Here is a 57,117-nt window from a genome sequence, read left to right as displayed (position 1 = left end):
TCAACCGACATCTTCACTGCGCGACACGCTAGGCCCCAAGCTTAGGTCCTTGTCGCGCGACCGTATAAACCGAGCCTTGGAGACCCAAAGTGACCGGCTGGCAAAACACACCCGCGACCGCAGTTCTAATTCTGGCTGATGGCACGCGACTTGAAGGCCAGGGCATCGGCGCCGTCGGTCATTCGGCAGGCGAAGTTTGCTTCAACACCGCCATGACCGGCTATCAGGAAGTCCTCACCGACCCGTCCTACGCTGGCCAGATCATCACCTTCACCTTCCCGCACATCGGCAATGTCGGCACCAACGACGAAGACATTGAAACCGTTAACATGGCTGCCCTCTCCGGCATCCGTGGTGTCGTGCTCAAGGCTGACATCACCAATCCTTCGAACTATCGCGCCGCTGAAAAGCTCGACGCATGGCTCAAGAAGCGTAACATCGTCGGCATCACCGGCATCGACACCCGCGCCCTCACTGCGTTGATCCGTGAAAACGGCATGCCGAACGGCGTGATCGCGCACGAACCATCGGGCATTTTCGACGAAGCCTCGATCAAGGCTGAACTCAACGCCTTCCCGGGTCTTGAAGGTCTCGACCTTGCCAAGGAAGTCACCACGGCTCAGACCTATCATTGGGACGAAGCCAGCTGGGAATGGAATAAGGGCTACAGCGCCCTCGAAAACCCAGACTTCCACGTCGTCGCCATCGACTTCGGCGCCAAGCGCAATATCCTGCGCTGCCTCGTTGATCAGGGGGCCAAGGTCACTGTTGTTCCGGCCACTGCAACCGCAGCGGACGTGCTCGCGCACAATCCAGACGCAGTGTTCCTGTCCAACGGCCCCGGCGATCCGGCAGCGACTGGCGTTTACGCTGTTCCAACCATTCAGAAGCTGATGGAATCCGGCAAGCCAATGTTCGGCATCTGCCTAGGTCACCAGCTGCTCGGTCTGGCTCTTGGCGGCACCACATCCAAGATGCATCAGGGCCACCACGGCGCGAACCATCCTGTGAAGGATCTCACCACTGGTAAGGTCGAAATCACCTCTATGAACCACGGCTTTGCTGTGGACGCCGAAAGCCTGCCTGCTGGCGTCACCCAGACCCACATCTCGCTGTTCGACAACACCAATGCTGGCCTTGCGGTTGATGGTAAGCCGATCTTCTCGGTTCAGTACCACCCAGAAGCCTCCCCAGGCCCACAGGACAGCCATTACCTCTTCACGCGCTTCCTCAACCATGTCCGCAAGCAAAAGGGCATGGCCGAGCTCCCAGAGCACCAAGCTCCCGGCGCAGCAGCGTAAGACACGGAAAAAGAAAAACCCGGCTCCGGCCGGGTTTTTTGTATCAAGCGTCAGGTGCCGCCAAGTTCTCGAACCAGTCCCTCCCCTACCAGGGGGAGGTTAGGTGGGGGTATTCTCGCAAGCGCTTTTACCGCCCCGTCACCGCGGTAACATTGGGCAGCGCCGCAACATCAAAGCCCGCATCACGCGCCGCAATCGCCAGCCCTGCCGCATCGCGGTGGAACTTCATCGGCTCCACCGCAAACAGAACCCCCGCCGCAATCACATCGGCGCGCACAAACATCACGTCAGTGCCAACAATCGTCACCGGCGCGATCTGGAGGGGACGCAAATCGACCAGCGGCAGACCTGAAGGAGAGGCCACGCGCGAGACGACGCCCCCCAATGCCCCGGCCCGATACAATCCCTTAAAAATCAAATCTGAATACAGCAGCGTATCCTCATTGCGGCTCTCACCCGTCGGCGAAACCACATCGAGCGTCACAACGCCCTTATCCGCGCCCACAAGCGCCTCTACAGCGCCCGCAGCCAATTCCACCAGCCTGCCGTCAAGGATGAGGCAGTGCTTGCTTCCCGCCGCCGCCAACATGCCATTGTGTTGCTGGGCCGCGCCCTCGGTCGCCGGGAACACTTCAAAGCCAAATCCGGCCGCTGCCAGCTTCGCGCTCACCGCGCCGATCACTTCTGGCGTGCCGCCAAACAGCCCAAAGCTCAGCTTTTCCCGATCATAAGTGATCGACGTCAACACCGTGCCAATAGCGTCCCCGCCCTGCCCCAAATCGACCGCCACGAAAACCTCAGGCCAGTCGGTAAACCGAGCAAACTCTTGCTTATGGAAAATCCGACGCGCCGCCGTAAACTTCGTCTGTGCAATCTGCGGATTGGTCTGACGACGCCACCACCATTGGATCTTGTTTGGCACCTTCCAGAATTCTGGCCCCTTATAGAAAAAGGGCATGAACCAGCTGTTGCGCCAGAGGTGCGAGACGAGCGTCGGCTTCCCCCGACCGATCACGGTGAACTCAGCTTCCACAGCGTCCGCATAAGCGTCCGACATTGGCGCGAACGTGCCATGCCCCGATTGGGGGCTCCACCGATCCGGCAGCAGCACATCTGGCCGCTCGTCCTTGGGCGCTCGCAGCGCCACGCCATTGACGAGACGCGGCCCCGTCGCATCCACCACGTCATTGCTGGCCGCACAGCGCGCCATCGCGTCCATGCAGCGTTCCCAGAACTTGTGCCCCGGCACCGAGCCCATGAACGCATTGCACAGCACAAACGGCATGCCGCGATACAGCCCGTCGTTCTCTTCGACATGGCGTTCCGGCTCCGCGCCGACGAAACACTCTGTCTCCTCGATCAGCTCATCAATCCGCGCCTTGGGCAGCACATCGAGATCGGCATAAATCCCGCCCTCATGATGCAGCACGAAAAAACGCCACGCATCGGCGCGGAAAATCCCCGAGCGATAGCCATCATAGGTGGAGAGGTGTTCCGGATAATGCTCGGCAATCAACGCCCGGCAATCCGCATCGTCCCAGAGCTTTAGCTCAAAATCGGGGTGCGTTCGCTGCCATTCATCCCAAGTGCGCTGCGCAAACTTCGTTAGAGTTTTTGTCTTCCACGTAAAGTGTACGACTTTAGGGATGCTCATAAGAAAAAGGCCCGGGCAATAAACTATGCCCGGACCTATAAATCACAAACTTAGACGTTGCCAGTAAACGTATCGCAGGCGCCGGGATCGCCGGTTTCATATCCACGCTGGAACCAGTCTTTACGCTGCGCCGACGTGCCGTGGTTGAACGTCTTAGGCACGGCAAAGCCCTGCATCCTCTTTTGCAGCGTATCGTCGCCAATCTGATTGGCCGCGTTCAGTGCTTCGTCAATGTCCCCGCCTTCGAGCAGGTTTTGCTGCCCAGCGTGGTTCGCCCAAACACCTGCATAGCAGTCTGCCTGCAGCTCAACGCGCACCGAATAGGCATTGGCCTGTTCCTGGCTCATGCTGGCCCGGCGCTGGTTAAACTGAGGCAGAACGCCAGTTAGGTTCTGAACGTGGTGGCCCACTTCATGCGCCAACACATAGGCCTGCGCAAAGTCGCCGGGCGCACCAAACTTGCGGTGCAGCTCGTCGTAAAAGCTCAGGTCAATGTAAACCTTGCTATCCGCCGGGCAATAGAACGGCCCAACCGAGGAGTCCGCTGCGCCACAGCCCGTGCTCACCGCATTGGTGAACAGCACAACATTTGGCTCAGGATAATCCTCGCCGATTTTGGCGAATTCTTCGTTCCAGAGGTCCTCGGTTTCCCGAACCACAACAGCGACGAAATCGGCAAGTTCATCTTCGCCCTCAGCCGGCAATTGGCGAGAACTCGATGATGACGGCGCAAAACTCGAACCAGCCCCGCTGCCGCCTGCGAGCATATCCAGCGGGTTCTGCCCCGTCGCAAACCAGATAATGCCCAGCACGACGACAATGCCGATCAGACCGGAAATCCCGCCTTTGCCACCACCGCCGCCGCCGCCACCCATAGGGATGCGAAAGCCGCCACGCTGGCCTTGTCCAAAGCCACCGCCCAGTCCACCGCCGCCACGTTGACCGCGTAGGTCCTGCACATTGGAGCTGCGCTCCCTCCCACGCCACTTCATGTCGCGCCTCTCAAAAATTCTTTCAACACAGATGAAAAGTAAAAAAGCGCGGGTGAAGTTCCCGCGCCTTTCGCATTCGCTCTGCTTCTGTCGCTATTCCTGCGCCGACAGTTGATAATTGGCAACGGTTTCATGCGCCCCGTCTTGCCAGAAGCTCCATAATTGCTCGAGCACAGCGTTGCGGAATACCTCATTATCGATGAGATCGGTGCCGAAGATCGACTGGATGGACACCAGCCCGTTGAAATAGGCTTCCGGATCCTCGCCTGCGTCTGCCGCTATAGCGAGCAGTTTCAGCGCCAACGGATCCCGCACGTCGATCTCATTGCCCTCTTCGTCGATCGCCATCACATAGCGCATCCACGCCGCGACACCCAAAGCCAGACGATCAATGCTCTGCCCCGCCGCAAGGCGATCCCGGATCGTCCCCAGCAAGCGCTGCGGCAGCTTCTGCGAGCCGTCCATAGCAATCTGCCAAGTGCGATGCTTTAGCGCCGGATTGGCAAAACGCGCGAGCAACTGATCGCGATACGCTTCCAGATCAACACCGGGCATGTCGAGGGTCGGTATGACTTCTTCCGTCATCAACCCATGCACCAGCTCGCGGTAGTCTTCGTCGCCAACCACTTCTGCGATATACTCATAGCCACCGAGATAACCGGCATAGGCCATGGTCGAGTGCGAGCCATTGAGCATGCGCAGTTTCATATGCTCGAACGGCTCAACGTCCTGCACCAGTTGCGCCCCGACCTCTTCAAACGCCGGACGGCCATTTGGGAAATAGTCTTCAATCACCCATTGGGTGAACGGCTCAGTCATGATCGGCCACGCGTCTTCCGCCCCGATCAGGCTCGCAACCTCTTCGCGATCGGCATCGGTGGTGGATGGCACAATGCGATCAACCATGGTCGATGGGAAAGCAACGCCCTTCACCCATTCGCCCAGTTCCGCATCGCGCTTGGCCGCAAATGCTGTGACGATGCGCTTGGCCGTCTGCCCATTGTTCGGCAGATTATCGCAGCTCATCACCGTAAACGGCGCGATCCCTGCCGCCTTACGACGCGCCAGCGCTTCCACCAGCATCCCCGGCGCCGATTTCGGCACGCTCGGGTTGCTCAGATCGTGCTGGATATCGGCGTGGTTCAGGTCCAGATCACCCGTCGAAGGTTCGTAGCAATAGCCCTTTTCTGTCACCGTCAGCGACACAATGCGAACCTCAGGGCTCGCCATTAAGTCGAGCAGCGCGTCGCGCTCAGTATTGGCGTCCATCACCTTAAGAATCGAGCCAATCACGCGCGGATGTGTCCCCGCAGCGTCGCGCACAGCAATCGTATAGAGCCCGTCTTGCGGCTCCAAAGCGTCCTTGGTGTCAGGGCGACGCAAGCTCGCGCCAACAATGCCCCAGCTCGGATCCTTGCTCAGCAGATCGTCGACATAGACCGCCATATGCGCGCGATGGAACGCACCAATGCCCAGATGCACGATCCCTGCCGTCACCGCGCTGCGGTCATAATTCGGAACAGTAATGCCTGCCGCCAAAGTCGACACGGTCTTCTGATTGAGGCGTTGCTTGCTCAAATCGATCTCCTCATATCCACACCATCTTGTATGGAAGTTTGACGCAGGTTAGGAGCCTGTTTAATGATCCCATCTTGCTCGCGCAAGACCGCACCTGCATAAGCGAGCAAAGACATTTGGAGGGAATGGCAGTGTCGCAGCGTATCGTATCCATCGGTGAGTGCATGATCGAGATGAGCGGCGGCGAAGATCGCAGCTATCGCCTTGGCTATGCTGGCGACACACTCAACTCCGCTTGGTACCTGCGCGCCCTCCTCCCCGACGCATGGAAAGTCGATTATGTCACCGCTCTGGGGGCTGACAAATACTCCGGCGACATTCGTAACTTCCTCCAAACCAACAACATCGGCACCGATCATATCCAGACCATCCCGGCCCGCCGCCCCGGTCTCTATATGATCCACCAGGAAGCAGGCGATCGTCACTTCACCTATTGGCGCGACATGTCTGCGGCTAAACTTCTTGCCGACGATAAATCCGCCCTCGCCGCTGCCGTTGAAGGCGCAGACCTCGTCTATTTCTCCGGTATCACCCTCGCCATTCTGGCCCCCAAGGCCCGCGGCCGCCTCCTCGGCGCCATCGTAAAAGCGCGCGACAATGGCGCCAAAATCGCCTTCGACACCAATCTGCGCCCCGCTCTCTGGTCGTCGCCCCGCGTCATGGCCTCTGTGCTCACTGCTGCCGCCAGCCTTTGCGATATTGTCCTGCCCACCCACACCGACGAAGCCCCCCTCTTCGGCGACGCGACAGTGGACGACACCGCCAACCGTTATCTCGAGCTCGGCGTTGAAGAAGTTGTCGTCAAAGACGGCTCCAAAGAAGCCCTCATCGCCACCGCCACCGAGCGCGTCCGCATGGCCCCGCCCCCTGCCGCATCCGTGGTCGACGCCACCGGCGCTGGCGACAGTTTTAACGGCGCCTATCTCGCCGCGCGCCTGCAAGGCAAATCCATCACCGAAGCCGCTCAGGCCGCCCACCGCACCGCAGGCATCGTCATCGGCCACAAAGGCGCACTCGTCGATCCAGCTTTAGTGCGCTGACGAACCCATGTAGTCGCAATATTGCAAAGGTAAGGAATTTCCATTACCTTTTGCATTCCATGAGAGGTTGCGTGATGACATCGGTTCTTAAAGAAGAAAGCACCATCACCGCCAAGGGCCAAACCACCGTACCAAAATCGGTGCGTCAGGCCTTGGGCGTCGATTACGGTGGCCGCATCACCTTCACCGTTGATGCGCAGCGCCGTGTCATTGTCGAAAAAGTTGAGGACGAGGCTACAGACCCGGTCGTCGGCAGCTTCCTCAATTTCCTCGCTCAAGACATGGCGGCCAATCCCCAACGGTCCATCGTCCCACTGACGCCAGAATTGCTCTCTCGGGTTGCCGCGCTGGTAGCAGACCTTGAAAGCGATCCAGGCGAGTCAATCGACGGCGAGACGGTGCTTTAGCATGCTCACCGTCAACGGTTGGACCCTGCTTGCCCATCCGCTGTTTGTTCAACAACTCGAAAAACTCACTGCGGCCGTTCAGGTCCTGAAGGCCAAAAAGCCCGACACCTACGCGCAAAACGCCAATACCAAGCTTCTCGCGGCGCTCTATCGGTTAGCCTTCGAAATCATTCCTTCTGATCCGACCGCCACCGTCTACAGGCAAGGGGCAACACTGGGACCGGACTACAAGCATTGGTTCCGCGCCAAGTTCGGTGGCGGACGGTTCCGACTGTTCTTCCGCTACGATACCGCGTCCAAGATAATCATCTACGCTTGGGTGAATGACGAGAATTCCTTGCGCACATACGGGTCCAAGACCGACGCCTATCACGTCTTTAAATCCATGCTAGACGGTGGCACCCCGCCCGATGATTGGCCCGCGCTTCTTTCTCAAGCGCAGCCAATCGATGTCGAAGAAGCCTAGTCCAACTTTGCATTTCCGCGACAATTTCCGTTAGACTGACCAAGTACTATCCGAGGACCACCATGCTGCGCAGATTGACCACTCTTGCCTTTGCCTTGATCTGCGCTCCAGCCTACGCGGAGGTCCCTCTCTCGGGCACATTCACCGCCGCCGAAGCCTGCCCAGCATTGCAATCAATCAGCCGCGAAACCAATCCCGGCAACATCACCACCAAGGCTGGCACGCAGTACGAGCTGCTCGCGGGCAACCGCACCCCGCCGACCCATGTGCGTGTTCGGGTCCCCGGAGCGCAGCCCGATTTGCGCTGGGTGAGCGTCGCATGCGGGTCCTCTCCTGCCCTCACGGGCGAAGTCCCCAGTCAGCCAACGCGCAATGCCGCATCAGCGCCCAAGCAACACTATATTCTCGCCGCCAACTGGCAGCCGGCCTTCTGCGAAACCGCACCGCGCAAAACCGAGTGCCGCAATCAGCGCCCCAATAGCTTTGAGGCGACAAACTTCACTTTGCATGGCCTCTGGCCACAGCCCAAAGACGCCGAATACTGCGACGTCTCCAATCGCGACCGCTACGCCAGCCAGGACGGTCGTTGGCGCGACCTGCCGCAACTTGACCTCACCATCGCCCAACGTCGGGAACTCGACGTCGTCATGCCCGGCAGTGCCTCAGGGCTTGATCGCCACGAATGGGTCAAACACGGCACCTGCTATGATGGCACCCAGCGCGACTATATCGACGCCTCGCTCTTTCTTATGCAGGCCCTCAACGACTCCGAAGTCGCGCACCTCTTTTCGGAAAGCATTGGCCGCCGCGTCGCCATTGATCAGGTCCGTGCCGCCTTTGATGCCAGCTTTGGCCGTGGTGCGGGCGACCGTGTCGCCATGGATTGCGAGACCGATGGCAACCGCACCATCATCACCGAACTGCGCATCGCGCTTGCGGGCGAAATCACCTCACCAGACGATTTCGCCGATCTCGTGCGCGCAGGCACGCCGCAACGCCACACCTGCCGCTCTGGCCACGTCGACGCGGTCGGACTGCAATAAGCACAGACCCGAGATTTGTTATCGCGCCGCCCCGTGGCGCGATCCGCCCTGCTCGCCCGGCGCATTAACTCCCTGTCAGGCCGTAGTTTTATTCCCTTCACGCGCATTTCGGTGTGTATCAGACACGCCCTAAGGCATTGATTTTCCGCGCCAATTTCATCTCCTCATTTGCTTTGACCAAGCGATCAAAACCGTCCTACGCTCCTCACGTCGTCGTCATTGCCGTGTCACAGCACGCCGCCATGAAGAGACCACGCTAGGAAAACTGGCGCACAATGACCGGTCGAAAAGCCGGGTTCGGGAGCACGCCCCCGCACAAGCATTGGTCAGAGGAGAGGTAAGCATGAATTTCTTCCCGAGCATTTCCCGCCGTGCGTTTCTCGCCGGCTCCGCCAGTGTCGGGGCCGCAGTCGCCCTGCATCCCTTCGCGGTCTTTGCGCAAGCCAATCAGGCCCATCTGCGCATCATCGAAACCACCGATATTCACGTCGCCATCCTGCCCTATGACTATTACGCCGACGGCGCCAATGACACGATGGGCCTCGCCCGCACCGCGACAATCATCGAGAACATCCGCGCCGAAGCGGGCAATGCCGTGCTCTTTGACAATGGCGATCTGATCCAAGGCAATCCGATGGGCGATTACATGGCCTATGAAAAGGGCCTCAATCAGGGTGATATCCATCCCGCCATCAATGCCCTCAACACCTTGGGCTATGACGCTGCCACTCTGGGCAATCACGAATTCAATTACGGCCTCGAATACATGGACCGCGCTCTCGCGGGCGCAAAATTCCCCTATGTTTCGGCCAATGTCGTGCGCGGCGTAGATCTGGGCGAAGACCCAACCGACGACGACACCTATATCGCGCCCTATAAAATCATCGAGAAAACCCTCCTTGATGGCTCGGGCGCTGAACACACGATCAAAATCGGCGTCATCGGCTTCGTCCCCCCGCAAATCCTCACTTGGGATTCAACCCATTTGACCGACAAGGTTGTCGTCCGCGACATGGTCGAAACCGCCCAAGCTTGGGTACCAAAAATCCGCGAAGAAGGCGCTGATATTGTCGTCGCCCTCGCCCACACGGGCATAGAAGCTGGCCCCCATGTCCCCGGCATGGAAAACGCCGCGCTCCAACTGGCCGCTGTTGACGGCATCGACGTTGTCCTCACTGGCCACCACCACCGTGTCTTCCCCGGCAAGGACTATGAAGGCATCGAGGACGTCGACACCGTGGCAGGCACACTCAACGGCAAGCCAGCCGTTATGCCGGGCTTCTGGGGCAGCCACATGGGTCTGGTTGATCTGCTGCTCGAAGTGGATGCGAGTGGCAAATGGACCATCGCCTCGCACACCTCCGAAGCCCGCCCGATTGTCGAACGCATCGACAATAAAAACGTCCCAACCGTCGTGTCTTTCCCGGCCGTTGAAGCTGCCGTCGCAACCGAACATCAGGAAACGCTGGACTATATCCGTCGTCCGGTTGGCGAAACCTCGGCCCCGCTCCATTCCTATTTCGCCCTCGTCGCCGACGACCCATCCATTCAAATCGTCACTCAGGCTCAGTCTTGGTATCTGACGCAAATGATGATTGGCACCGAATGGGAAATGCTGCCCATCCTCTCCGCCGGTGCGCCGTTTAAAGCTGGCGGCCGTGGTGGTCCGGATTACTACACCGACGTGCCCGTCGGCCCGGTGGCGATCAAAAACGTCGCTGACCTTTATCTCTATCCCAACACCATCCAAGCAGTTCTGATCACCGGTGCGGACGTGAAAAACTGGCTTGAACGCTCAGCGGGCATATTCAACCAGATCGAAAAAGGCGCGACCGACGCCCAACTGATCAACCCCGCCTTCCCGTCCTATAATTATGACGTTATCGACGGGGTCACCTATAAGATCGATCTCACCCAGCCGTCGAAATATGCTGCGGATGGCGGTGCGCTCGAAAACCCCGACGCGAACCGTATCGTTGATCTGCAATTTGACGGTCAGCCCATCGATCCGGCGCAGCAGTTCATCGTCGTCACCAATAACTATCGCGCTGGCGGCGGCGGCGGTTTCCCCGGCATTGGCCCGGACAAAATCATCTTCATCGGCCCCGATACCAATCGCGATATCATCGTCCGCTACATCATCGAGCAGGGCACCATCGACCCCAAGGCCGACAGCAATTGGTCCCTCGCCCCAATCGGCGACACCACTGTGCTCTTTGCCACCGGCCCAAAGGCCGCCGACAAAGTGGCCGATGTCACTGCCGTTAAGATCGAAGCGACCGGCGATACCGATGAAGCCGGTTTCGGCATCTATCGCATCGCGCTCTAAACGGTTCAGGGGGAGAGGCTCCGGCCTCTCTCCTACTTTTCTGCCAGCGCCGCATCCAAGCGCTCGCGCAAGGCCAGTAGCTCAGCGCGCATGGCCGAAATATCGTCCATCGCCAATCCTGTGCCCTTGGCCACGGCCAGTGGCACCGCCAAAGCCTTGGCTTTGAGCCCCTGCCCCGCCTCGGTCAGCCCTATCCGCACCTGCCGCTCGTCATCCGCATCGCGCTTTCGCGTCACCAGCCCCCGCGCTTCGAGCCGCTTTAACAAGGGCGTTATTGTGCCACTATCGAGGAACAATCTCTCCCCGAGCGCTTTGACTGTGATGTCATCCCTTTCCCAAAGCACCAGCAAAGCGAGGTACTGCGGATAGGTCAGCTCCAAGGCATCCAGCCTCGGCTTGTAAAACCGCGTAAAGGCATGCCCCGCCGCATAGACGGCGAAACACAGCATATTGTCGATCGTCGGCATGGTCTCGTCAGCCATCGCCCTACCCTCGCTAAGTTGCAAAAACAGCCTACATAAAAAATAAATTGCGCGCAATTTGATTGCGCACTATGAATTATCCATCTTCAAGGAGAACTGTCATGAGCATCAAATCTGCAGTCTACACCGCCCACGCCCACACCACTGGCGGCCGCACTGGCACCAGCAAGACCGACGATGGCCGCCTAGAAGTTACTCTCGATACGCCCAAGGCCATGGGCGGCAATGACGGCCCGGGCACCAATCCCGAACAGCTGTTCGCCGCTGGCTACTCCGCCTGCTTCCTCGGCGCGCTCAAGGCTGTTGCCCGCGCTGAAAAGGTGAAAATCCCAGACGAAACCACCATCGACGCGTCCGTCTCCTTCGGCGAAAACGCCAAGGGCATTGGCTACAATATCGCCGTCGCACTCAAGGTCAGCATTCCAGGCTTTGATCACGCCGAGGCCGAAGCTCTCGTGGAAAAGGCCCACCAGGTCTGCCCCTATTCCAATGCCACCCGTGGCAATGTCGACGTCACCCTGACGGTCGCCTAAAACAAAAAAGGCGGTGTCCACAGACACCGCCTTTTCTTTATGGCGTGAGGCCTACCGGAACCGGTGGCGCTTGGTGCAGAACGGTAATTCTCACCCGTTCATTGGCAGCCATATAAGGGTCATTGGGGAAGAATGGATCGTCCGTCGACCGGCCGATCACCGACTTCACCCGATCATCGCTCAAACCAAACTCGCTCAAGATCGAGCGCGTGACATTGGCGCGATCCGCCGACAATTCCCAAGGTCCATAGCGCGGGTTATCAAAACGACCACCTGCCGCCGTATGGCCTGAAACAGACACCTGCGCATTGAGGCCCTGCAAAATCGGCGCAATCACCGAGATAGCCAGACGTGTTGGCTCCACCGGATACTTCGAGCCTTCCGGGAACATGCGCGCCCCCTGCTGCTCGACGATCTGGATGTCCAAGCCCTCTTCGGTCTCTTCAACCAGCAGATTGTCTGCAAATGGGGTCAGCTCCGGCAGCGACTGCCAGGCCTGCTTAATGCTCGCCGCAGCGCTGTGGAACGAACGATCTTCGGTCGCCCGCATCGATTCCGCGCTTTCAGCAGTTTCGGCGTTTTCTTCGCCCTGGCTCCGATCGGGACCACCAGAATTCACGTCAGCGGTGTTCTGCGCCGAACCCGTTGGGCTCGACAGCGAACTCAGCGACACTTCTTCAACCGAACCCGACATCATATTGCCGTCGCGTGCCATCGCCGTGCCGCCCAGCACACCACCGGCCCCGCTCATGGTTTCGCTGACAGAAGCGGGCGCGAAATAGTTCGCCAGCCCTTCTTTCTGCTCAGGCGTAGTCATGCTGATCAGCCACATCAACAGGAAGAAGGCCATCATCGCCGTCACGAAGTCGGCATAAGCAATTTTCCAAGCGCCACCATGGTGGGCGTGTTTGTGTTTCTTGACCTTCTTAATGATGATCGGTCGTTCTAAGTCCGCCATTCTGGCTTCTCCTTTCCGCCGACCTTAGCTGGTCGCCGGCAGGTTAGCTGTGGACGCTTCAACTTCGTTGAAGGTCGGACGAACTTCACTCATCAGCGCCTTACGGGCAAATTCGATCGCCATCACCGGCGGCTGACCGCCGATATGGGCCAGCATACCAACCTTGAGCGACAGGAAGTACTTGCCTTCCGACTCATAGGTGGAACGCAGGGACTGGGTGAACGGTGCAAAGAAGCCGTAAGCAACGAACACGCCGAAGAAGGTCCCCACCAGCGCGCCGCCGATCAGGTGACCCAAAACTTCTGGCGGCTCGGTAATCGCACCCATGGTCTTGATCACGCCCAAAACGGCCGCAACGATCCCAAGAGCTGGTGTACCATCGGCCAATGCCTGCATCGCGGTCACATTGCGCTCTTGTTCCTGATGGTGGGTTTCCAGTTCCTCATCCATCAACGCTTCAATTTCGTGCACATTGTTTGCGCCCATCGTCACCATGCGCATGTAGTCACACACGAACTGCACGGCGTGGTGGTTCTTGGCAAAAGTTGGGAACGCGTTGAAAAGCGTGGAATTGTGCGGGTCTTCAATATGGGACTCGATACCCAAGATGCCCTTCTGCTGGACGATCTTAAACATGGCATACTGCATGCCGAGCAGTTCCAGATATGCGGTCTTGTCGTATTTTGGGCCCTTAAACAGCGAGCCAAACATGCCCGGCACGGCCTTCAATACAGGCGCGCCGTTAGCAATGATGAAGGCACCAAGCGCAGCACCCAGAATGATCACGAATTCCCAAGGTTGCCACAGAACCTCGACATGTCCACCCATCATATAATAGCTGCCCAAAACGCAGGCAAAAACGACGATGGTTCCCAAGATAAGACGCATGGAGGTGACCGACCTAATACATTACGACACGAGCGACAAAAAACGGCGCAACCGCTTAGCGCGTAAGGATATTGCCTCGTATTGACTTAACGGGGGGTGTACTTCAGCCCCCAACAGGTAGCTAACGCCGTGGCAAACGGCGAAAAAATTGGTGCAAAACTGCAAACTCGGCGTACGGCGTAAACGCTGTGCAAACAAAAACCCCCGCCGAAGCGAGGGTTCGATGACGTTGATATTCCATTAGCGTTAGATTGTGCCGCGCTCCTTGCGGACGGCCAGCACGCGGTCAATGTCCGCTGCAGAGTGGCGCTCCGCCAGCATTTCATCTTCCGGACCCCAAGCGGTGTTGACGCACCGCCCGCGCTTGACCGGCTCACGTGCGTCGATCTCTTTGGCCCAGCGAATAACATTGGTGTAGATGCCCACATCCAAAAACTCGCCCGCATTGTAAGAGCGGTTCAATACCAAGCCGCCATACCAAGGGAAAATGGCGATATCGGCGATCGAATATTCGTCGCCCGCGATGAATTTGTTCTTGGCCAATTGCTTATCGAGCACGTCGAGCTGGCGCTTGGTTTCCATCGCATAGCGATTGATCGGATACTCAAGCTTTACCGGTGCATAGGCATAGAAATGCCCGAACCCGCCACCAACAAAAGGCGCACTGCCCATCTGCCACATCAGCCAGTTCATCACCTGCGCGCGATTGGCTGTGTCCTTGGGGTAAAACGCCCCAAACTTTTCGGCCAGATGCACAAGGATAGACCCGCTCTCAAACAGAGCGATTGGCTCCGCCCCTGAATAGTCCCACATCGCCGGGATCTTGCTGTTGGGATTGATCTCAACAAAGCCCGATCCGAACTGATCACCCTTGCCGATGTTAATCAGCCAGGCGTCATATTCCGCGTCATGTCCCGCCGCCAGCAGCTCTTCGAGCATGATGGAGACCTTCTGGCCATTTGGCGTCGCGAGCGAATGGAGTTGAAACTTATGCTTCCCGCGCGGCAAGACAGCGTCATGGGTCGCGCCCGCCGTTGGGCGATTGGTGCTGGCAAAAGCCCCACCATTGCTTTGATCCCACTTCCAGACTTTTGGCGGCACATATTCTGCATCAGACATGGCGTAACTCGGCTAAAAGAACTGGCACAACTATATCGTCATTTGCCGATGAAGCAATGTCCCATTGCTCTTAGCCGCACTCCCCGGTAATTCACCAGCATGACCACCTCCCTCCTTGAAATCTATCTCGTCGCCACGCCGGGCCTTGAAGCCCCACTTGCTCAAGAAGCCGTGCAAGCGGGCTTTACTGACGCCAAAGTCACTGATGGCGGCGTTACTTTCATGGGGACGTGGGGCGATGTTTGGCGCGCCAATCTCACCCTGCGCGGCGCCACCCGCGTGCTGGTGCGCCTCACCAATTTCCGCGCCATGCACTTGGCGCAGCTCGATAAGCGTTCACGCAAACTCCCTTGGGCCGAATGGCTCCAGCCCAATGTTCCCATCACAGTTGAAGCCAGCTGCAAGCGTTCGCGGATTTATCACGCCGGGGCCGCCGCCCAACGCGTCGCCACCGCGATCACGGAAACCATCGGCACGCCCATCGCCGAAGAGGCAACTCTTCGCATCATGGTCCGCATCGAAGACGATCTTGTCACCATCAGCGTCGACACCACAGGCGAGTCCCTTCACAAGCGCGGCTTCAAGGAAGCGGTCAACAAAGCTCCTATGCGCGAAACCATGGCCGCCATGTTCCTGCGCCAATGTGGCTTCGACGGTTCCGAGCCAATCCTTGATCCTATGTGCGGCTCGGGCACCTTCCCGATTGAAGCCGCTGAAATCGCCGCTGGTCTCCTGCCCGGTCGCGCCCGTTCCTTCGCCTTTGAACAGCTGCCGGGTTTCAAGCCAAAGGCTTGGGCCGAGCTGCGCGCTGCCGTCCCGCCGAGCAAGACGACCGATATCCGTTTCTACGGCTCCGACCGTGATGCGGGCGCCATCCGTATGGCTGGAGAGAATGCCGAACGCTCCAGCGTTTCAGCCCTCACGGTATTCGAGCAAAAGAACATCGAAGACCTCGCCCCACCGTGCGAGCAGCCTGGCATCATCATCGTCAATCCGCCCTATGGCAGCCGCATTGGCCAAAAGGGCCCGCTGATCGCCGTCCACAAAACCCTCGGCACCGTGCTGAAGACCCGCTTCAAGGGCTGGCGCGTTGGCATTATCACCGCCGATAAGCAGCTCGCCCAGGCCACCGGTCTTAAATTTGAACCCCAATTGCCCACCGTGCTGCACGGCGGCATTCGTGTCGCCCTCTATCGTACCGCGCCATTAACCTAAGCCAATCCGTTTCCGATCAAGGGAACGCTCTGCCCCCTCGTCCATTGGGGACCCATCGCAACTCTCTAAGGAGAATGAAGATGGACTGGAACCGTATCGAAGGTGGCTGGAAGCAGTTTGCTGGCAAGGCCAAGGAACAGTGGGGCAAGCTCACTGACGACGACATCGCCCAGATCAATGGCAACCGTGAACAGCTCGAAGGCAAGCTTCAAGAGCGTTACGGGAAAACCAAAGACGAACTCCGCAAGGAAGTCGATGATTGGTCCAGCCGCTTCTAAGCGCTCAAACCCCTCCCACCGGAGGGGTTTTCTTTTTGTGGGCAAGCACAGGGGTCAGCGAGCGACCCGCTCACTCCGTAAAATTTGAACCAAATGCTAACCATAATCTCAAGCTTGCCCGATCTCGGCGCAACCATCGTCCACCCAAGCCCTTGAATGCGCAGCGTCACCCTTCACCACCTAGGTCCTGACCCATGAGCCCACTCAAGCGCCTCCTCGTCGTCGAAGACGATGCCTTACTGCTTCTATTCCTGATCGACGATCTCGCCGAACGCGGCTTGGAAGCCGTTGCCGCCAGCAGCGCCCGCACGGGTGCCCGTCGCATGGCTGAAAACATCGACGCGCTCATCACTGATATCGAACTGGGCGACGGCCCCAATGGCTTGGCCCTGGCCCGCCTCGCGTCCCAATATCGCCCCGGCCTGCCCATCGTAATTGTCTCTGGCGGCGTCACGCCCAAGCCCGAGGACCTCCCCAAGGGCGCGATCTTTATTCCCAAACCCTACAGCATCGACCGGATACTCTCCGCTTTGGAAAAGCAGCGCGTCACCCGCGCCGCCTAAACACAGCAAAGTCAGAGCGCAGCACTATGGCCGCGCTCCGATCTGGCGGGCGTTAGTCGCCCTGGCTAATCCGCACGATTGTCGAGCCACCGCCCTCAGTCACTGCATAGATCGCCCCATCAGGCCCGACCTTCACATCGCGTACGCGCGCGCCGACAGGAATGCGCTCTTCGTGCTTCACCCGTTCGCCATCCATGTGCAGCACCACGACGGCCTTGCCCACAAGCCCACCAACCAGAAATGCGCCGTCCAGCTCAGGGAATTCATTGCCTTCATAATAGGCCATGCCTGAAGGCGCGATCACCGGGTCCCAATAATAGACCGGCTGCTGGGTTTCTGCGTCCGCGGTCACACCCTGCCCAATGGCTTGCCCTGAATACTCGACGCCGTAAGCGACATCTGGCCAGCCGTAGTTAAGGCCAGCTTCGGGCAGGTTTAGCTCATCGCCACCGCGCGCGCCGTGCTCGACGACCCACAGCCGGCCCTCGCCATCAAGGGTTGCCGACTGTGCATTGCGATGCCCAAAGCTCCAGATTTCCGGCAGTGCCCCCTCAACGCCAAGCAGCGGATTATCCGCCGCCGCCTTGCCCTCACCATCGATCTTGAACACCTTGCCCAGACCGCTGGCGAGTTCTTGCGCTTGCGGCCGCATCGGACGATCAGACCGCTCGCCGACCGTCACAAAGAGCGACCCATCAGCGGTTGGCACGATGCGCGAGCCGTAGTGCTTATCCCCGTCATAGCTTGGGGTTTGACGGAAGATAACGTTGACGTCTTCGAGCACTGCGCCGCCCTTGTCACCCGCCACCAAAACCGCCGAGGCGACACTGGTCCCGTTGCCATCGCTCCGCGGCTCGGCAAACGAGAAGAAAATCCGCCCCGAGGTTTCAAAGTCATAAGCCAGCGCCACGTCGAGCAATCCGCCCTGCCCGCGCGCATCAACCGCTGGAACGCCCGCAATCGGCGCGCTCACCGTCCCATCCGGCGCAACAATATGCATCGCGCCTTCTTTGGCCGTCACCAGCATGCGCCCATCGGGCAGAAATTCCATGGCCCAGAGATGCGGCAGCCCCTGCGCAATCACTGTGCTCTTGGTCTTGAGCAAGCTGTCGGGTTGGGTCGAGCGCGTCTGCCCTTCAAACGCTGGCACCTGCCCGCGCCCATTTGCTTCCCCGACCGGAACAGGCTCGCCCTGCGCCACCGCACCAGCAACCATCAAGGCCCAGACGGACGTTATCGCCACGATCTTCTGCACCATCTCGTACTCTCCTTAAGTGTTGTTCGATCAGTATAACTGATCTGTGCCCGCTTCGTTCAACCACGCGTCTGCAACGGGATCGCGACTGACGCGTTGAACCCCCAATCGCATTCGCCGAGAGCACGGGGCGCCCTTCTGCATGTCTGAAAATCGCTATCACGTCATTCTCAATGCCAATTCTGGCACCGCTCATTCCTTGGGTGTCACCAAGGAATCCCTCCAAGCCCTCTTTGAAAGCCACGGCCTCAACGCCGAAATCGACGCCGATTCCGACAAGGATTTCGGCGAGCGCATGAAGGCCGCTGTCGACAGCGACGCCAATATCATCGTCGCCGCCGGTGGCGATGGCACCATAACCGGCCTCGCCGATGTGCTCATCGAAACCGACAAAGCCTTGGCCATTCTCCCCTTGGGCACGGTCAACGCTCTCGCCAAAGACCTCAAAATCCCCCTAGACCTTGAAGAGGCCGTCGCCTCACTCACCACCGGTCAACCCGCTCAAATCGACGTTGGCGAAGTCAACGGCAAAGCCTTCCTCCATAAAGTCGTGGTTGGCGTCATTCCCGGCATGGCCGCCGCCCGCGAGCACATCCGTGGCAGCGAAGACCCCACCGCCAAAGTGGGCCTCGTCCGCTACATGTTCCGCCGCATGCAGCGCGCCAAGCGCATCGCCGTCATCTTCGAGCGCGAAGACGGCACCCGCTCCATCGAGCGCCTGCAATCCCTCGCCGTCTCGTCTAACGCCTATGACCAGGGCCTTGGCCGCTTCTTTTCGCGCTCCAAGCTCGATCAGGGCTTCCTCACCCTCTACACGCTGCGCCACCTCCGAACCTGGGACTTTTTCCGCCTCGTCTTCGGCATGCTGTTTGGCAAATGGCACAGCGACCCCGAACTCAATATCGAGACCATGAAAGCGATCACCGTCAATTTCCGCAAACCTCAGATGCAGGTCATGTTCGACGGCGAAGTCATGCTTCTCGATACCCCCATGGTCTTCACCATCCGCCCCTTGGCCCTAACCGTCATCGTGCCTGAAACTGTATCGACTGAGATCGCCGCGTGAAAATCCTTCATATCTCTGACCTCCACTTCGGCAAGCATGACCCCGTTCTTGCCGAAGGCTTTGCCGACGACATCAACGCGCAAAACCCCGATCTGATTGTCGCCAGCGGTGACTTCACCCAGATCGGCACCAAAGAAGAATTCATTCAGGCGCGGGTCTTTCTCGACAAACTGAACGCGCCGATTTTCGCCGTTCCGGGCAATCATGACGTGCCCGCCGTCAATTTCGTGCGCCGCTTCCTCGATCCCTATGGCCTTTATAAGCGCTATATCTCGCGCCAGCTCGAGCCTTTCCTCGAAATGGATGGCGTCGCCATCCTTGGCATGCGCACCTCGCGCCGCTTCCGCCTCGAATGGAATTGGGGCCACGGCACCATCTCCCGAAACCAACTGGCAGATCTCGAAGCCCGCTTCTCCCGCGCGTCCCCACATGCGGTCCGCGTCATTGTCGCCCATCACCCCCTGCTCTATCCCACCGAGCAAATGGCGCAGAAAGAAGCGCGCACCGTCAAACGCGCCGACGACGCCCTCATGCGCTTTTCTGAGCTTGGGGTCCGCCTCGTCCTCTCCGGCCACTTTCATCTGTCGTATGTGCGCAAGCATGAACCAGCCTCTAAAAGCCGCGAAGGCGAGCCGATCGGCGTCAGTAAATCCACCGCCGCGCCCATCCTTGTCGCGCAAGCGTCCTCGGCCATTTCCACCCGCCTGCGCGGTGAGCCAAACGCCTACAATCTGATCGACATCACACAAGATCAGATCACGGTCACCGTGCGTGAATGGCGCGACGGCTCCTGGATCACACGAGACAAGGCCTCGGAGCCCGTCTAACTTGAACCTGAATTGGTTCAAGTTAGAATTCTGAACTCATTTCAGTTCATTTTTTTATCTTGAACCTTTTTCAGTTCACCGGCATGGTCAGCGGATGGATATTGCACGCGCGCCAACCACCGCCGTTTTGATGGGCGACATCGTCAACAGCCGAGACCGGCACACGCCGGCCCGGCTGCACGCCTTGTTCAATGATGCCGTCACCGCCGCCAATCAAAACAATGGCGCCGACATTCTCTCCCCGCTCACAATCACCTTGGGGGATGAATTTCAGGGCATCACGACCTCCTTGACCACGGCGGCCACCATCGCGCGCCAATTGCGTCTGGACCTGCTCCAATCTGGGATCGATTGCCGCTTCGTCATCGGCCAACTGCGGCTGCAAACCCCCATCAACACGAGCATGGCGTGGAACATGATGGGCGAAGGCTTGGCACGCGCCCGCTCCAAGCTGAACGACAAGCAAACTGGCCTCTTCTACCGCGTCGCCCTGTTTGATGATCCCACCCATGAGATCCTATTCGACGCCCTATGCCTGAGCCTGTCCACTATCGAAGCAGACTGGACCGATATTCAGGCCCAAACCGTCGCGCAAACTCTCGCGGGCAGCAGCGTTGAGGATATCGCCACACGTCGCGCGGTTACGTCACGCAACGTTTACAAGACCCTCAAAAGCGCTAAGCTCGACGTCTACACGACCCTATGGACCGCGCTACTGACCGGGTTCACCAAGATCGAGGAGCCATAATGGACACCACAAGGATTGTCATTTCGCTGGTTTCCCTCGGCACATTCCTTGTCATCCTCACCTTCTTCGGCAATCTCTTCTGCAAATGGGTGCTTGCCGTCACCCAAGTTACGCCCCTCCCGCAGGGCGCTAGCGAAACTGGCGAGACCCAGCACAAGCGCAACACCGCAGGGCGGTGGATCGGCGCGGTTGAACGCCTGATCATCGCTTTTGGCATAGCCCTTTCAAGCACCGAGATCATTGCGGCCGTTGTCGCAATCAAGGCGATCTCGCGCTTTCAGCAAATGGACAATAAGGACTTCGCGGAATACGTCCTCTTGGGCAGCCTCTGCAGCGTTCTCTGGGCCATCGTCTGGACAGCCATCGTTCTGTCCATCGACGCAGCATGGGGCGCAAATCTGGTCGACCTCTGGCTCCACCAGATTACAGCGCCATAACGCCGCCGCATTGCGCCCCCAGCCTACCGCCTATGCGCCTACCGCTTACGCTCCTCGCCACGCTTCTGGTTCTGCCCATGCTCCCCGCATCAGCGCAGAGCCAAACCGAATCCATTGAAGCGCAGCTCTGCCGGAATCAGCTCGACCTCCTCCTCTCGCGTGAAAAGCTGACCCAAGATGAGGAGGCGGTGTTCAATGCCCAGTGCGATTGTCTTGAAGAGCAAGCAAAATCCAGTGATCCAGAACCCCAATCCTGCGCGCAGGCGCATGACTAGCCCTAGTGGCACCATCCTCCTGTCAGTCTTGATCTTTTTGCCCTTTACCCTCGTCCCCGGCGCGACATTTGCGCAGTCCGACTGGGGGAGGCAGAAATGCGAACTATACGAAAACGCTTGGGCCCGCGCCCTCTCCAGCACCCCCAACACCGACATCAATGACAGTTTCCGCGCGGCTAACGAGACCTTCATAGCCTCGGGCTGCACTGAGAAAATTGCCGCCTGCCCCCGCTCAAGCGATGAACGGGAACTGGCCAATATGCTCACCATCGCCATGCTCAATGAAGGCGCCGCCAGCACCTTCCTTCCCTTTGCCTGCGACGATGAATAAGTGCCGCTCCCTCTTCCCTTCTGCGCCCTCTTAAGTTAAACCGCCCACCTAACCACCATGTTCGGCCTTTATGCCCCGTGCCGCAGTGCTCAACTGCTGCGCGGGTTTCGCGCGGACGGGTGTGTCCGGGCGATTCTCCTCGCCCGCGTCCTGATAGAAACGACAGCAGAGCGAGTCCCATGCCGAAGCGTACCGACATTAAATCGATCCTCATCATCGGCGCGGGGCCAATCATCATCGGACAGGCGTGCGAGTTTGATTACTCCGGCACTCAGGCCTGTAAAGCGCTCAAGGAAGAGGGTTACCGGATTATTCTGGTCAACTCGAACCCAGCGACGATCATGACGGACCCAGATCTCGCCGACGCAACCTATGTTGAGCCGATCACCCCAGAAGTGGTCGCCAAAATCATCGAGAAAGAGCGCCCCGACGCGCTCCTGCCCACCATGGGCGGTCAGACAGCTCTGAACTGCGCACTCTCGCTGCGGAAGATGGGCGTTCTCGACAAGTACAATGTCGAAATGATTGGCGCGACTGCTGACGCCATCGACAAGGCAGAAGACCGCGAGCGTTTCCGCGATGCAATGAAGAAGATCGGGCTTGAAACCCCGCGCTCCATGCTCGCGCACAACACCATCGAAGCCCTGCAGGCTCTCGAAGTGATCGGCCTTCCAGCCATCATTCGTCCGTCCTTCACCATGGGCGGCACCGGCGGCGGCATTGCTTACAACCGCGAAGAATACCTTGCGATCTGCGAAAGCGGCATCGACGCTTCGCCGACCAACGAAGTTCTGGTTGAGGAAAGCGTCCTCGGCTGGAAGGAATACGAAATGGAAGTTGTCCGCGATAAGAAGGACAACTGCATCATCGTTTGCTCGATCGAAAACCTCGATCCGATGGGCGTGCACACCGGCGACTCCATCACCGTTGCGCCAGCGCTCACCCTCACCGACAAAGAATACCAGATCATGCGCGACGCCTCGCTGGCGGTCCTGCGCGAGATTGGTGTTGAAACCGGTGGTTCGAACGTACAGTTCGGCGTAAACCCAGCTGATGGCCGCATGGTCGTCATCGAAATGAACCCACGCGTATCGCGTTCGTCTGCTCTGGCATCGAAGGCCACTGGCTTCCCGATTGCCAAGGTCGCAGCGCGCCTCGCCGTTGGCTACAGCCTCGACGAATTGGACAACGACATCACCGGCGGCATGACCCCGGCGTCGTTCGAACCAACCATCGACTACGTCGTCACCAAGATCCCACGCTTTGCCTTTGAAAAGTTCCCGGGTTCCGATCCACGCCTGACCACCGCGATGAAGTCGGTTGGTGAAGCCATGGCTATCGGCCGCACCTTCCAGGAATCCCTGCAAAAGGCTCTCCGTTCGCTCGAAACCGGTCTCACCGGTCTCAACGAAATCGGCATCCCAGGCATGGGCGAAGGCGAAGACAAGAACGCGATTAAGCAGGCGCTTGGCACCCCGACCCCAGATCGTCTCCTGCACGTGGCTGAAGCCATGCGCTTTGGCATGTCCAACGAAGACATCCACGAAGCGTGCAAGATCGATCCTTGGTTCCTCGAACAGATGCGCGGCATCGTCGATATGGAAAACAAGGTCCGTGAACTCGGCCTGCCATCGGACGCTGCAAACCTGCGCACCCTTAAGGGAATGGGCTTCTCGGACGCGCGCCTTGCCGAACTGGCAGGCACCAAGGCTGCCGACGTGCGCAAGCTCCGTCACGACCTTGCTGTTCGCCCGGCCTACAAGCGCATCGACACCTCGGCTGCCGAATTCGCCTCGCCAACCGCTTACATGTACTCGACCTACGAAACCCCGTTCAACGGCAAGGTCGAAGACGAAGCGCGCCCATCGGATCGCAAGAAGGTCGTCATCCTCGGCGGTGGTCCAAACCGTATCGGTCAGGGCATCGAGTTCGACTATTGCTGCTGCCATGCTGCCTTTGCGCTGGCTGACGCTGGCTATGAAACCATCATGGTCAACTGCAACCCAGAAACGGTTTCGACCGACTATGACACTTCGGACCGCCTCTACTTTGAGCCGCTGACCGAAGAAGACATCATCGAAATCCTGCTCACCGAAAAGCAGAACGGTACGCTGCACGGCGTTATCGTTCAGTTCGGTGGCCAGACCCCGCTGAACCTTGCAGAAGCCGTGAAGAAGGCCGGCGTTCCAATCTTGGGCACCCAGCCAGACGCGATCGACCTTGCTGAAGACCGCGATCTCTTCTCCAAGCTCCTCAACAAGCTTGAGCTGACCCAGCCAAAGAACGGCATTGCCTATAGCCTTGAGCAGTCCCGCCTCGTTGCGGAACGCCTTGGCTACCCACTGGTGATCCGCCCGTCCTACGTTCTCGGCGGCCGCGCTATGGCCATCGTCAACTCCTCGGCTGAGTTCGAACGCTACATTCAGGATACGCTCTCGGGCCTCGTCCCGCCTGATATCCTGCGCCGTTACCCGAACGACAAGACCGGCCAGATCAACTCCGTTCTCTCTGACAACCCACTGCTGTTCGACGCATACCTTCAGGGCGCGACCGAAATCGACGTGGATTGCCTCTGCGATGGCGAAGACGTCTTCGTCGCTGGCATCATGGAGCACATCGAGGAAGCCGGCATTCACTCCGGTGACAGTGCTTGCTCGCTGCCATCCCGCACGCTCTCGGAAGAGACCATTGCTGAACTCAAGCGCCAGACCCGCGCGCTCGCTCTTGAGCTCAAGGTCGGCGGCCTGATGAACGTTCAGTACGCCTACAAGGACGGCACGATCTACCTGATCGAAGTGAACCCACGCGCTTCGCGTACTGTTCCTTTCGTGGCCAAGGTCATCGGCGATCCAATCGTCAAGATCGCAGCCCGCATCATGGCTGGCGAAAAGCTTGCGTCCTTCGGCCTGCAAGAAAAGGTCCTCAAGCACGTCGCCGTTAAGGAAGCCGTGTTCCCGTTCAACCGCTTCGCTGGCGTTGACACGGTGCTTGGGCCTGAAATGAAGTCGACCGGTGAAGTCATCGGCCTCGACACCAACTTCGCTATGGCTTTTGCCAAGTCGCAGCTCGGTGCTGGCCAGAAGGTCCCAACCTCGGGCAAGGCGTTCATTTCGGTTCGCGATAGCGACAAGCAGTACATCGTTGATCTGGCCCGCCAGCTCGTCGAAAACGGCTTCGAAATCCTCGCCACCGGCGGCACGCAGTCCTACCTGGCTGACAACAATGTTCCAGCCACCAAGGTCAACAAGGTCTTGGAAGGTCGCCCACACATCGTCGATGCGATGAAGAACGGTTCGGTTCATCTGGTGATCAACACCACCGATGGCGCCAAGGCAATCAGCGACGGCCGCGACATCCGCCGCACCGCGCTTCTGGCCAAGATCCCGTACTACACCACCATCGACGGCGCGATGGCCGCAGTTGAAGGCATCATCGCCTACTCCAAGGGCAACCTCACCGTCCGCCCACTGCAGGACTATTTCACCGCCTAATCCGCGCGAAACCCCAATCCGAAAAGGCCCGCCCCGCGCGGGCCTTTTTTATGCTCGCAAAGACCACCGATACGCTCCACAACACCGAACCAGCCTCCCTCCCCCTTGAGGGGAGGGATTGAGGGTGGGGGGACAGAGCCACCGCCCTTCCCCACGCCCACCACATCCCCGATGCAATCCCTCCCCCTACCAGGGGGAGGCCAGGTGGGGGTCCCCATCCACATCCCCCACAGCAACCCTCCCCCTCGTCTCCGCATTCATCTACGATACATCTTGGCTCCGCCATAAAGAGCGAAACCAAGCACACGAGGATTGCCCATGTTGCGTCGTACTGCCGTTACACTCAGCCTTCTTCTCGCCACCACGTCTCTTGCCGTCGCCCAATCGGACATCGACGAAGCCATCGCCCAGTTTACCGGGGCCAATGGCTTCTCGCTCGTCGACACCGAAACGCTTGAAGCAACTCTCGCCAGCTATTGGCTCGATACCAATGCCGCCACCCCAGGCGGCACCGTCGGCCCTATCGAGAAAGCCCTGCTCATTGCCGATGACGCTATCGAGAGCACGCGCACCCGCACCGAGCTTTCTTATGGCGAAATGATCGACAGCGCAGAGGACGGATCTTCCGCCCCTGTGAGCTTTATCGAAGTCCGCCACTTCAACTTGGGCCCAACCATCCGCGCTGAACTGGCAGCGGACCTCGGGGAAGAAAACGTCGCCGACGCAGCCGAGTTCGGCACTGGCGAACACCGCGCTTGGCGCTTCGTCTTCACCCCGACCATGAACAATCAGGCGATCCTTCTCCAAGCCTCGACCAAGGAAATCTCGGCCAAAGAGGCGTCAAAGCAGGATTGCCAGGGCACCCCCTGCCTCGAAAGCTATCGTGACTTCCAAGACATGGCGGATTGGACCGAAGTAGAGGGCGAGCAGCCCGATTGGCCCCTGCTCTATGCGGACGTCGCCGATGATGTGGCGATCCCTGCCTATGCCGCCGCGCGCCTCGCCACTCTGGGCTATTGGGCCAATGCCGAAAGCGGCGAGTATCAGTGGACCTATGGCGAGCACCCTGAAGGCGTGGAACGTTACGAAATGTACCGCTTCCTCTCCATGGACCGTAATCTCGGCAATGAAATCGGGCTGGACGCCGTCTGGCACGAAACCAAGCTCAACGACGATGCCGTCACCGATCTCTGGTATCGCTTCGCCGATGTCGCCGGCTTCCACACGGTCTTTACCGCCAGCGCAGGTCGCTAGAAGCGCTGAAACACCACCAATCCGGTCGCGCGCCATAGGCCAATCGCCAGCGCGAGCGACCGGACTGCCATCGCAATTGCAGCCCCTGCCGCGGCGCCGAGCAGCCCCAATTGTGGGGTGAGCGCCGCGATAAGCACCACGCTGGCCGTGACGCTGACAAGGTTGACGACGATCCCCGTCCTCTGTTTGCCCAAGACGATCAGCGCCTCTTGGGCTTGACCACTGAGCGATTTGGCGACCATGCCTGCCCCAAGCACCGCCACTATCGGCCACCCCGATTCATAGACCTCACCGAACGCGCGCAGCAGCAGTGGCGCGGCGATAATCGTCACAACGACGGCCGCCGTCGTAAGCCCCACGGTCAGCAGCGTCCCGCGTGAAATACTGCGCTGCAACTGCTCGTTCGATGCACCGGCGAAATCGAGCGCATAGCGCCGCCCTGCAACCAGCGTCATCGCATAGGCGATAAATCCCCCCAGCGCCAAACACCGTGCCGCCGCAAAATACACCGCCACCTCTTCCGGCCCCGCCAACAGCGCCAGCATCAGCACGTCGGCATAGCCGGTCAAATCCTCAAGCCCCGACAGCACCAACAGCGGCAACGAGGCCGTCAGCCAAACCCGCTTTTGTCGTGCGCTCACCGCGCCCGTCACGCCGAGCCTGCGCACCCGCTGTCCCACCACCAGCGCCAGCGCACCACTAATCACCGCCATAGCCGTGATGAACACGCCGCCCACCACCGGCAGGGTCAATTCAACGCCGCCCCCGTGCAGCAGCAAAACCGCGCCAATAACCAGCAATGGCCGAACCACATAGACAGGCACCGCTGCTAATCGGAACCAGCCAAAGCTGCGCGCGACGCCTTCAATGAAATACTCAAGCGCAATAAAGGGCAGCCCCAGCGCCACCAACATTATGACGAGCCCAGCGCCCCCTTGCGGCCCTAGGCCCATGCCGAGGGCAACGCCCGCTGCCCCGAGCGCCACGCTGATCCCGCCCACAAGGCGCAAGCCAAACCGCCAATAGCCGAACAGCTTCACCCGCTTATCGCGCAGCTGATACCGCGGCAAAAATCGCACACTGGATTCGGCGAAGCCCAGCGCCGCAAAGCTCCCGAGCGCGAGGATCCAACTCCACAGCGTCACGAACCCACCGTAGTAATCGGCGGGCATCAGCCGCGCCAAAACCACCTGCATGGCGAACACAAGGCCCGCCCCGGCAACGCGAATGGCTATGGCAATTGCCGCATCGGCAAAACTGCTTTGACCGTCAGACATACAGCAGCAGACACACGCTACCTTGTAGGAAGTTCGTCCATTTCTGCATCAGTACGGGCAGCCGTTCATAGTGCCGCTTCACAAACGGCCGAACGGTCGGCAACCAGTAACCGGTATAGACCCGGCCCTTCCACGATAGCGGCTTGGCCCGCGTCGCCACGGCATGCGCGCTATTGGTCCAGCTGTTTTTATAATCGGCCGGATTGACCAAGAGATCATAGGCGCGCGCGCCCTGCTCGATCAGCCAGCCCACCGTCATTTCCATCTGCACCTTCCCCGGAGACAGCTCGCGCAAGCTCCAGTCAAAGCTGCCGATATAGGCGTAGTAATGCCGGTAATGCAGAAAACCGAGTTCAAGCGCCACGACCCTGTCGCCTACGCGCAGCACGGAAATACAGGCGCCAGAGCGCTGATCACTATCCCCAGGCAGTCGCTTGAGGAACGCGGCATAGCCCTGGGCCGAAAACCCCACACTTCGCCGCCCTGTCTGCGCCAGCCATTCGCGCTTCCAGTTCACCGCCTGCTCAACGAGCCCATCAAAGCCCGCATCGCCAGGAAAGACCATCTCGAAAGACAAGTCGCCCAAACGCGCCAGATGATTGCGCCGCCGATTGCGGTTCCGCTTCTGCAGCTTTCCCAAGCGCTCGAAATAAGCATCAGCGCTCACATAGGGCGTCAGATCGAGGACCGAGCTCTGATTAGGTTCTTCGCGGACCCGAGCAATGGTGGCGATCATACGATCAAGCGCCGACCCTTCGATGACACAACGCTGTACCCAAACGTCAGTCCTCGAAGCGCGCACGGCTAGTCGCAGCGCCTCAACGACATCAGGGTAACTCGTCGCGCCCGCCACGGCCAGAGCACCACAATACTGAGCGTGTGCCTCGCCAAGCGTCACGAGCCGCGCGATCCCGCCCTTACGGGTCACCACCAGCGGCACGATGGCCAGCAAGACTTCGTCGCGCCACAGCGTAATCACATAGGGCTCGGTCGCTTCAGTGGAGAATTCCGCAACCCACGATCGACACCAGTCAAACGATTGGAAATAGCTCATCGGGTCGGAGCATCGCTGCTCCAACGCCCGCCATTGCTGTTCATTCGCATCAATATCGTGGAGCGACGCAAGAATTCGCGTTGTCACCCCGGATGTTACCGCCCGCAAAATGTGATCTCCCATCGTCACATTCGAACACAATGAAACGACCGACGGAATATGGAAACAGTAAAGTATTCTTACGGTAAATACTTATTAGTCTTTGAAAAACGTATCGACCGCTGCAATAGCAATTTCAATGTCATCGTCGCCGAGATCAATATGGGTGACCCAGCGATGGGTCCCATAGCCGCCGCCGAATGCAATACCCATGCTTTCCAGATGTTCTGTCAGCGCTCCAGAGACTTCACGCTCTGCCTTTGCCCAGACAATGTTGGTGTCCGGCGTGGTCACACTCAATTGCGGATGCCGCGCCAGACCCTCGGCCAAACGTTTGGCGCGCTTATGATCGTCGGCAAGTCGCGCAACATTGTGGTCCAGCGCATAGAGCGCCGCGGCCGCTAAAATCCCCGACTGGCGCAATCCGCCACCCACCATTTTGCGATAGCGCCGCGCTTTGCCAATCAGCTCCCCGCGCCCAACAAGCACCGAGCCCACGGGCGCACCCAAGCCCTTAGAGAGGCAGATCGAAACCGTATCAAACCGTTTCCCCAGCGTCGCAATATCGATGCCCAATGCCAGCGCCGCGTTGAACCCGCGTGCCCCATCCAGATGCAGCCCCAGCCCATGGCGCTCCGCCACATCGGCAACGGCATCCATATAGCCCATCGGCAGCGCCCGCCCACCAAAGGTGTTTTCGAGCGCGATCAGCCGCGTCCGCGCATAATGACTGTCGTCAGGCTTAATGGCGTTTTCAATGTCATCGATGGCCATCGTTCCATCGGCCTGATGCGCAATAGGCTGCGGCTGGATCGATCCCAGAACCGCCGCGCCACCGGCCTCATGCGCATAGCAATGCGCGTCCTGCCCCGCGATATATTCGTCGCCACGCTCACAATGGGCTAGGAGAGCCAGAAGGTTAGACATTGTGCCGGAAGGCACAAACATCGCCGCCTCTTTGTCCATCATGCCGGCAATGCGCTGTTCCAGCAGGTTGACCGTCGGATCGTCGCCGTAAACGTCGTCCCCCACCTCCGCCTCTGCCATTGCTGCCCGCATCCCATCGCTGGGACGCGTGACAGTGTCAGAGCGAAAATCGTGGCGGATGGTATTCATGGTCATCTCCAGAGCTATCGCACCTTTATGACCAAGTTCTGCGAGCGCCGCTAGGCAGCGACGTCACCATCCATGCCGACATCATTGGCGGCCGTCATACTATGCTGCGGCTTTTGCGCCACCACCAAGATCCCGATAATCGGAGCGCCGCGATCCATACGTAACTCGGCGGTTTCATAGCGCAAAATGCTGAACCCAGCGGCCACCAGCGCCATGCGCGTCGCCTCAATGCCATGGGCATAGCGCAGGCTTGGGCGCAAAAACACCGCTTCAGGGCCGTCATGCGCTTCCAGCGAAAAGGCGACGAGCCCCCCCGGCTGCAAAGCGGGCATCATCGCGCTCAGAACTGGCTCTATCGCGCCGCAATAAATCAACACGTCTGCTGCCGTCAGCAGGTCCGTGTCGCGGTCGCACCGATTGAGTGCTTCAACCAGCTCGGCCTTATCCAGTTTATCGTAAATGCCCTTGCGGGCCGTCTCTGCAATCATCGCGGCGGAAATATCAACGCCCTCAAGATGATCAACCTTGCCGCGCAAGCGCTGGCCCATCAAACCTGTGCCACAGCCCAGATCGATCGCGCGGCCAAACCGCTCAATGCCAAGGCGTGTCATCTCTTGATTGACAATGTCGTCGAGCAGTTCAGGCACTTTATAGCCCAGTTTACCGACCAGCGATTGCTCGAACTTGGCAGCATATTGGTCAAACAGGGCCTCAACATAGCCCACTGCCGTCCCCTGACCCGCAGCACCGGCATTATGCGCAGCCAGTTTTAATCGGGCCCCGAAAACACCGTGGTCATCGAGAGCTTCAAGCCGCCGCCAAGCGCCTATAGCCGCGGAAATATTGCCAGCTTTTTCGTGGTAGTTGCCGAGCAGGTCCCAACCGGCAGCCCATTCGGGGGCCAATTCCAGAGCCTGCTCCATCAGCTCTGAGGCTGCAGCGGGGTCACCACTTTGGTCCAGCTGCCGCGCATAGTCGGCACGCCGATCGGCGAATACATCGCCGGAAGAATAAATCGCCTTGCTCAAGACGGTACGCTTTCGAGAGGACACGGCCATGCTGACCGCGACTGCGAATTAGCCGGAAAAACCGTACACGCGCAAGGAGAATACAGGGAACGATTGAGGCACCGACCCGCGTGAAAATTTCGCCCCAGATTCCGCCGAAATCGGCACGAATTTTCACGATAATGCACGCGAAGGGCAATTGCCTTTTCAGAAATTGCTTCCGGCAAACAACTGACCTCTCACGAGAACTGTCGTTATTTATCGAAAGCACCCCCATCAACACACGAGATATTGATGCAATCGTTTTTTCAGGTTAGGTTCCGCCCATCGAATACTGCGGCCGACTGACCTAAAGACGCGAATTGCCATTCGCCATTGCTGTCATCATCTTCCGATAGTTCGATATCAACTAGGGGGCCTGATCAGGTGCATGATCAGAACCTCATTTAGCAGAGACGTCACGAGGGATAGCGCATTATGGCAACGGGCACCGTTAAGTGGTTCAACGGCCAAAAAGGTTATGGTTTCATCCAGCCAGACGAGGGTGGCGCAGATGTGTTCGTTCACATTTCTGCTGTCCAGCGTTCGGGCCTGAACGGCTTGGATGAAGGCCAAAAGGTGAACTACGAAATCGTCAAGGACAAGCGCACGGGTAAGTCCGCCGCTGACAATTTGACGACGTCGTAATCACGAACCTGGCTTATTGGATTGGGGCGTGCCCTAGGCGCGCCCTTTTCTCTTGCCCACGCTCTTTGCTACTTTTCAAGTGTCCTTGGGTGTGCGCTGCGCGGTTTGGCCTAGTTTCAACGGCTTGACCGCGAGCGAACCTCCGGGCAAGGTCAAATCTTCCCCAGATCCTTATTCGCGACGCATGAGCCGACCGACCGGCTGGGGTAAACTATTTGGGGCCACGCTGGCTTCAAATCAGATCAACGACTAAGCAGCGCGGCCGGCAAATGTTGGCGGCGCGCTCATTACTATTTTGCCGAGCCGATTGGAGGCAGCAGGAATGGACAAGATCCCAATGACGGTGCAGGGCCAAAAGGCCCTTGCCGCAGAATTTGAGCACCGCACAAGCAATGAGCGCCGTCGGATCATCGACGCCATCGCGGAAGCGCGCGCTCACGGCGATCTGTCTGAAAATGCAGAATATTCCGCTGCCAAAGAACAACAGGCACTGAACGAGGGCCGGATCAAGGAACTCGAGACCATTCTCGCCTTGGCCGATGTCATCGACGTCAGCAAGCTTTCCGGCACGACGGTAAAGTTTGGCGCGACTGTCACCTTCATTGATGACGACACCGAAGTCGAAAAGACCTACCAGATCGTTGGCGATCCAGAAGCCGACGCTTCGGGCGGTCGCATCTCGATTTCGTCCCCGATTGCCCGCGCCATGATTGGCAAGGAAGAAGGCGATTCGTTCGAAGTCGCTGCTCCGGGCGGTTCGCGTGGCTACGAAATTCTCAAGATTCGCTATGTGTAATCCGCAAGTCTGCGGATAAATCCACAATAGCTGTGGTTTTCTGTATACTCCCGCGTGGTTTCACTGCGCGGGAGTTTCTTTGCCTTGAAACCACCCCGGTTCGCACCTTAACTAGAGCAAGAGGGAGCATTCCGTCTTTTAGGAGCGACATCGCGATGCACGCAAAAGTCATCATCATTGGCTCGGGTCCAGCTGGCTACAGCGCCGCGATCTATGCTGCACGCGCAATGCTCGAACCGGTCATGATCCAGGGCCTTCAGCCCGGCGGCCAGCTCACCATCACCACCGATGTGGAAAACTATCCCGGCTTTGCTGATGTCATTCAGGGGCCATGGCTCATGGACCAGATGAAGGCGCAGGCCGAACACGTCGGCACACGCATGGTCAACGACATCATCACCGATGTGAATTTCGACGTGCGTCCCTTCGTCCTCACTGGCGATAGCGGCGACGTCTACACCGCCGATTCCATCATCATCGCCACCGGTGCTCAGGCCAAATGGCTTGGCCTGCCGTCCGAGCAGAAGTTCCAGGGCTTTGGTGTCTCCGCTTGCGCCACCTGCGATGGTTTCTTCTATCGCGGCAAGGAAGTGCTCGTTGTCGGCGGCGGCAATACCGCTGTTGAAGAAGCGCTCTTCCTCACCAACTTCGCCGAAAAGGTGATCGTTATTCACCGCCGCGACGAATTCCGCGCCGAACGCATTCTTCAGGATCGCCTGTTCAAGAACCCGAAGATTGAAGTGCGCTGGAACACCGAAATTGTCGAAGTTGCTGGCTCCGAAATGCCACCTTCGGTCAATGCCGTCATGCTGCGCAATCGCGCCACCAACGAAGTTTATGAGCAGAAGATCGACGGCGTTTTCGTCGCCATTGGTCACGCTCCAGCCACCTCCATCTTCTCGGGCAAGCTCGACATGAAGGCTGGTGGCTATCTGCAAGTTAAGCCAGGCACCACGCAAACCAATGTTCCGGGCGTCTTCGCTGCGGGCGACGTCACCGACGACGTCTACCGTCAGGCGATCACTGCTGCTGGCATGGGCTGCATGGCCGCGCTCGATGCCGAGCGCTTCCTGGCAGAACACGAATTGGCCGAAGCGGCGGAATGAGGGTGACTGCCGTGAAACTCTTGCCTCACGCTAGAAGGAGCCGCCTCGGTCGGCTTTTCTGCAGCAGCAAGACAAGCGTTCGCCCCGGCTGATCAACATAGAAGGCGTCACGAGAAATGCTCGACTGGGACAAGCTCCGGATATTCCATACCGCCGCAGAGTCGGGCAGCTTCACGCATGCCGCCGAAAAACTAGGGATGAGCCAGTCGGCCGTGAGCCGTCAGATCTCAGCCCTAGAAGATGACCTGGGCTTTAAGCTCTTCATCCGCCACGCCCGTGGCCTCGTGCTCACCGAAGTCGGCGAGCAGCTCTTCCGCACAGCGCACCGCATGCATTGGGAGCTCCAGCAAGTGGAGACCCAGATGTCGGAAAGCCAAGACGTGCCAACCGGCCCGCTGGTGGTCACCACCACCGTGGGCATTGGCTCCACCTGGCTCTCCTCGCGCCTCGACGAGTTCCTCAAACTCTATCCGCTGATCCAGCTCGAAATCCGCCTCAACGACGCTGAGCTCGATCTGGCCATGCGCGAAGCCGACGTCGCCATCCGTCTGCACCGCCCGAACCAGTCGGAAATGATTCAGCGCAAGCTGTTCACGGTGCACAACCACTTCTATGCCTCGGATGCCTACATCTCCGAATACGGCATGCCCAAGTCGCCCGAAGATTTGGACAATCACCGCATCATCAGCTTCGGCGAACCTGTCCCCTCCTATCTCGGCGACATCAACTATCTCGAACGCATGGGCCGCCCCGACTCCAGCCCGCGCCGCGCCGTGCTCAAGGTCAACGCCATCTATGGCATGATGAACGCAGCCCGCGCTGGCATCGGCATCGCCATGCTCCCCGCCTATGTGGTCGAAAAGGCCGACGGCCTCGTGCAGGTGCTGCCCGAAGTCGAGCTGCCAGCCTATGAGGCCTACTTCGTTTATCCACCCGCTCTGAAAAACTCAAAGCGCGTAGGCGTCTTCCGCGACTTCCTCGTCTCCAAAGCCCGCGAGTGGAGTTTTTAGGCGCCGAACCGGCCGTATTCTTTCTTACCTCGCCCCTACGGGGAGAGGTCGGCACGCAGTGCCGGGTAAGGGGGCCTACCTCCGCTTACGAACGAGGGAGCCTTCCTTCCACGCATCCCGCGCCACCCTGCTCGGCCACGCCCAAAAGCCCCAAAATGCCCCTCGCGCGCCCTTGCTAAGGCCCACAAGTGCCAGCAAGATGCCACATATATGCCCCTAAACGCCCCGCCTAGGTGAACCATGGCTCGCATCACCACCATCGCCCTCGATGCTGACGATACCCTCTGGGAGAACGAGCAGTTTTTCCGCCTCACAGAGGAGCGTTTCACCACGCTATTGCGCGAGCACACCGATAGCGCAGACCTCAACGATCGCCTGATCAGCGCCACCATGCGCAATTTGGCCTTCTATGGTTTTGGCGCCAAAGGCTTCACCCTCTCGATGATCGAGACGGCCCTCGAACTCACCGAACATCGCGTCCCCGGCCCCGTCATCGCCGAAATTTTGGCGGCCGGCCGCGAGCTTCTCACCTACCCGGTCGAGACCCTGCCCTATGTCGATGAAGCGCTCGAAGCGCTTGAAAAGAAATATCGTTTGGTTCTCATCACCAAGGGCGATGTGATCGACCAAGAGCGCAAGCTTGCCGCGTCGGGCCTCGCTGAATATTTTGCGGCTGTGGAAATCGTCCAGGATAAAACCACTGCGGTCTACGAGCGCATTTTCGCTCAGCACACCGAAGGCGCGGGCCACACGGTCATGGTCGGCAACTCAATGAAGTCTGATATCTTGCCCGCGCTTGAGGCCGGAGCCTTCGCCGTCTACGTCCCCCATCGCTTAACATGGGTTTATGAACAGGCCGATGAGCCAAAAAATCATCCGCGTTGGGCAAAAATAGAGCATCTCGGTCAGCTCCTGCCCGTCCTCGACACCTTCGCCACCCAAGCATCACACCCGTAAAAAACCGAACGTTTCCGGGCGATTCCGTACGGGGACTTCTGCGCCAACCGTTGATTGTGAACGTTTTTTGGCGACTACATGCGTATGGCGCATGGCTGACATGCCCATTAACCAGTTCCTCATCTTCGAGGATCACCCTATATACCGCGACATCACAGCGGGTGTTTCTCCTCCCTCCCTTGCGCCCGCTGCGTTCCCTCCTTAGTGAGCCGTCAGGCTTACTACTCCTTAGGCTCCGCTCTCCCCTCGAGCGGGGCCTTTCTTTTGTCTGCAATTCTGTGGACCGATGCATAAATGCATGGCTGACATGTGTTTTCCGGGATTGCCTACTAAACCAGTAGAGTACATAAAGGCCTCGTTGCTGAGGCGCGCTCCGATCTCCTCCTCCCTTCGGACCGTGTATCGCAACACTGAGCTGCGGATCGTAACCTCCTCCCTCGATCCAATGTTCTGGCAGAGCAGCATACTCCTCCTCCCTTGCTCCTCTGCCTTTCACTTTCGATTTGGCCTCAGGCCCAGTCATCGGCCCCATCTTCGGATGGGGCCTTTTTTTCTGCCCACTGCAACCCGGTGAGCCACCCTCCCCACGCACGCAGTTCGACCGCCCTCACCTTGAAGGGGAGGGATTGAGGATGGGGGGACGAAGCGCAGAACCAGCAATCCTCTCACGCCAGCCCGCCGGCCATCTCCACTGAAACACAAGCCCCACCAGCCACTTGCCACGCTGCCGCGCCGCTTCATCCATACAAGCTGCACATTAAATGGACAGTTTGTCGCTGTGCCTAATGCATAGCTGGCATGACGAAGCATGCATTGTTGTGGGGGCCAGAAACGCCTAGGTTGTGTGTGTCGACGGGACGCCGCTCCGTATCCTCCTCCCACGGACCCGCGTTGTCGACACCCGGATTGGAACCGTTTCCTCCTCCCTCGGTTCTGGTCCACATGGTCTGACGCATATCCTCCTCCCATGCGCTCAGACCAACACTTTCGATTTGGCTTCGGCCCTATCATCAGGCTCCAACTTCGGTTGGAGCCTCTTTTTTTGCCCGCACAAGACTGCAGCAAGGTGACGCGTAGATTTTGCATGGCAGCATTACGCAATTGGCGCTTTTCTAGGCACTGCCGCCGATTGATAATGTCCTCAACGCAGCGCTCGTGGTGACGCTGCCCTCCAAGGTCTACGGTCCGCCGTGACCCTTAAGACCCTGCCCCTCCCCTCGGGCAGGGTCTTTTTTTAGGCAATCAAACGTCGGGCAATTCGCGCAGTGGCGTATCATCGTGAAGCGGCACGGTCTGGCGCTCGATCATGCGATGTACCCTCGGCGGTTCTGCCAACTGGTGCAGGGCCCGCAAGGCCAGCGTATTTTCCGCATCAGCCTTTGTCCGGCGCATGTTGTGCCGCAAATAATCATCCCAGGTGGGCACGTGGTAGCTTTCCACCCACAGATCGGGTTCCTGCAAATCGCGCAGCACCGCCCATTGCCGCGCCCCGTCACGAATGCGGATACGGCGACGATCAGCCATCAGTTCCAAAAACTTAGGGATGTCGTTCTGCGCGATACGATAGTCGATCATCACGAGGATCGGCCCAGAGCGTGGCCGCAGATCGAGCCGCAAAGCGGGCTCATTAAACGTGTCGAGCGGGTTGAGGTCGCGCGAGCTAAAAGCCGGTAACGGCAAGCGGAGTCCCACAGCGCCGCAAAACACCAAGACGAGCGCCGCGCACAACAGAGCCAGCTGCGGCCCGCCAATATCTGCAAACAGGCCCCAAACCCAGCTGCCCAAGGCCATGCCGCCAAATGTAGCGGTCTGGTAGAGCGCTAGCGCCCGGCCAACCACCCAACGCGGGGTCGAGAGCTGCACCGACACATTGAACAGCGAAAGCGCGAGCACCCAGCAAGCCCCCGCCGGGATCAACACAGCATGGCTCAGCCACACCTCCCGGCTGAGCCCTAAGCCAACGCAGCACAAAGCGAAAATGGCGCAGGCGATCCGAACGATCACCTCATTGCTGAAGCGCTCGCGCACGCGACCATTGAGGAATGCGCCACCGATAGCGCCGAACCCGAAGCAGCCGAGCAATGTGCCATACACAAAGGCCCCACCACCCACATAGTCATTGGCCACCGATGGCAGCAGCGCCAGAATGACGACAGCCGCTAGGCCAAAGAGAAAGCCGCGGAACAACACTGTCGTCAAATGCGGCGACAACGACACATAGCGGATGCCCGCATACATGGCCGAGCCGAATTTTTCGCGCGGCAACTGGCTTTTGACCCGCACCGGCTTCCACCGCCAAAGCGCAAAGATCAGGGCGATATAAGACACCGCATTGAGCGCAAATGCGGCAGCGGCCCCGGCTGTCGCCACAATCAGCCCACCAACCGCAGGGCCAACGCTGCGCATGAGGTTGAAACCCATGGAATTGAGCGTCACCGCGCCGGGCAGGTCTTCGCGCGGCACCACATCGCCCATCGACGCCTGCCAGCTTGGATTAAACAGCGCCGTGCCGCACCCAATAAGGAAAGTGAAGCCGAGCAGTAGCCAAGGCGTCAACAGGCCAAAAACTGTCAGTATCGCCAGAAGGATAGAGACCACCATCAGACCGACCTGAGCGACCAGCATGACGATACGACGATCGAAATTGTCAGCGAGAGCCCCGGCCGCGAGCGAAAACAGCATGATGGGAAGCGTCGTCGATGCCTGCACCAGCGCCACCATATTGTGGGAGCTCGACAGCGTGGTCATCATCCACCCGGCACCCACTGATTGCACCAATCCTCCCAGATTGGAAAACAGCGTTGCCAGCCACAGCATTCGGAATGTCTCATGCCGAAAGGGGGCCAACATCGATTTACGCTCAGACATTACAGCTCCGAAGTATAGCACGGCGCAAAAGTGACGCGCCGCGCACCGCTACGATAGGCCGAGTTGGTTCACGCCGTCCTACCGTTTCTCACTCTGGACGCAACGAAACTGCAAAGTCTCGAGTTCACACCCAACTGACCAGAATAAGTTCTTGCCCGGCGGTTTTTACCGCCAGCCCGAATTGCTCCCAATGCGCGTCTGATTTCATTCAAAAATATCCGGCACGCCCATTGCATGGCTTATGGCAGAAGCTCGGGAGACACCCACATGGTCACCGTTACAGCGACTACCCCCTACTCGGCCTATCGCGATTACCGCGCCAGTACTGAACAGCCAGCCACCGCCGCGACAGAGCGTCAAGAAGCCGAAAGCACTGTCGATCGGCCTGCCACGACGATTACCTTATCTGCCGAGGCGCAGGCCGCCTTAGCGGAGCGCGACTACGCCACCATCGTCAAAGACGCCGAAAGTAAACTCCTCACTCTCCTCACCGAGGCTCGCCGCTCCTCTCCGCTTCAAAACGGCAGTCTAGCGCTCGACTTATCCTCGCTCGATAATCGAGAATTATACTCCATGGCCAATGACGACACGTTCAACTCTGAGGAGAAGCAAGCGGCAGGTTTGGAGATGGAGCGGCGCTTTCGGGCCGCACTGGCAGGTCCTGCTGCCATTGCCAAGGTAACGGGCAGTTATTTGGCGCTTTATCAAACCGCTGCCAACTATCTATCCGGTCTAGGCACAGAAGAGAAAAGCTCGGCAGATTGGCAGGCGGGACGCGATGCTGTCCTCAAAGGCATTGAGACCCTAAAGCTCACGCCCGGCACCCTCCCCGCGCCGGATACTGCCGATCCGGTGCGCGCCTTTCTCGCCCTCAGCGAAACGCCTGAGACCACCACAACGCCGATTGCCAACCTCGCTTCTAACGCCCGCGCGGCGCTTGATCAGCTCTACGCCCAGGCCGACGCCAATGGCAAATTTCCGAGCTTTAACCGCCAGACTAAAATCGGCCAATACATTGATGTATCAACGTTTTCTAGCCGTACACTATCATCAATGGTCATCAATAAGGATGCGCTTTTTACGTCTGAAGAGGCATTCGCCGCTAAAACTGTGCTGACCGCACGGAGCGGCGCGACGCTCTCCGAGAGCTTTTCGAGTGCCAGCACCTCTGGCGACCCTACCGCCTTCAGCCGCAATATTATTGCCGCCTACTCATCATTGAGCGCCGAGGAGCGGCTGGCAGTTGGCTGGAGCGACAAGCTCTATCAGGCCGCCGTGCAAAGCTATGCCTCAACCACAAAGATTATGAACACTCTAAACCAAACGGCCGGCTCTACCGCTTCCGATAGGCCGACCGTTTTGTCATTCCTAGGCCGCTAGTGGCTTATTTGATGCCAGCGCAGAAGGTCTGAATACGGCTGACCGCATCGGCCAGCTGTTCGTCGCTTGCAGCATAGGACAGGCGGAAATGCCCGGCGAGGCCAAAGGCCGAGCCATGCACTAAAGCCACGCCAGTTTCATCAAGCAGCGCCATGACGAAATCTTCGTCCGTCTTCAACACAGTACCGCCCGCCGATGTCTTACCCAGGAGACGCGCGCAGGATGGGAACACGTAGAACGCGCCTTCTGGCGTCAGGCAATCGAGCCCGGTGTTGGCGTTGAGCCCAGCGACAACCATGTCACGGCGCTTTTGGAAAACCGCGCGCCATTCAGACAAAAATTCCTGCGGACCATTGAGCGCTTCCACGGCCGCCCACTGCGAAATCGACGACGGGTTTGTGGTCGACTGCCCCTGCAGCTTGGTCATCGCCGCCAAAAGCGGTTTTGGGCCAGTGCAATAGCCAATGCGCCAGCCGGTCATAGCGTGCGACTTGGACACGCCATTCATGGTCAGCGTCCGCGCCTGCAGTGCCGGTTCAACCTGTGCGATCGTGGCAAAGGTCTTGCCGTCATAGACCAGCACTTCATAGATATCGTCGGTCAGAATATGCACGTGCGGGTGGCGCAGCAGCACGTCGGCCAAACCGCGCAATTCTTCTGCCGTATAGGCCGCGCCGGTCGGGTTCGATGGCGTATTGAGCAGCAGCCACTTAGTCTTAGGCGAGATCGCCCTTTCCAGAACCTCCGGCGAAAGCTTGAAGCCGGTTGTGGCATCGGCCACGGCAAACACCGGCTCAGCGCCGCACAAACGCACGATTTCCGGGTAGCTCACCCAATAGGGTACTGGCACCACAACTTCGTCGCCGGGGTTGAGTGTCGCCATCAGCGCGTTGAAAATGATCTGCTTGCCGCCCGAGGACACAAAGCAATCGGCTGCCGTAACATCGAGCCCATTATCCCGCTTGAACTTGGCCGCAACGGCTTGTTTCAGCTCAATAATGCCGTCGACATTGGTGTAACGGGTCTGGCCTTCGTCCATGGCGCGCTTTGCAGCATCGCGCACGTTTTCCGGCGTGTTGAAATCTGGCTCACCCGCAGAAAGCGCAATGATGTCGCGGCCTTCCTGCGCCAGAACACGCGCCTTCTGACTGATAGCAACGGTCGCCGACGGCGCAACACGAGAGAGCGCGTCTGACAGAAAACCCATTTGAACCTCCAAGCTTAGCCGCACCCACTTTAGCGCAGCCCCGTGTTCCTGAGAACCACGACCAAGCGCCAATGCGTCAGATTACGCTGCTGCCAAAGCCATTTTTGTCTAGAGCACCCGCTCGCGTTCACGACTTCGTTCTCGCCTTTGCCACAGTTTCGCCCCCAACAAATCGCCACTTGCCCCAATCACCCCCTACTCACACCGCAATCTCATGGTGAATTGAGTACAGTTCAGTAAAGTGTAAGACGTCGATCCCATGCAAAAGTCCGCGTCCCCCAAGTCGAAGAACCGTCGTGTTTTCACGCTTGCCGGCATCTCGTTGCTCTCCTTAGCTGCTATCGCAGCCGTCACAGGCTCGGGTGTCTCACCCGCCAACTTGGCCCAACAGGCAGACACTCAGATCGCTGTGTTCCTCATTCCAGTCGCGCTTCTCATGGCCGTGATGCTTTATGAAGCAGCTCGCTTCGTCATGGCCGGCCCCCTTCCCGCGCGCGTCACGGCCCCCAAGCGTCCAGCGCGACGCACCAATTGGGCCGATAGCGACCGCTAACCCTCTCCCCTGACCTCCCAAGACTTCAAGGCCGGCCCCCCGGCCTTTTTTTTTATTTGAGTGCGATCAAACCAAGCTGCACCTGCGCGATTGCCATTTGCACCAACGCCTGCCCGGCCCCACACTCAACCGTAACGCCCTGCGTCTCCCTCCCCCTTGCGGGGAGGGATTAAGGGTGGGGGTCCGTAAAGAAACACAGTTCTCCCCGCCCCACCACTCAGCGAGACCGCCGAATGGGGGCCTATTGCATTTGTATGGCAGTCAACTACCGTCGTCTCACCTCTCACGAACGACCTAACTATGACCCAACTGCCACTCGATCCTGCCCGCGTCCGCGCGTTGTTCCCCGCCTTCTCCGAGCCTAGCCTGCAAGGTCAAGCCTTCTTTGAAAACGCAGGCGGCTCCTACACCGCCAAACACACGCTTGATCTGCTGGATCGCTACTATCGCCAGACCAAGGTGCAACCCTATGGCACCAGTCCGGCGTCAATCGCCGCGGGCAAGGCCATGGACCACGCCTATGAACGGACCGCGCAAGCGCTCAATGTTTCCGCCGATTGGATCCATTTCGGTCCGTCCACCTCGGCCAACACCTATGTGCTCGGCAATACCTTTGGGCAGTTTCTCAATCCCGGCGATGCCATCATCGTCACCAATCAGGACCACGAAGCCAATACCGGCGCATGGCGTCGCCTTGAGACGCGCGGCATCGAAGTGCGCGAATGGCCCGTCGACGAAACCGGTCGCCTCAACCTCTCCGACCTCGACGCGCTACTCGACGGAAAAGTAAAACTCGTCGCCGCGCCGCACTGCTCCAACATTGTTGCGCACATCAATCCAGTCGCAGAGATCGCCGCGCGCGCCCATGCGGTTGGCGCTTATTGCGCTATTGACGGCGTCAGCTACACCCCGCACGGACTGCCCGATCTCGCCGCCCTGGGCGCAGACATCTATCTGTTCTCAGCTTACAAGGTTTATGGCCCCCACCAAGGCATCATGGCCATTCGCCCGGCTCTGGCGGAAAAGCTTCCCAACCAAGGCCATTTCTTCAACGATATCAAACCGCGCTATCGACTGACCCCAGCCGGTCCCGATCACGCCCAAATCGCCGCCTGCGCGGGCGTTGCCGATTACCTCGAAGAAGTCGGCAATATGGTCTCCGGCACAATTGCTGGCGAAAACGCCTTCCGCCGCGCCCATACGGCCATGCGCAATCAGGAAATCGCGCTGGCAGCGCCACTGCTCGATTACCTGCGCTCGCGCAATGACATTCGCCTACTCGGTCCTGACGATCCGGTCGAGCGCGCGCCAACCATCGCCTTCGCCCACAACACCGCTGCCGTCGCCGTCGCCCAGCGTCTCACCAAACACAGCCTCATGGTCGGCGGCAGCCATTTCTACAGCTACCGCCTCCTCAAAGCCTTGGGCATTGATCCCGATCATGGTGTTGTGCGTCTCTCCTTCGTCCACTACACCACGCCCGACGAAATCCAGCAGGCCATCAAAGCGCTCGACGCCGAGCTCTAGGCCGCTGCCGTATGACCCCTTCTAAAAGGGCCATCACTGGCCCTTTTTCTTTGCGAGTAATCATGTCCCGCCCCATCGCTACTCTGATGCTTCTCATCTGCACCATGTTCTGGGGCTTTGCCTTTATTGCGCAAAAATCGGCCATGGACATGATGGGGCCGCTGACCTTCGCAGGCGTGCGCTATATTCTGGGCGGTCTGCTCATCCTGCCGCTGGCGATCTGGGAATATCGCCGCAAAGCGCCAAAGCTCACCGCCAAACACTGGATGTTCATCCTGACCATGAGCTGCGCCTTCTTCTTCGGCTCATGGCTCCAACAGGCCGGTTTGAGAACCACGACCGCCACCAACGGCGGCTTCCTCACCGGGCTCTACGTTTTCTTCGTGCCGATCTTGGTCTTCGTCCTCTTCCGTACGAAACCCCACCCAATCCTCTATGCCGCTGTTCCGACAGCACTTATCGGCATCTACTTCCTGAACGGTGGCGGCCTCGACAGCTTTAATTCGGGGGATTGGACCATTGTCGGCAGCGCAGTGTTCTGGGCGGTACATGTGATCCTTCTGGGTCACTGCGCTCGCATCACGGGCCTACCCATCTTTGTTTCGGCCGTCAGCTTCCTCTTCGCGGGCGTCATCGCCTCTGGTATTGCACTCGGCACAGAAGCCCCTTCCATCGAGGCGATCAGTGCTGGCTGGGTCGAAATCGCCTATGCCGCCATTTGCTCGACAGCCATTGGCTTCACCTTCCAGGCCATCGGCCAGCAGCACGTGCCACCGGCCAATGCTGCCATCATACTCTCGGCCGAAAGTCTGTTCGCGGCCTTGGGCGGCGCTCTGCTCTTGGGCGAGCGCTTGCCGACAGTAGGCTATTTCGGCGCGGCACTGCTCTTCGCCGCGATCATTCTGGTTGAAGCACTCCCCCCGCTCTGGAACCGGCGCAAGGCGCACATCGAGCGGACGACCAACTAGGCTGCATTCGCTTCCGCTGAACGACCTCCCTCCCCATGAAGGGGAGGGATTGAGGGTGGGGTGCCTCATACAGAACAAGACCCTACCCGTTATAGCGATACATCTCGTAAGACTTGCAAAACACCGCCAGCACGCAGCCTTGCAGCGTAATCTGGTTCTCGTTCACCTGCGTGATCGTGCCTGCCGCCTTGTGGCCATAGAGGTTGAGTTGCCCCTTCCATTCGCCCGGTCGGGTTTGCTTGGCCTCGTTGATAATCAACTGATTGAGATAGGGGATATTTTCCGGCTGCTGCTCAGCGCCATTACCCAGCCAGATCAATCGAACGCAAAGTTGAGTGCCATCGCCACACATCGTCGCCTCATAGCGACTGTCGCGCATTTCAATTTCCCATGTGCCGACCGGCGACGCAAAAGCAGGGGTGGCCGCAGCAAGCGCAAGGCCAGCACCCAAGGCGTATCGAGCAAATCGGTTCATCTCACACTCCAAAATCATTGGCTTAGGTCTAGTGCGCCACGGCTGAACTGAAACTGAACATCTGGGAAATTGATCTCGTTCCCCTCGGCCCGCTATTCACTTGGCCGATCCAGCCCCATGGTGATCGTGACACAGGGCGAGCCCATCTCGCTGCCCGGCTCATTGTAAAGCTCGACCCAGCCGCGCCGGAGATAGAATTGACGCGCCCTGTCGTTAAATTCGCGCACTTCCAGCCGACGCGCCCCACGCCGTTCTGCATCTGACATCATCAGCCGCCCCACCCCGGTTCCCAGATGGTTGACCGCGACATGGATGGCGTGAAGAAACCCGCCTTCAAGGTGATAGATCCCGACCAGAGCCCCGTCCCGCTCCGCCACGGTGAACTTGGTCCAATACTGGCGAGCATAGCTATCCCCCGGACGTCCAAGCAAAAATGTCTGGCGCGAGGTCACACTGACATGCGGCCCCCAGTGGGCAATCCACGAGCGGAAGAATAATTTGTACAAGTCCGGAAGGTCATCCTCCCGCGCCGCCCGTAAAATCAGCCTCTCCATCGCTCTCCCACTCACCTGTTGAAGCCAGCACTCTTAGGCTTTCGCCCAGCCGCCCTGAGGTCTATCGCTATCCCAATCAGGGCCGCAGCAGGACTCGAAACATGGCTAAGCTTTATTTCTCCTATGCGGCGATGAACGCGGGCAAGTCTACCCTCCTCTTGCAGGCGGCGTATAACTACCGTGAACGCGGCATGAATCCGCTGCTCTACACATCCGCACTTTACGCCGATGGCGGCGAAGGCTTGATCTCGTCCCGCATCGGCATTTCCGAACCTGCTCAGCTCTACGCTGCGGAGGACGATGTCTACCAATCGGTCAAAGATCAGCACGAAGCGGCCAAAGTCGATTGCGTCTTCGTCGATGAAGCGCAGTTCCTGACGCGCGATCAAGTTTGGCAGTTGGCGCGGGTCTCGGACCGGCTGAAAATCCCGGTCATGTGCTATGGCCTGCGCACCGATTTCCAAGGCAAGCTTTTCCCCGGCTCGATGGAGCTGCTCGCCATCGCCGATATCCTGCGCGAAATCCGCACCATTTGCACCTGCGGCGCCAAGGCGACCATGGTCGTGCGCCAGGACATGTCCGGCCGCGTCCTCACCGCAGGCGACCAAGTGTCTATTGAAAAATCTGTCTATCTCTCCTTATGTCGTAAGCATTGGGAGGAAGCCGTCGGCCGTTGGCCGCCTAAAGGTCCTTAAGAATATGAATGACTCTGCCACTCAGCCTACGGGAACGCTCACAATCCGCACTTTGGCCATGCCAGCGGATACTAATCCTGCTGGCGATATTTTCGGCGGATGGGTCATGAGCCAAATGGACATTGCCGGTGCTATCGCTGCGGTCGAACGGGTCCGCGGACGCGTCGTGACTGTTGCGGTCGAAGCGATGACATTTATTGCGCCAATCAAGGTCGGCGATGTCCTGTGCGTCTACTCCACAGTCGAACGCGTTGGCCGCACCTCGATCACAATAGCTCTGGAAGCATGGGTGCGCCGCGAACGCCACGAAGACCGCCAGAAGGTCACCGAAGCGCGCTTTGTCTATGTCGCACTCGATGAAAATGGCGAGAAGCGCGCCATTCCTGCCGAATAATCAAAGCCATGAAACGCTGCGAAAGTGCCGTTTCATGGTTTCTGGCTTACGCGCTGGGTTTTGATGGCATGAAACCCATCTCAATCCGGCTCGCCGCCATCCTACCCGCATTTCTGCTTACGCTGCTCGCAAACAGCGCCAATGCAGCAGAGATGGTCGCCGTGCATTCCGGCCCAAGCCGAGACCACGCTATTCTTGAGTTCATCAGCACCAGCGACCGCATAGATGGTCTTCAATGCACCCAACAATGGTGCGCAGTCCGCATTGGCACTCGCGCAGGCTGGATTTATGAACCAGACCTTCTGTCGCTCGCCAACGCGCTGAACAATAAAGGTAATCCCGGCGCTCCGCCGGCGCGCATCCCCGCGCCTCACCCGTTGGACCGCCCAACTGCGCCTGAACCTCGCTTGCTCGAGGCCCAACCGGCGCGGCTGTAAGGCGCTTCTTGCCGACAGAGGATTGTCTTTGACGATTCTTGCCGGTCTCTCGAAAAATTCGAGAATTGCTAAGTAAAAATAATAAAGATCTGAATTACGGTGAAACCGCAAAGTTGAACACAGCGTTCAGCTAGCGTTCAGACGCATTACTGTTATCTGTTCCACATAACGAGTCTCCGCAGACTTCGTCACAGCAGTCACAAAATCGTCGGAACCCTCCGAAGGCCGATCCGTTTGGTGACCAAACAATATTGAGCAGAGCCGGACCAATGGGCTTTGTAAGGGGATAGTCACTATGCACAGCAAGACTCGTAAGAGCCTCCTCAACTTCGTCACGGGCATCGCCATTGCCGCCGCAGCCGTCGTTGTCTTCATGCCTGATGCCCAGGCAGCCCCCGGCACTGTCACAACCAATGTGAACGTGCGCAGCGGTCCAGGCACAAATTACGGTGTGGTTGCCGTGGCAGTTCAGGGCCAGCGCGTGGATGTGCAGCAGTGTGAACGCTCGTGGTGCTACATCAATACCGGCCGCACCTCTGGTTGGGTCTCTGCCCAATATTTGCAGCCAACAGGTGGCGGCAACACGCCAAACCGCCCGAATAACAATAACCAGCCAGGCTTCAATTTCGACATCACCATTCCTGGCGGTCCATCCATCAGCATTGGCAATGGCAATCAGCGGCCACAGCCGCCGGTCGTTCGCCCAGAACCGCCGCGCCCAATGCCGGTGCCTCCGCCGCGTCCTCCGCGCCCACAGCCGATGCCACAGCCAGTTGCTGACGACATCTGCTTCTTTGATCGCACGCAGTTCCGTGGCGACAGCTTCTGTCTGCAGCCGGGTGATGCGCAGCGCGATCTGCGTGGCTGGACAGATCGGATCTCCTCGATCGACAATCCGGGCCGCTACACGATTGAAGTCTGTTCGGAACGCAATTTCCGGGGCTGCCGTACCTATACGACCAGCGCCTCTTCTCTGGGTGATTTTGACGATTACATCGCCTCAATCCGGATCCGCTGATTTCCCAAATCAAACGCCGCCCCTCGGGGCGGCGTTTCCCTTTTCAGACCAATCGTTTCCAGATAAGGTGACGAAAATCAATCCGGATCTATAGTCCTAATGCGCTCTGTTTACGCTGTTGCATTTGCTGTTTTCGCGAGCTTGCTTGCGGCCACCCCAAGCTCCGCCCACGCACTTTCGGGTAGCCACGCGTGGAGTAAATCAACGCTGGAGCTTCGCACTGGTCCGGGTACGAAATACGCCATCACCGGGGAAATCGCTGGTATCGCGCCGATCAAAGTTCTCCGCTGCCAAAAGCACTGGTGCGTGGTCGACGGTCCTACCGGTCGGGGTTGGACCAACATCGGCAAGATCGATTTCGGCACGACCACACGCGATGTGGCACTCAATGTTCCCGCCAAGGATCTCTCGAACGGCGAGATGTGCTTTTACGAAGGTGCCAATTATACCGGCGCCTATTTCTGCTTGTCATCGGGCAATACTGTGCGCGATCTCGGCCTCTCGGGTTGGGACAATCGGGTGACCTCCGTTCGCGTCATCGTACCAACCAGCGCCGCGCTATGCCGGGACCGTACATTCCAATCCTATTGCGAGCGCATCACCGAGAGCCAACCGCGTCTTAGCCGCTATCTGACCCGCAACCTCTCCTCGCTCCGCGTCTATTAAGTGCCTCGTTCAGAACCAAACCGATGAGCGCGCCGAGGGCGCGCTTTTTTCTGACCTGAGTGCCAAGCCTAGCCAAAATATCTCCCCTCCCGTCGTTACCATTTCTAGGGTGGGGCGTTCTGTCTTTACCGCCTTCGCAACTTCGACGTCGCGACGGCCAAACAACATGGAGGATTACGATGGGTTTCTTTGACGCCATTAAAGAGAAGATTTTTGGTGCCCCTAAGACCGAACAAACCAGCGCACCGCAGGGCCTAGACCCCAAGGCCTCGCATCACGGTAGCGTCGTCGGCACCACAGATTCTACACCTGTCGCGCCAACACCAACCCGCGAAAACCTCGCAGCAGGCACCGCCCATGCGAATGCAGCGCCACCAGCTTCAGGTGCATCCGCACCGGCGTCCGGCGCAGCTTCGCAGGCCAGTGTTGATGTTGCGGCCATTCTCGACGCGGCAGTCGCTGAGTCTGGCCAGCAGCTGAATTGGAAGACGTCCATCGTCGACCTCATGAAGGCCCTTGGCATCGATAGCTCGCTGACCGCTCGTAAGGAGCTTGCCGACGAACTTGGCTACACCGGCGACAAGTCCGACAGCGCCACCATGAACATCTGGCTCCACAAGCAGGTGATCAGCCAGCTCAAGGCCAATGGCGGTACAGTCCCAGCCAATTTGCTGGATTAATCTCCCCATAGGATGCCTGCTACGGCAGGCATTCTCCCAATACCAATCCAGAAATATCCCTATATACCAGCCCTTTGCGCCGCACTACGCTTGCGCGGCGACGCACCGAACAATCGGGCGTGCACAGGGAGGATATAAATTGCCGTTGGTATCTCAGCATTACTTCCGCATAGCCGTCATATTTCTCATCATTGGCATCTGCTTTGGCCTTTATATGTCGATCAGCACCGACCATCGCTTCACCGGCGCCCACGCGCACTTAAACTTGGTGGGCTGGGTCACCTCAGCACTATTCGGCATCTATTTTGCACTCAATCCGAGCAAAGCCACTGGCCAACTGGTGCGCGCTCAATTCTGGATCTTCGTCGTCGGCGTCGTGATCATGACGTTGGCGCTCGCGCTCTTGCTTGCCGGCAATGCGGCCATGGTGCCATTCGTGGCGGGCGGATCAATGATCACCTTCGTCGGCGTGCTGCTATTCTCCTACATCGTTTGGAAGAACTGACGTCGCCAAGACGGTTACACCAATAGAAAACGGGTACCGATCATTGATCAGTACCCGTCGCAACTTCCCACTCTTGGCGATTAGAACTGCGCTTTAATCTTAGCCGACGCCCCGAGGCTACGGGCCCCAGCCGAAGTTGCGTTGCCATCAAGGCCGAGCACCACTTTGATGCCACCATCGCTAACCAGTTCGGCGCCAATCCCGCCCTGGATCATCTGGCTCCACGCACCGTTGGTTCCAACCATGCCCAGATCGAGACTTACATGCGGGGTCAGAACCCAATTTTCGCCCGCGTCAAAGCTGTGCTCAATCCGGCCACCGGCACTCGCGGTCAACTGTTGCTGCACGTTTGCATCGACGTTCTGGGTGGTGCCTGCGCCGTTTGAAACGCTGTAACCAGCAATATTCTCGCGCATATAGAACAGCGTAGTGTTCGGACGGAAACGCGTGCCCTCACCCAGTTCGACATTGCCACGAAGTTCGGCTCGGGCAAGCACACGGTCCGTCGAAAAGTCACCGCTGAAATCATCGAATTTCAGCGTGTTCCAGCTCTTCCCGTAGAGCGCCGCTACGTCAAAAAAGACGTTTGGCGCAACTTCAGCGGAAGCATAAGGGCCCACGAGGAAGCCGGCCCCTGTCGTGTTCTGGCTATCGGATTTGTCGTTCATCCAATCGCCGTAGAGCACGCTGCCAACGAGCAGGTTCTTGTCGACCAAAACGTCAACACCGGCCCCAACAAGGCCAGCCTGGCCCCACTGCAACCCGCCGCCATTGTCGCGGGCATAAACATTCATATCCCCGTCGATCCAGAAGTTCGCACCCTGATCGTCAACAACGACAGTCTGACCCAACTCAGTCACCGCCTGCGACGCAGCAGTCATAGCCAGTGTGCTGGCGGCAAAATTCATCGCCACACCACTGCCCGCCGGATTGATGGAAATCGTACCGGGCGTACGCGCTGCCGACATCTGCCGACGCTGCTGCAGCATCCCGCTGAACAGCCCTGCGTGGAGCTGACGACCACGGGCCTGCACCAAGTCTGAACTGATCTGCTCAGCTGTGCTGACCTGCTCAGTATTTTCTGGCGGGCTTACAGGGCGCTCGATTACCGTAACAGTTACAAACTCGGTACCATAATCGCCGTGATAAATTTCTAGTTCATAGTCGCCCGGCGTAGCAAACGTCAGATTGAATGTGATTTGGTTCCCGACACTCTCGGCTTCATCCCACGCGAGTTCATTGTAGAGGTCCTGCCCGATATAGTACCAATTTGCGTCCACAAAACTGCTATGAGTAAAAGTAACCGAACTGTTTCCTGTATAAACGGGATCTGGAGAATAGGTTACGGTCGCATACGCCACGCTCGGCACCACTGATACGGCGCCAAACACCATCCCTCCCAGCACCACACGCGCTAGACTATGTGCGAATGCGCGAACGATCTTGTTCGCGCGGCGACAGTACGGTTGGAACTGCGGCATGGGTAAAATCGCTCCCTTCAGCTGCAAAAATGACAAGCTCCAGCCGAGTTCTCGAGTTCCGGTGACTTAAATCGTTGCAGTGAAATGTTTTCTCTCCCCTTTAAACGTCGCCACCAACCAATTCAGGCGCGGGAAAATCCAATATCAACAGCGCCTCGTGCCCCCAAAGCCCTCAACCGCTCCATTCACGTCTGCGCCAAAAGCACCTGCCTCGCTCCCGTGTCGCTTCCGCCTTCACCAATATTCAAGCACCGCGCCTGCTTGGTCTCGCCAGCCCCGAAGGCACGCCAAACCGCCACGCTCTCCCCGTCTCCAGCGATTTTCGCGATGCGGTAAACCTCGCCACCCGCCTCTATAATGATTTGCGTTTTGGCAGCGTCGAAAACAGCCCGCTGTTCCAGTCGTGGCGTGTCTCGGCCCCGGCCAACCCGCTTGGGGCGCCCACGCCCATCAAACGCGCACCGAATTAATTGCCAACATCGCCCGCGCTCACAAGTCTGCGCGGCGCTAACGCACTGGGGGTGGCCGCTCGCCACCTCTCACGCCTCGACAAGACACCGCACGCCCTTCCTGACATACCCTGTCAGCAGCATGGTTCCCTCTCTGTTCGTTCGCAGCTACACTGACATCAATATTGAAGTTGCTGGCTACACGTCCCATATCAGTGCCATCGCATCATCGGTGAAAAACTCAGAATCGCCGCCCATTCCGGCAGCGCCTCTGCGCCACGTTCAGTTTAGGGTTTCCTATGGCCGACAAATCTCCTCGCCCCGGTAAAGCTGAATTCTCCATCGATGAGTTTTTCGCCGAGATCGAAAAGGCCGAAGACATTGCCGCCAGCAAGCCGCTTTATGCCGAGCGCATGAAGAACAAAGTCCGCATGGACCGCGAGGCTTTGGCGGAGGCCGACAAGAAGGACGCTGCAGCAAAGGCCGCTGCCAAGGAAGCTGAAAAGGCCGAAAAAGCTGCCGCCAAAAAGCTCACTGCCCTCGAAAAGCGCCGCACCACCAAGGCCAGCCACGACACCGCTACCGGCATGTCGAAAAAGACGTCTAAGACGAAGATCAACGCCGTTGATCGTGTCGATTTTTCGGGGCTTGGGGAAGCCGCACAGGCCGGCTTTAATCACATGCCCGCCAACATGCCGGCGAATGAGGAAGCGCAAGAAAATATCCGCGCTCAGCTCAACGCCTCGGTCAAAAAGAACAAGGCCCGCAACAACGAAGACGTCTCCAATGCGACCACCGTCGGCGTCACCGCAACGGTGAAGGCGCTGGAGCAGATCATTCTGCATGGCCGTAAAGAAGTGGAAGGCTCGGCCCCCTGGATGCCGCATCGGCCCGAGCGTCCGGCCAAACGCGGCGCCTCCCTGCCCTTCCGCCTCGACACCACTTACACGCCCTCCGGCGACCAGCCCACGGCGATTGCCGAGCTGGTGGAAGGCATTGAGAACGGCGAAACCGATCAGGTGCTGCTCGGCGTTACCGGCTCGGGCAAAACCTTCACCGCTGCCCAAGTCATTGCCCGCACTCAGCGCCCCGCGCTGATCCTTGCGCCCAACAAGACCTTGGCCGCCCAGCTCTATTCCGAGTTCAAAGGCTTCTTCCCGGACAACGCCGTCGAGTATTTCGTTTCCTACTACGACTACTACCAGCCGGAAGCCTACGTCCCGCGCACCGACACCTATATCGAAAAAGAGTCGACCATTAACGAGCAGATCGACCGCATGCGCCACTCGGCCACCCGCGCGATCCTCGAACGCGATGACGTGATCATCGTCGCCTCGGTCTCCTGCATCTACGGCATTGGCTCGGTGGAAGACTACACCGCCATGACCATCGACGTGCAAAAAGGCGAAAACATCGACCATCGCCAGCTGCTCGCCAAGCTCGTCGCCCTGCAATATAAGCGCGGCGATACCGGCTTCGTCCGCGGCACGTTTCGTGTGCGCGGCGATACGGTCGAAATCTTCCCGGCCCACTATGAAGCTGCTGCCTGGCGCGTCTCCCTCTTCGGCAATGAGGTCGAGGCGATCACCGAGTTTGACCCTCTAACAGGCAAAAAATCTGCCGACCTGACCTTCATCCGCGTCTACGCCAATTCTCACCACGTCACCCCGCGCACGACGATGAACATGGCGATCAAGCAGATCAAAGCCGATCTCGCCGCGCGCCTGCAGGAACTCAACGGCGCTGGTCGCTTCCTCGAAGCGCAACGCCTCGAACAGCGCTCCCTCTTCGATCTCGAAATGATGGAAGCCACTGGCTCCTGCGCAGGCATTGAAAACTATTCGCGCTACTTCTCCGGCCGCAAGCCGGGCGAGCCGCCACCGACCCTCTTCGAATACCTGCCAGACAATTCCCTCGTCTTTGTCGACGAAAGCCACGTCACCATCGGCCAGCTCGGCGCCATGTATCGTGGCGACTTGCGCCGCAAGGCGACCCTTGCCGAATACGGCTTCCGCCTGCCCTCCTGCATGGACAATCGCCCGCTCCGCTTCGAGGAGTGGAACGCCATGCGCCCGCAGTCTGTCTATGTCTCGGCCACGCCCGGCTCATGGGAAATGGACCAGACCGGCGGCGTTTTCGCCGAACAGGTCATTCGCCCGACGGGCCTCATCGATCCCCCAGTGGAAATCCGCCCGGCCACCCATCAGGTCGACGACGTCATCGACGAAATCCGCCAAACCATCAAAACCGGCTACCGTACGCTGTGTACGGTTCTCACCAAGAAGATGGCGGAAGACCTCACCGAGTACATGCACGAGCAAGGCATTCGCGTCCGCTATATGCACTCGGACGTCGACACCATCGAACGTATTGAAATCATTCGCGATCTTCGCCTTGGTGCCTTTGACGTTCTGGTTGGCATCAACCTGCTCCGCGAAGGTCTCGACATTCCCGAATGCGGTCTCGTCGCCATTCTCGACGCCGATAAGGAAGGCTTCCTCCGCTCGGAAACCTCACTGATCCAGACCATCGGCCGCGCCGCGCGTAACGTCGACGGCCGCGTGGTTCTCTACGCGGATAAGGTGACGGGCTCAATGGAACGGGCCTTGGCCGAAACCAATCGCCGTCGCGAAAAACAGGTCGCATACAACCTCGCCAACGGCATCACGCCGCAGTCGGTCAAGGCACGCATTAACGACATCACCGACAGCGTCGCCGACCGCGACCACGTCACCATCTCGATTGGCAAGACCAAGGACGGCAAGGAAAAGATCGTCACCGGCGACAACCTTGCGACGGTCATCAAAGACCTCGAAAAAGAAATGCGCGAAGCCGCCACCAACCTCGAATTCGAAAAAGCCGCAAGACTGCGCGACGAAGTAAAACGCCTGCGGGAGATGGAACTGGACGCGCTGGACGGCGTCGACCCAATGGAGGCTTAGAAAGGTAGTGATCGACGCACTATGCCGCGGCAACGCGCCGAATATCTAGAACATATAGCTATTGCCAAGTATTTTTGTATTTCAGCCGCACATACATATCGCAGTTCTGTTTTTGCCAATACAAAGCTAACATGAACAACGAATGACGACATTACTGCACGACTGAAATCTACTTGTTAGTTTTCTATAAATTTCGTATCCACCTCTAAAAATAAGGGGGGGATAGTAATTTGACAACGTGGAAGATCGATCTACCGCACCAGTGCCCGCCTGCGGTTGCAGCGCCCAGACCAGGCCGCTATCTAAGGCTGGTTCCAGATACAGAAATAACTCCAAATACATTTTGTTCACAACTTGAGCTTAAAGAGCCTAGACCAGTGACGGTCGACGAATGCGGCTGGGCTTCGTGTTCATTATTGGCGTACGATGAGAGTGAAGATGATCCTCTGCGGCGCGCTCGCGACTTCTTCCGCTTAAAAAAGCTGAAACGGAAATACCGTTTCTTCGCTCGCGTTGAATTGGACAATGACAACGGTGTCGTAGCGCCGAATGACGCTGATACGGTTCACTTCCATCTTTGGGCTTTCAAGCACGCACCACAGCCGAAGGTACTGGGTTTCGAGGAAGCATAAAATGGCGATTAAAGTCTCGTTTCCCAGCGCGTACGCTAAATACGTCCAGACGCTTGTCGAATACGACGGACCGCAGGTGGTCCTTTTGGAATCGAATAAGGGAGGGATGTATATTTGTGTCCCTATCGATGACGAAATTTCCGGTTATGATATCCCCTTCCTTGCAAGTGGCATCTCAAAAAAGGACTTCACACTTTACCTGAACGAGTACTTTGACCTCCGATATTTAATGGAGAAAAAGTCCACTTTAAGAACTTATGTCTTCGACATTGCAAAAACAAAAAATGATTACTTTCACTTAAAATACATTCAGTCAGTTCAAGAAACTAGAGAAAAATACATTCCTGAATCAGGATTCTTCTCAAGAAACCACACGCAAAAATATATCAACCAACAAGAATCAATATCCGCGACCCACACCTATTTCATCGACGGCAAATGGACGACCACCGACTTCTCTAGGTTTTACGCAAGACTATCCGACTTGTATTCCTTATTCGCGATTGCGGACGTGGCCGATGATAATGCTTTAGCGGAAGAGAAGCTTGAAGCAGCACTGACCTCATATTCGTTTCAAGGTGGCGGTTCTTACCGCAACAGCTTTAAAGACCTCGGTGAGGCGGCAAACGATACCTATCCCTTGAGGGTGTCCCGCATACAATATGCGTCGCCCGGACGGATTGACGTTAGGGGGGACGCGGGCCCGCTAAGACTAGTAGATAACATCATCAAAGATTTCGGCGATGGAGGCGAACACCTACGCGAAGTCTCCAAAAATCTTTACTCTACGCTCCAACGCGAAGGCGCTCTTGGCAAGAAGAGATTAAATTTCAGCAACGATGTAATGGAAGCGCACGCTCATAAAATGTCCATGGAGATCTTTAGAGCATCTGGACTTCCTAACCTGGATCATATTCAGGCTATTTGCGCTGACCGACCTGTAGTATTTGCAAAGCTAGCTCTCGCCATTTACCGGCGGGCTATCACGATCGCTCGCTTTCACGAAGAAGGGCGCGTATCTCTGCAACCGCGATAGCGGAGTGCTCAACCCTACGGGCGCGAGCCTAGGCTAGTTTCACGGCACGGGCGACCGCCTCGATGCGATCTCTCCCCCTTCCTGAGGGGGAGCGGGCACTCGGCACAACACGCCCGAAACATCTTCTGTGTCTAAAGCGCTTCACCACTGGCAACCCTGCGCAGCGCTGACCTGCAACTGCATTCCCCCCACCCAGCCTCCCCCGCAAGCGAGGGAGGGGCTAGGCCTGTGGCCGTCACCACTACCCAGACACACTCGATGCCATCCCTCCCCCTACTAGGGGGAGGTTAGGTGGGGGTGCCAAGAACGCGGCACATCACACTGAAGACACCCTCAAGGCTCTCGTACGCGTCAACATTGGTCAAGCGGAGAACCGTAAAACCTTGGCGTTCGAGATAAGCCGTCCGCGTCGCGTCGTGCACAAGTTCCGCGTCGGATGAATGGCTATCGCCATCAATCTCGACAACCAGCTTTATCCGCCTGCAGCAGAAATCGACCACGTATGGGCCAATAGGCGCCTGCCGCCGCCAGTGTATTCCCTGCTCTCTCCACGGATAAAGCAGCGCCCAAAACTGGCGTTCAGCGTCGGTCTGGTTGCGCCTTAGGCTTTGTGCAAACTTGATCTGGTCACGCATGGTCGCCCCCACCCAACCTCCCCCGCAAGCGAGGGAGGGGTCGGCCGGTGTTTGTGGCGGCTACGCGGCCGGCTCAATGCCATCCCTCCCCCTATTAGGGGACTGTTTACAACTTGCTCATTTGGGATTCTAGTTTGACTGCTTGGGGGTGATTTGCCGGAGGGTTTGAGATGGATTGTCCAGATTGTTCTAGCACTGCCACGGTCAAGCGCGGTCTCAAGGCGGGTTACCAGCGATTTAGCTGTAAGGAGTGTGGTCGGTACTTTACTGATCGCGCCCCTAAATTCAGCGCTCAGACAAAAGCGCAGGCCGTTCAGATGTATCTCAACGGCACCGGCATTCGGGCCATTGGGCGCGTCCTTTCGGCCTCCCCAGC

The 57,117-nt window shown here is 58.4% G+C and carries 54 protein-coding genes and 1 pseudogene; 37 read left to right on the top strand and 18 right to left on the bottom strand.

Annotated elements, in window-relative coordinates:
- The first annotated feature begins 89 nt into the window (after positions 1 to 89).
- Positions 90 to 1,301 (top strand): glutamine-hydrolyzing carbamoyl-phosphate synthase small subunit, encoded by a 1,212-nt coding sequence (gene carA, locus JHC09_RS03290; RefSeq protein WP_182394129.1) that lies wholly within the window; start codon positions 90 to 92, stop codon positions 1,299 to 1,301.
- Between the two features lie 127 nt (positions 1,302 to 1,428).
- Here carA and JHC09_RS03285 read toward each other — a convergent pair whose 3' ends face one another.
- From JHC09_RS03285 to JHC09_RS03275, 3 genes are all read right to left on the bottom strand, one after another.
- Positions 1,429 to 2,955 carry a glycosyltransferase gene (locus JHC09_RS03285; RefSeq protein WP_199530811.1) on the bottom strand — a complete coding sequence of 509 codons (1,527 nt, stop codon included), beginning with the start codon at positions 2,953 to 2,955 and terminating at the stop codon, positions 1,429 to 1,431.
- Positions 2,956 to 3,005: 50 nt separating this feature from the next.
- On the bottom strand, positions 3,006 to 3,947 hold the full coding sequence (locus JHC09_RS03280; protein WP_199530810.1) for a neutral zinc metallopeptidase: 942 nt from the start codon (positions 3,945 to 3,947) through the stop codon (positions 3,006 to 3,008).
- A gap of 93 nt (positions 3,948 to 4,040) precedes the next feature.
- The gene (locus tag JHC09_RS03275; protein ID WP_199530809.1) at positions 4,041 to 5,525 is read right to left on the bottom strand and encodes a mannitol dehydrogenase family protein; all 1,485 of its coding nucleotides are present in this window, start codon (positions 5,523 to 5,525) and stop codon (positions 4,041 to 4,043) included.
- Positions 5,526 to 5,656: 131 nt separating this feature from the next.
- Here JHC09_RS03275 and JHC09_RS03270 point away from each other — a divergent pair, with 131 nt between their 5' ends.
- The 5 genes from JHC09_RS03270 to JHC09_RS03250 all read left to right on the top strand — a co-directional run bounded on the left by JHC09_RS03270 (position 5,657) and on the right by JHC09_RS03250 (position 10,810).
- Positions 5,657 to 6,565, top strand: a complete 909-nt coding sequence (locus JHC09_RS03270; RefSeq protein WP_248306517.1) for a sugar kinase — start codon at positions 5,657 to 5,659, stop codon at positions 6,563 to 6,565.
- A 74-nt stretch (positions 6,566 to 6,639) separates the two neighbouring features.
- Entirely contained in the window at positions 6,640 to 6,972 is a 333-nt protein-coding gene (locus JHC09_RS03265) for a type II toxin-antitoxin system PrlF family antitoxin (RefSeq protein WP_199530808.1), read from the top strand.
- A gap of 1 nt (position 6,973) precedes the next feature.
- Positions 6,974 to 7,438 (top strand): type II toxin-antitoxin system YhaV family toxin, encoded by a 465-nt coding sequence (locus JHC09_RS03260; RefSeq protein ID WP_199530807.1) that lies wholly within the window; start codon positions 6,974 to 6,976, stop codon positions 7,436 to 7,438.
- A gap of 62 nt (positions 7,439 to 7,500) precedes the next feature.
- Positions 7,501 to 8,481 (top strand): ribonuclease, encoded by a 981-nt coding sequence (locus JHC09_RS03255; RefSeq protein WP_199530806.1) that lies wholly within the window; start codon positions 7,501 to 7,503, stop codon positions 8,479 to 8,481.
- 343 nt (positions 8,482 to 8,824) lie between these two features.
- Entirely contained in the window at positions 8,825 to 10,810 is a 1,986-nt protein-coding gene (locus tag JHC09_RS03250; protein WP_199530805.1) for a bifunctional 2',3'-cyclic-nucleotide 2'-phosphodiesterase/3'-nucleotidase, read from the top strand.
- Between the two features lie 32 nt (positions 10,811 to 10,842).
- On the opposite strand, the gene JHC09_RS03245 is transcribed toward JHC09_RS03250, so the two are convergent.
- On the bottom strand, positions 10,843 to 11,292 hold the full coding sequence (locus JHC09_RS03245) for a MarR family transcriptional regulator (protein ID WP_199530804.1): 450 nt from the start codon (positions 11,290 to 11,292) through the stop codon (positions 10,843 to 10,845).
- Between the two features lie 101 nt (positions 11,293 to 11,393).
- Here JHC09_RS03245 and JHC09_RS03240 point away from each other — a divergent pair, with 101 nt between their 5' ends.
- Entirely contained in the window at positions 11,394 to 11,825 is a 432-nt protein-coding gene (locus tag JHC09_RS03240) for an organic hydroperoxide resistance protein (protein ID WP_199530803.1), read from the top strand.
- Between the two features lie 37 nt (positions 11,826 to 11,862).
- On the opposite strand, the gene JHC09_RS03235 is transcribed toward JHC09_RS03240, so the two are convergent.
- The 3 genes from JHC09_RS03235 to yghU form a co-directional block, all read right to left on the bottom strand.
- Complete coding sequence (locus JHC09_RS03235; protein ID WP_199530802.1) at positions 11,863 to 12,783, bottom strand: flagellar motor protein MotB; 921 nt, start codon at positions 12,781 to 12,783, stop codon at positions 11,863 to 11,865.
- A gap of 24 nt (positions 12,784 to 12,807) precedes the next feature.
- Positions 12,808 to 13,671, bottom strand: a complete 864-nt coding sequence (gene motA, locus JHC09_RS03230) for a flagellar motor stator protein MotA (protein ID WP_199530801.1) — start codon at positions 13,669 to 13,671, stop codon at positions 12,808 to 12,810.
- A gap of 246 nt (positions 13,672 to 13,917) precedes the next feature.
- Positions 13,918 to 14,790, bottom strand: a complete 873-nt coding sequence (gene yghU, locus JHC09_RS03225) for a glutathione-dependent disulfide-bond oxidoreductase (RefSeq protein WP_199530800.1) — start codon at positions 14,788 to 14,790, stop codon at positions 13,918 to 13,920.
- A gap of 99 nt (positions 14,791 to 14,889) precedes the next feature.
- On the opposite strand from yghU, the gene JHC09_RS03220 reads away from it, so the two are divergent.
- The 3 genes from JHC09_RS03220 (at position 14,890) to JHC09_RS03210 (ending at position 16,846) form a co-directional block, all read left to right on the top strand.
- Complete coding sequence (locus tag JHC09_RS03220) at positions 14,890 to 16,005, top strand: class I SAM-dependent RNA methyltransferase (RefSeq protein WP_199530799.1); 1,116 nt, start codon at positions 14,890 to 14,892, stop codon at positions 16,003 to 16,005.
- A gap of 80 nt (positions 16,006 to 16,085) precedes the next feature.
- The gene (locus tag JHC09_RS03215) at positions 16,086 to 16,283 is read left to right on the top strand and encodes a CsbD family protein (protein ID WP_169196469.1); all 198 of its coding nucleotides are present in this window, start codon (positions 16,086 to 16,088) and stop codon (positions 16,281 to 16,283) included.
- Positions 16,284 to 16,477: 194 nt separating this feature from the next.
- Positions 16,478 to 16,846 carry a response regulator gene (locus JHC09_RS03210; RefSeq protein ID WP_169196470.1) on the top strand — a complete coding sequence of 123 codons (369 nt, stop codon included), beginning with the start codon at positions 16,478 to 16,480 and terminating at the stop codon, positions 16,844 to 16,846.
- 52 nt (positions 16,847 to 16,898) lie between these two features.
- On the opposite strand, the gene JHC09_RS03205 is transcribed toward JHC09_RS03210, so the two are convergent.
- Positions 16,899 to 18,104 carry a PQQ-dependent sugar dehydrogenase gene (locus JHC09_RS03205; RefSeq protein ID WP_199530798.1) on the bottom strand — a complete coding sequence of 402 codons (1,206 nt, stop codon included), beginning with the start codon at positions 18,102 to 18,104 and terminating at the stop codon, positions 16,899 to 16,901.
- Positions 18,105 to 18,243: 139 nt separating this feature from the next.
- Between JHC09_RS03205 and JHC09_RS03200 the strand changes: the two genes are divergently transcribed.
- From JHC09_RS03200 to JHC09_RS03165, 8 genes are all read left to right on the top strand, one after another.
- Positions 18,244 to 19,167, top strand: coding sequence for a diacylglycerol kinase family protein (locus tag JHC09_RS03200; protein ID WP_199530797.1), 924 nt, complete (start codon positions 18,244 to 18,246; stop codon positions 19,165 to 19,167).
- The gene (locus tag JHC09_RS03195) at positions 19,164 to 19,994 is read left to right on the top strand and encodes a metallophosphoesterase (protein WP_199530796.1); all 831 of its coding nucleotides are present in this window, start codon (positions 19,164 to 19,166) and stop codon (positions 19,992 to 19,994) included. The genes JHC09_RS03200 and JHC09_RS03195 overlap by 4 nt, the downstream gene beginning before the upstream one ends.
- Positions 19,995 to 20,088: 94 nt before the next feature.
- On the top strand, positions 20,089 to 20,742 hold the full coding sequence (locus JHC09_RS03190) for a SatD family protein (protein WP_199530795.1): 654 nt from the start codon (positions 20,089 to 20,091) through the stop codon (positions 20,740 to 20,742).
- Positions 20,742 to 21,179 carry a hypothetical protein gene (locus JHC09_RS03185; RefSeq protein WP_199530794.1) on the top strand — a complete coding sequence of 146 codons (438 nt, stop codon included), beginning with the start codon at positions 20,742 to 20,744 and terminating at the stop codon, positions 21,177 to 21,179. Before JHC09_RS03190 ends, JHC09_RS03185 begins: the two co-directional genes overlap by 1 nt.
- A gap of 32 nt (positions 21,180 to 21,211) precedes the next feature.
- Positions 21,212 to 21,454 (top strand): hypothetical protein, encoded by a 243-nt coding sequence (locus JHC09_RS03180; protein ID WP_199530793.1) that lies wholly within the window; start codon positions 21,212 to 21,214, stop codon positions 21,452 to 21,454.
- Positions 21,447 to 21,785, top strand: coding sequence for a hypothetical protein (locus JHC09_RS03175; protein WP_182394143.1), 339 nt, complete (start codon positions 21,447 to 21,449; stop codon positions 21,783 to 21,785). Before JHC09_RS03180 ends, JHC09_RS03175 begins: the two co-directional genes overlap by 8 nt.
- 179 nt (positions 21,786 to 21,964) lie before the next feature.
- Positions 21,965 to 25,276 carry a carbamoyl-phosphate synthase large subunit gene (carB, locus tag JHC09_RS03170; protein ID WP_199530792.1) on the top strand — a complete coding sequence of 1,104 codons (3,312 nt, stop codon included), beginning with the start codon at positions 21,965 to 21,967 and terminating at the stop codon, positions 25,274 to 25,276.
- Positions 25,277 to 25,594: 318 nt separating this feature from the next.
- Positions 25,595 to 26,530, top strand: a complete 936-nt coding sequence (locus JHC09_RS03165) for a hypothetical protein (RefSeq protein WP_199530791.1) — start codon at positions 25,595 to 25,597, stop codon at positions 26,528 to 26,530.
- Here the strand turns inward: JHC09_RS03165 and JHC09_RS03160 are convergent.
- The 4 genes from JHC09_RS03160 to JHC09_RS03145 all read right to left on the bottom strand — a co-directional run bounded on the left by JHC09_RS03160 (position 26,527) and on the right by JHC09_RS03145 (position 31,104).
- Positions 26,527 to 27,807 (bottom strand): oligosaccharide flippase family protein, encoded by a 1,281-nt coding sequence (locus JHC09_RS03160; RefSeq protein ID WP_199530790.1) that lies wholly within the window; start codon positions 27,805 to 27,807, stop codon positions 26,527 to 26,529. The genes JHC09_RS03165 and JHC09_RS03160 overlap by 4 nt on opposite strands.
- On the bottom strand, positions 27,800 to 28,861 hold the full coding sequence (locus JHC09_RS03155; RefSeq protein ID WP_199530789.1) for a GNAT family N-acetyltransferase: 1,062 nt from the start codon (positions 28,859 to 28,861) through the stop codon (positions 27,800 to 27,802). The genes JHC09_RS03160 and JHC09_RS03155 overlap by 8 nt, the downstream gene beginning before the upstream one ends.
- 195 nt (positions 28,862 to 29,056) lie before the next feature.
- Positions 29,057 to 30,076, bottom strand: a complete 1,020-nt coding sequence (gene ltaE, locus JHC09_RS03150; protein WP_199530788.1) for a low-specificity L-threonine aldolase — start codon at positions 30,074 to 30,076, stop codon at positions 29,057 to 29,059.
- Between the two features lie 50 nt (positions 30,077 to 30,126).
- A complete protein-coding gene (locus tag JHC09_RS03145) occupies positions 30,127 to 31,104 on the bottom strand; it encodes a methyltransferase (protein ID WP_210338095.1) in 978 nt (325 codons plus the stop codon).
- Between the two features lie 456 nt (positions 31,105 to 31,560).
- Here JHC09_RS03145 and JHC09_RS03140 point away from each other — a divergent pair, with 456 nt between their 5' ends.
- The 5 genes from JHC09_RS03140 (at position 31,561) to JHC09_RS03120 (ending at position 35,639) form a co-directional block, all read left to right on the top strand.
- Positions 31,561 to 31,770 (top strand): cold-shock protein, encoded by a 210-nt coding sequence (locus JHC09_RS03140; protein WP_169196483.1) that lies wholly within the window; start codon positions 31,561 to 31,563, stop codon positions 31,768 to 31,770.
- Positions 31,771 to 32,092: 322 nt separating this feature from the next.
- The gene (gene greA / locus JHC09_RS03135; protein ID WP_169196484.1) at positions 32,093 to 32,566 is read left to right on the top strand and encodes a transcription elongation factor GreA; all 474 of its coding nucleotides are present in this window, start codon (positions 32,093 to 32,095) and stop codon (positions 32,564 to 32,566) included.
- 155 nt (positions 32,567 to 32,721) lie between these two features.
- Positions 32,722 to 33,672 carry a thioredoxin-disulfide reductase gene (gene trxB / locus JHC09_RS03130; protein WP_169196485.1) on the top strand — a complete coding sequence of 317 codons (951 nt, stop codon included), beginning with the start codon at positions 32,722 to 32,724 and terminating at the stop codon, positions 33,670 to 33,672.
- Between the two features lie 116 nt (positions 33,673 to 33,788).
- Entirely contained in the window at positions 33,789 to 34,682 is an 894-nt protein-coding gene (locus JHC09_RS03125) for a LysR family transcriptional regulator (protein ID WP_169196486.1), read from the top strand.
- A 240-nt stretch (positions 34,683 to 34,922) separates the two neighbouring features.
- Positions 34,923 to 35,639, top strand: a complete 717-nt coding sequence (locus JHC09_RS03120; protein WP_199530786.1) for an HAD family hydrolase — start codon at positions 34,923 to 34,925, stop codon at positions 35,637 to 35,639.
- A gap of 1,242 nt (positions 35,640 to 36,881) precedes the next feature.
- Here JHC09_RS03120 and JHC09_RS03115 read toward each other — a convergent pair.
- Positions 36,882 to 38,507: an MFS transporter gene (locus JHC09_RS03115; protein WP_199530785.1), complete on the bottom strand. Its 1,626-nt coding sequence runs from the start codon at positions 38,505 to 38,507 to the stop codon at positions 36,882 to 36,884.
- A 267-nt stretch (positions 38,508 to 38,774) separates the two neighbouring features.
- Here JHC09_RS03115 and JHC09_RS03110 point away from each other — a divergent pair, with 267 nt between their 5' ends.
- A complete protein-coding gene (locus tag JHC09_RS03110) occupies positions 38,775 to 39,887 on the top strand; it encodes a hypothetical protein (protein WP_199530784.1) in 1,113 nt (370 codons plus the stop codon).
- Positions 39,888 to 39,891: 4 nt separating this feature from the next.
- Here the strand turns inward: JHC09_RS03110 and JHC09_RS03105 are convergent, their stop codons facing one another.
- On the bottom strand, positions 39,892 to 41,094 hold the full coding sequence (locus tag JHC09_RS03105; RefSeq protein WP_199530783.1) for a pyridoxal phosphate-dependent aminotransferase: 1,203 nt from the start codon (positions 41,092 to 41,094) through the stop codon (positions 39,892 to 39,894).
- Between the two features lie 259 nt (positions 41,095 to 41,353).
- Between JHC09_RS03105 and JHC09_RS03100 the strand changes: the two genes are divergently transcribed.
- The 3 genes from JHC09_RS03100 (at position 41,354) to JHC09_RS03090 (ending at position 44,142) form a co-directional block, all read left to right on the top strand.
- Positions 41,354 to 41,647, top strand: coding sequence for a hypothetical protein (locus tag JHC09_RS03100; protein ID WP_199530782.1), 294 nt, complete (start codon positions 41,354 to 41,356; stop codon positions 41,645 to 41,647).
- Positions 41,648 to 41,947: 300 nt separating this feature from the next.
- On the top strand, positions 41,948 to 43,174 hold the full coding sequence (locus JHC09_RS03095) for an aminotransferase class V-fold PLP-dependent enzyme (protein WP_199530781.1): 1,227 nt from the start codon (positions 41,948 to 41,950) through the stop codon (positions 43,172 to 43,174).
- Between the two features lie 62 nt (positions 43,175 to 43,236).
- Positions 43,237 to 44,142 (top strand): DMT family transporter, encoded by a 906-nt coding sequence (locus tag JHC09_RS03090; protein ID WP_199530780.1) that lies wholly within the window; start codon positions 43,237 to 43,239, stop codon positions 44,140 to 44,142.
- 82 nt (positions 44,143 to 44,224) lie between these two features.
- Here JHC09_RS03090 and JHC09_RS03085 read toward each other — a convergent pair whose 3' ends face one another.
- Together JHC09_RS03085 and JHC09_RS03080 are read right to left on the bottom strand one after the other, a co-directional pair.
- On the bottom strand, positions 44,225 to 44,617 hold the full coding sequence (locus tag JHC09_RS03085; RefSeq protein ID WP_199530779.1) for a DUF2147 domain-containing protein: 393 nt from the start codon (positions 44,615 to 44,617) through the stop codon (positions 44,225 to 44,227).
- Between the two features lie 92 nt (positions 44,618 to 44,709).
- Entirely contained in the window at positions 44,710 to 45,123 is a 414-nt protein-coding gene (locus tag JHC09_RS03080; protein WP_199530778.1) for a GNAT family N-acetyltransferase, read from the bottom strand.
- A 149-nt stretch (positions 45,124 to 45,272) separates the two neighbouring features.
- Between JHC09_RS03080 and JHC09_RS03075 the strand changes: the two genes are divergently transcribed.
- From JHC09_RS03075 to JHC09_RS03045, 7 genes are all read left to right on the top strand, one after another.
- Complete coding sequence (locus tag JHC09_RS03075; RefSeq protein WP_199530777.1) at positions 45,273 to 45,866, top strand: thymidine kinase; 594 nt, start codon at positions 45,273 to 45,275, stop codon at positions 45,864 to 45,866.
- 4 nt (positions 45,867 to 45,870) lie between these two features.
- A complete protein-coding gene (locus JHC09_RS03070; RefSeq protein ID WP_169196498.1) occupies positions 45,871 to 46,260 on the top strand; it encodes an acyl-CoA thioesterase in 390 nt (129 codons plus the stop codon).
- A gap of 68 nt (positions 46,261 to 46,328) precedes the next feature.
- Positions 46,329 to 46,697 (top strand): SH3 domain-containing protein, encoded by a 369-nt coding sequence (locus tag JHC09_RS03065; RefSeq protein WP_199530776.1) that lies wholly within the window; start codon positions 46,329 to 46,331, stop codon positions 46,695 to 46,697.
- Positions 46,698 to 46,992: 295 nt separating this feature from the next.
- Positions 46,993 to 47,715, top strand: a complete 723-nt coding sequence (locus JHC09_RS03060; protein ID WP_199530775.1) for an SH3 domain-containing protein — start codon at positions 46,993 to 46,995, stop codon at positions 47,713 to 47,715.
- 99 nt (positions 47,716 to 47,814) lie between these two features.
- A complete protein-coding gene (locus JHC09_RS03055) occupies positions 47,815 to 48,381 on the top strand; it encodes a peptidase inhibitor family I36 protein (protein WP_199530774.1) in 567 nt (188 codons plus the stop codon).
- Between the two features lie 179 nt (positions 48,382 to 48,560).
- Positions 48,561 to 49,061: a DUF3597 domain-containing protein gene (locus tag JHC09_RS03050; RefSeq protein WP_199530773.1), complete on the top strand. Its 501-nt coding sequence runs from the start codon at positions 48,561 to 48,563 to the stop codon at positions 49,059 to 49,061.
- A gap of 139 nt (positions 49,062 to 49,200) precedes the next feature.
- On the top strand, positions 49,201 to 49,566 hold the full coding sequence (locus JHC09_RS03045; protein WP_169196503.1) for a hypothetical protein: 366 nt from the start codon (positions 49,201 to 49,203) through the stop codon (positions 49,564 to 49,566).
- 80 nt (positions 49,567 to 49,646) lie between these two features.
- Here JHC09_RS03045 and JHC09_RS03040 read toward each other — a convergent pair whose 3' ends face one another.
- A complete protein-coding gene (locus tag JHC09_RS03040) occupies positions 49,647 to 51,047 on the bottom strand; it encodes an autotransporter outer membrane beta-barrel domain-containing protein (RefSeq protein WP_199530772.1) in 1,401 nt (466 codons plus the stop codon).
- A gap of 880 nt (positions 51,048 to 51,927) precedes the next feature.
- On the opposite strand from JHC09_RS03040, the pseudogene uvrB reads away from it, so the two are divergent.
- From uvrB to JHC09_RS03025, 3 genes and pseudogenes are all read left to right on the top strand, one after another.
- Positions 51,928 to 54,402: pseudogene (gene uvrB / locus JHC09_RS03035) on the top strand (excinuclease ABC subunit UvrB); the annotation flags it as partial.
- Between the two features lie 413 nt (positions 54,403 to 54,815).
- Positions 54,816 to 55,070: a hypothetical protein gene (locus JHC09_RS03030; protein WP_199530770.1), complete on the top strand. Its 255-nt coding sequence runs from the start codon at positions 54,816 to 54,818 to the stop codon at positions 55,068 to 55,070.
- A 1-nt stretch (position 55,071) separates the two neighbouring features.
- Positions 55,072 to 56,106: a hypothetical protein gene (locus tag JHC09_RS03025; protein ID WP_199530769.1), complete on the top strand. Its 1,035-nt coding sequence runs from the start codon at positions 55,072 to 55,074 to the stop codon at positions 56,104 to 56,106.
- Positions 56,107 to 56,393: 287 nt separating this feature from the next.
- On the opposite strand, the gene JHC09_RS03020 is transcribed toward JHC09_RS03025, so the two are convergent.
- A complete protein-coding gene (locus JHC09_RS03020; RefSeq protein ID WP_199530768.1) occupies positions 56,394 to 56,741 on the bottom strand; it encodes an endonuclease domain-containing protein in 348 nt (115 codons plus the stop codon).
- Positions 56,742 to 57,117: the final 376 nt, after the last annotated feature.

It is taken from the genome of Devosia sp. MC532 (assembly GCF_016461625.1).
Lineage (GTDB): Bacteria > Pseudomonadota > Alphaproteobacteria > Rhizobiales > Devosiaceae > Devosia.
Note: the sequence above shows the minus strand (reverse complement) of the source record. Positions and strands in the feature narration are given on the sequence as shown.

Excerpts from the sequence above, each read along its gene's own strand:
- JHC09_RS03255 (WP_199530806.1), top strand. The coding sequence starts at position 7,501 with ATGCTGCGCAGATTGACCACTCTTGCCTTTGCCTTGATCTGCGCTCCA.
- JHC09_RS03165 (WP_199530791.1), top strand. The coding sequence starts at position 25,595 with ATGTTGCGTCGTACTGCCGTTACACTCAGCCTTCTTCTCGCCACCACG.
- JHC09_RS03075 (WP_199530777.1), top strand. The coding sequence starts at position 45,273 with ATGGCTAAGCTTTATTTCTCCTATGCGGCGATGAACGCGGGCAAGTCT.
- JHC09_RS03265 (WP_199530808.1), top strand. The coding sequence starts at position 6,640 with ATGACATCGGTTCTTAAAGAAGAAAGCACCATCACCGCCAAGGGCCAA.
- JHC09_RS03160 (WP_199530790.1), bottom strand. The coding sequence starts at position 27,807 with ATGTCTGACGGTCAAAGCAGTTTTGCCGATGCGGCAATTGCCATAGCC.
- JHC09_RS03120 (WP_199530786.1), top strand. The coding sequence starts at position 34,923 with ATGGCTCGCATCACCACCATCGCCCTCGATGCTGACGATACCCTCTGG.
- JHC09_RS03055 (WP_199530774.1), top strand. The coding sequence starts at position 47,815 with ATGCGCTCTGTTTACGCTGTTGCATTTGCTGTTTTCGCGAGCTTGCTT.
- JHC09_RS03140 (WP_169196483.1), top strand. The coding sequence starts at position 31,561 with ATGGCAACGGGCACCGTTAAGTGGTTCAACGGCCAAAAAGGTTATGGT.
- JHC09_RS03090 (WP_199530780.1), top strand. The coding sequence starts at position 43,237 with ATGTCCCGCCCCATCGCTACTCTGATGCTTCTCATCTGCACCATGTTC.
- JHC09_RS03095 (WP_199530781.1), top strand. The coding sequence starts at position 41,948 with ATGACCCAACTGCCACTCGATCCTGCCCGCGTCCGCGCGTTGTTCCCC.
- JHC09_RS03110 (WP_199530784.1), top strand. The coding sequence starts at position 38,775 with ATGGTCACCGTTACAGCGACTACCCCCTACTCGGCCTATCGCGATTAC.
- JHC09_RS03175 (WP_182394143.1), top strand. The coding sequence starts at position 21,447 with ATGACTAGCCCTAGTGGCACCATCCTCCTGTCAGTCTTGATCTTTTTG.
- JHC09_RS03240 (WP_199530803.1), top strand. The coding sequence starts at position 11,394 with ATGAGCATCAAATCTGCAGTCTACACCGCCCACGCCCACACCACTGGC.
- JHC09_RS03070 (WP_169196498.1), top strand. The coding sequence starts at position 45,871 with ATGAATGACTCTGCCACTCAGCCTACGGGAACGCTCACAATCCGCACT.
- JHC09_RS03155 (WP_199530789.1), bottom strand. The coding sequence starts at position 28,861 with ATGAGCTATTTCCAATCGTTTGACTGGTGTCGATCGTGGGTTGCGGAA.
- JHC09_RS03085 (WP_199530779.1), bottom strand. The coding sequence starts at position 44,617 with ATGAACCGATTTGCTCGATACGCCTTGGGTGCTGGCCTTGCGCTTGCT.
- JHC09_RS03205 (WP_199530798.1), bottom strand. The coding sequence starts at position 18,104 with ATGGTGCAGAAGATCGTGGCGATAACGTCCGTCTGGGCCTTGATGGTT.
- JHC09_RS03115 (WP_199530785.1), bottom strand. The coding sequence starts at position 38,507 with ATGTCTGAGCGTAAATCGATGTTGGCCCCCTTTCGGCATGAGACATTC.
- JHC09_RS03200 (WP_199530797.1), top strand. The coding sequence starts at position 18,244 with ATGTCTGAAAATCGCTATCACGTCATTCTCAATGCCAATTCTGGCACC.
- JHC09_RS03125 (WP_169196486.1), top strand. The coding sequence starts at position 33,789 with ATGCTCGACTGGGACAAGCTCCGGATATTCCATACCGCCGCAGAGTCG.
- JHC09_RS03060 (WP_199530775.1), top strand. The coding sequence starts at position 46,993 with ATGCACAGCAAGACTCGTAAGAGCCTCCTCAACTTCGTCACGGGCATC.
- JHC09_RS03190 (WP_199530795.1), top strand. The coding sequence starts at position 20,089 with ATGGATATTGCACGCGCGCCAACCACCGCCGTTTTGATGGGCGACATC.
- JHC09_RS03280 (WP_199530810.1), bottom strand. The coding sequence starts at position 3,947 with ATGAAGTGGCGTGGGAGGGAGCGCAGCTCCAATGTGCAGGACCTACGC.
- motA (WP_199530801.1), bottom strand. The coding sequence starts at position 13,671 with ATGCGTCTTATCTTGGGAACCATCGTCGTTTTTGCCTGCGTTTTGGGC.
- JHC09_RS03105 (WP_199530783.1), bottom strand. The coding sequence starts at position 41,094 with ATGGGTTTTCTGTCAGACGCGCTCTCTCGTGTTGCGCCGTCGGCGACC.
- JHC09_RS03215 (WP_169196469.1), top strand. The coding sequence starts at position 16,086 with ATGGACTGGAACCGTATCGAAGGTGGCTGGAAGCAGTTTGCTGGCAAG.
- JHC09_RS03260 (WP_199530807.1), top strand. The coding sequence starts at position 6,974 with ATGCTCACCGTCAACGGTTGGACCCTGCTTGCCCATCCGCTGTTTGTT.
- JHC09_RS03020 (WP_199530768.1), bottom strand. The coding sequence starts at position 56,741 with ATGCGTGACCAGATCAAGTTTGCACAAAGCCTAAGGCGCAACCAGACC.
- trxB (WP_169196485.1), top strand. The coding sequence starts at position 32,722 with ATGCACGCAAAAGTCATCATCATTGGCTCGGGTCCAGCTGGCTACAGC.
- JHC09_RS03025 (WP_199530769.1), top strand. The coding sequence starts at position 55,072 with ATGGCGATTAAAGTCTCGTTTCCCAGCGCGTACGCTAAATACGTCCAG.
- JHC09_RS03040 (WP_199530772.1), bottom strand. The coding sequence starts at position 51,047 with ATGCCGCAGTTCCAACCGTACTGTCGCCGCGCGAACAAGATCGTTCGC.
- yghU (WP_199530800.1), bottom strand. The coding sequence starts at position 14,790 with ATGTCTGATGCAGAATATGTGCCGCCAAAAGTCTGGAAGTGGGATCAA.
- JHC09_RS03180 (WP_199530793.1), top strand. The coding sequence starts at position 21,212 with ATGCGCCTACCGCTTACGCTCCTCGCCACGCTTCTGGTTCTGCCCATG.
- JHC09_RS03245 (WP_199530804.1), bottom strand. The coding sequence starts at position 11,292 with ATGGCTGACGAGACCATGCCGACGATCGACAATATGCTGTGTTTCGCC.
- JHC09_RS03065 (WP_199530776.1), top strand. The coding sequence starts at position 46,329 with ATGAAACCCATCTCAATCCGGCTCGCCGCCATCCTACCCGCATTTCTG.
- JHC09_RS03100 (WP_199530782.1), top strand. The coding sequence starts at position 41,354 with ATGCAAAAGTCCGCGTCCCCCAAGTCGAAGAACCGTCGTGTTTTCACG.
- JHC09_RS03185 (WP_199530794.1), top strand. The coding sequence starts at position 20,742 with ATGGACACCACAAGGATTGTCATTTCGCTGGTTTCCCTCGGCACATTC.
- JHC09_RS03050 (WP_199530773.1), top strand. The coding sequence starts at position 48,561 with ATGGGTTTCTTTGACGCCATTAAAGAGAAGATTTTTGGTGCCCCTAAG.
- JHC09_RS03250 (WP_199530805.1), top strand. The coding sequence starts at position 8,825 with ATGAATTTCTTCCCGAGCATTTCCCGCCGTGCGTTTCTCGCCGGCTCC.
- JHC09_RS03285 (WP_199530811.1), bottom strand. The coding sequence starts at position 2,955 with ATGAGCATCCCTAAAGTCGTACACTTTACGTGGAAGACAAAAACTCTA.
- JHC09_RS03235 (WP_199530802.1), bottom strand. The coding sequence starts at position 12,783 with ATGGCGGACTTAGAACGACCGATCATCATTAAGAAGGTCAAGAAACAC.
- carB (WP_199530792.1), top strand. The coding sequence starts at position 21,965 with ATGCCGAAGCGTACCGACATTAAATCGATCCTCATCATCGGCGCGGGG.
- greA (WP_169196484.1), top strand. The coding sequence starts at position 32,093 with ATGGACAAGATCCCAATGACGGTGCAGGGCCAAAAGGCCCTTGCCGCA.
- JHC09_RS03210 (WP_169196470.1), top strand. The coding sequence starts at position 16,478 with ATGAGCCCACTCAAGCGCCTCCTCGTCGTCGAAGACGATGCCTTACTG.
- JHC09_RS03220 (WP_199530799.1), top strand. The coding sequence starts at position 14,890 with ATGACCACCTCCCTCCTTGAAATCTATCTCGTCGCCACGCCGGGCCTT.
- ltaE (WP_199530788.1), bottom strand. The coding sequence starts at position 30,076 with ATGAATACCATCCGCCACGATTTTCGCTCTGACACTGTCACGCGTCCC.